This window comes from Methylocaldum sp. (assembly GCF_035627495.1).
Taxonomy (GTDB): domain Bacteria; phylum Pseudomonadota; class Gammaproteobacteria; order Methylococcales; family Methylococcaceae; genus Methylocaldum.
Genome location: NZ_DASPLO010000043.1, coordinates 1 through 57251, shown reverse-complemented (window position 1 = coordinate 57251; position 57251 = coordinate 1). Strand labels below are relative to the sequence as shown.

Sequence of the window (57251 nt, the reverse complement as noted above, 5' to 3'; positions counted from 1 at the left end):
CGGCCCCATGGTATGGGAGCTCGAAGGGCCGATACCCACTTTGATAATGTCGAACGCGCTGATGGAGTCCATGCGAGGATCGCTGTCGAAAGTCGGATGTTCCGAATAAAAAGCTCATTGTGCCGCAAATCGGCGGGGAAGATCACTCGGATGAATACGCGCAAGTCTCCAAACAGCGCGAACGAGTTGAATCCGACCTATAGCGCCCATGTTGCAGCCATGATTCGCGTTTGCAATGAGGGCGCCCTCAGCTGTCCGCAATATCCTGTGGCCGGCTCGTTGTGGCCGCTAACCGACTATATGGCCAAGGGGTGGCAAGTGCGTAAAGCCGAATGCCTAAATCCTCGCCATCATTAGCATTGTCAAACAACAAAAGCCTGACACCTTCTGTGAGGGCGGTACACAAGGGCCCAATCCGTAGTTTTCATTACGGGAATGGTTAAACGCTTTACGGTCAGGTTTGGTCGAAGAAAGTGATCTTGAGGCAAACCCACGGAGCGGCCTATGAATGAGGCGAAGCGTGATCCCGAACGCGAGGAGCGGATTATTATGGAAATCATCGTCGACTGCTACGATGAAGCCGAGCGTGCGATGGGCTGGTATTACTACCTTCAGGATAAGCTCCGGTTTCCGTTCACGGCCCACTGTGTCGCCCGGCGGACCATTTCTCCACTGCACATCAACGAGGCGGTGGAAGTGATCGAGATGGCTCCGGAAGAGGAATGTGAGCATGAGATGTTTGTCCTGATCCGCCGGGAAAAAGAAGAGTTGGCCGTGCCCCTCGCTCAGTTGATGCCGATGGCCGCCGACGAGGAAACGGCTCAAGCAATCGAAGACTGGCACTATTGGGTTCGGCAGGGGTATCAATTCTGAGCCGAAGTCGTTCGCTTAACCCGGCGCTACGGTAAGTCTTTCTTGACCGTGACACTCGGCACCGTATGGGTCTAACTCATCATTGTTTTCACATGACTGTGCCACAATAACTCCTGAAGGGTGCGGATAGTTCGCCGGCCATAGCTCGCTAGCGAAACGGTGGCGGAACGTCTGTGCCGACGCTCGTTCTGGAAGCGGGCTCCTCTGCGCCGGTTACGACAAGGTCTGGCGCACGCTGCTGAAAGCATCGCGCCCAGTGGATAGCCAAAGGATGCGTAGGTTATATCTCGCTTAACATGGAGGATAGGACATGACTGTCAACGGCCAAAGGAACATCGCATTCGCTCTAGGCGGGATAGGCGGCTCAAACGCCCATGGGGTCGGCTTCCTGCACGCCTCCGGAAAGGAAGGGAAAACACCGACCCATCTCTCCTGCACGTCCGGAATGATTTACTGGACCTGGAGGTGGCTGGAAGGGCACGACATCGAGCAGGAATTCAAGAGATCGGCCGATGACACCCGCTCTGCGATCTGGCGCCAGCTGCCGCCATCAATGCTCCGATCGTGGTTGGCCTATCTGTACGGCGGCGAGGGCGTGTTCCGGCCGGCGATTCCGGAGTATTTCACCCGTCTCGTCTCCCGATGGTATCGGACACCCCCCGAGCAGTGGTGGGATCTCTGGTTTCCAGCCCAACTCCTCGTGCCCACACGGTCGGAAGAGATTTATCACCAGATCGCAGAGGCGTTCAATGCGAGTGATATCGCCATCTTCTTCAATAGCTTCAGCCCGCGTTTAGGGACCGAGCACCTCCACATGAATACCGCCGCATGGGAGGCGTACCGAGTGGTCCAGCAGGAGCGCCGGGAACGGCGTCCAGACGATGCGCACGCGCAGGCGATGCGGAAGAGCGGTGATTTGCCGTCGGTCAAGGCGGAGAAAATCACGGCGGAGGCGGTTCGGGATGCATTGTGGCTAAGCCTTTACGGATTCGAGCGCGATGGCAAACCTCAAGAGCGCATCGACGGCGCCTATGCGCGCCAGTTCATTCTCTCGGAACTGAGCGCCGCCCATGTGATCTATATCCCGCGGCCACAGCGGTACCAGTGGGTGGGCGAGTTGCCGGAAAGCTTTATCGAGGTTCAGGACCTGGAGACGGAACTCTGGTTCAACGGCGCCTATGCTCAGCAACTCGCCCGAATCGAGTTGGTCAACCGCCTGCTGCGTAACCCACGGCTGAAAGGGTCTCTGGAGGAGCAAGGATTCCACGAAATCGAGCTGGTCCCTATAGAGATTCCGGTGCAGCGAGGCTTCTTCAACTACTTTATCGAGGACACGGGTGTCTTCTACCATGCCGTCGAGCAATCGACCATGGCTTTGCGAGATTGATCTGCCGGCGAGCGTTCAGGTTGGTGCTGTCGCATGAATATCTCACTCTATCGCCCCGCATCGGGCAGCAGGAAAATAACCGTCCCTCGATACGCCGGATGCTTCCGGACCGCCGCCAAGGCGTTCCGGTCGTACTCTCCGTGCTCGACGAGGCCGAGTTTGAAGCACTGTAGGGCGGGTTAGCGTACTCGCGTAACCCGCCGCACACCGCGAAAAGGCGGGTTACGCGAGTACGCTAACCCGCCCTACAGCCCTTGTTCACCCGCCTGGAAACCCTGGAGACGGAGATGCTGTTCACTCCGGCAGAGCTTGTTACGTACGTACAATCGGCGCACAATAAGCGGCAATCAGATTTTCGGAGTTAGTTATGAACACCGCAACGACTAAGGACAGCCGCCTCAACATTCGCTGCGACCTTCGCACCCGACAGGTGCTCGATAAGGCCGCCGCCTATACGCATGTCAGCGTGTCCGAATTCGTGCTCTCGCACGCTCTGGCTTCGGCCGAGCAAGTCGTGCAGGCCCATGAGTCCATCACCTTGATGCCGGAAGACTTTCAAGCCTTTCTCGCCGCCCTTGATTCGCCCGTCGAACCCAATGCGGCGCTCAACCGCGCTTTCGATCGTCACGCGAAGCGGGTCCGCCGGTGACGGATTATTGTATCGGGCCGCTCGATGTAGCGGTGGATACGACCGGGTTTTGCTGTGGGACGGGCGCTCTCGATGAGTATATCCGGCGCTATGCGTCCCAGGATGTTCGACGTGATGTGGCGCGCGTCTTTGTTGCCACTCCGGAGGATTCCCAATGCGTGGCAGGTTTCTTTACTCTGAGTGCCGGCAGCGTGAATTGCTTGGACTTGCCGATAGCGTTGGCGCGCAAGCTGCCCCGCTATCCGGTGCCAGTGGCTTTGCTCGGCCGCTTGGCGGTTGATCAGAACTTCCAGGGCCAGGGACTAGGTTCGATCCTGTTGGCCGACGCTTGCCAAAAAGTGGTGCAGGCGAGCGCGGTACTCGCTGTAGCTGGAATCGTCGTAGATGCCAAGGATGAACAGTCGGCGTCTTTTTACAGCCACTTCGGCTTCACGCCTTTGCCGGGACGCCCCGAGCGCTTGTTCCTGCCCGCCATGGCGTTCCGCCGCTTATGAGACACCACTTTCCATGCCGGTACTTGCGTGGAAGCCCTTCGACCAACATTTAGCACGGTGGGGCGGGTTAGGCAGTACTCCAATCGCAAACGGTCGCTTTAACCGCGACCCTTCCAATCGCAAACGGTTGCTTGAGTCGTAACCCTTCCAATCGCAAACGGCGTCTCTGGGAGCACCAGAGCCCCCCTTCCACCGTAACCCGCCGCACACCGCGGAAAGGCGGGTTACGCGAGGGAGCCAGTCCTGAGCCTAGCCGAAGGGCTAACCCGCCCTTACGGTCTTAAGCTTTTTTTGCCGTTCCGTCCTCGGTACGGCTGGTGCATTCTCAGGTCCGATCCAGCCAAAGATGCGCGAAGTCGAAGGACAGTTGCTTGTGGTGGCGAATGGATAGCAGGTAAACCACCTCATTGATGATCACGTAGAGGAGCAAGTAGTCGTCCATCACATACTCGCGGATATCGCCGCTGTCTCCAAAGCGGGCCAGTTGCGCTCGCAACTTCTCTTGTTTTGACACGGCCTCAACCGATTCCGGCTGGCGCGCCATAAACGGTTATCCCATCATCGGCAACCGCTCCAGATTGGGAATGACCGTATCGCCGAGTTCGTCGAGGAGGCGGCCATAGCCTTGGGGGAAATCGCTCTCGGACCAGAAGGCCTCGATGGCTTCGAGATTGACCTCGAAGTTCTCGGTGACTTTATCGTCATGCCCCGGTGCTCATCACCGGTCGCGCCTTCAGACTTTGGCGGCGCGGCGTTTCTTCAGTGCGTCTTAATTAATGGCTACCCTTGTTTACCCGTCCGAAAGCGGTGGAGACCGTGCTGGATTCCCGGCGCTATCAGTAGCGGCGGCCATGGCAGCTGGCCTTAGAGCGTGTGCGAGAAGCTACTGCGTGGCCCGATGGCGGCGTCGCGCGGTGCTCGAAATTCTCATGTAGCACTTGTACACTCCGGTTTCTGCGCGCCGGGCTCCCCTTCGACTAAGCTCAGGACAGGCTTGCCTTCGGGCCGCTCGTGACGCTTCCCACACACCCTCTTAGGCTTTGATGGCGCGAAACTCGGAGTCGTCGCCCCGATGAAAGAAGATGCGACCGATCAGTTCGCCATGCTCGATACGTGCGCAGCCGCGACCCGAGGCCTCGTCCATTTCGTCATTGCCGATCCACGAAAATTCGACACGGCTGCCATCGACTCGGTAGTCCATGTCACCCTGTACCAGGCCAAACTGAAAATTGCCCTGGCCATCCTTTTCGAAAGTGAAGTGGCCTGGCACTTCCATATCGATGAAATCCTGGTCCCACATCTCCATCCAAACAATGCGCCACCGACCTAAAAAGGGATTCGCTTTCCGTTTAGTCATTCGTTCAACCCCGCGTCTTGCCGTCGCCCGTAGAAATCATCGCCGATACCCCGCCGTGGGTTCGTCCGGTTGCTCGGGCTGTTTGCTTCCATAATCGCGCACTTGATTTTATCAATGGGCACTTTAAATAAAACAATCCGAATCCCTCCAGCGGGGAACGCGAACGGTCTTTCCAAGCAACGATCCAAACCAGCATGAGCGAATATCAATACTACGAATTCGTTACCATCGACAGGCCGCTGACTCCGGCACAAATGGCCGAACTGCGTACCCGTTCGTCGCGGGCGTCGATCACGCCGGCCTCCTTCGTCAACGAATACCACTGGGGCGACCTCAAGGGCGATCCGACCGACTGGATGCGGCGTTACTTCGATGCCTTCGTCTACGTCGCCAATTGGTGCAGTTGCCGCTTTGCCCTCCGGGTGCCGCACTCCGTGTTCACCGCGGGCGAACTGGCCGGCTTTGAAACGGAGAGCACCCTGACAATCGACGAATCGTTCGATCACTGGATCATCGAGTGGGCGCTGCACGAAAGTGAGAACTACGACCGCTTCGGCAGCGAAAACGGAAGCGGCTGGATGGGGCGCCTGGTGCCGTTGCGCGACGAGTTGCTCCGGGGCGATGGCCGAGCGTTGTACCTCGGTTGGCTTGCCGGAGTCACCGCGGGCGAGGTTGACGAGGCGAGTCTCGAACCGGAACCGCCGCCGGGTTTATCAAGCTTGACCGGTGCCCAGCAGGCCCTTGTCGAGTTCCTCGAGATCGATCCCGATTTGCTGGCAGCCGCGGCGTCGACGGACTCGGAGGCGACCGATGCGGCCGTCGATTCCGACCGCGAGATGGACGCATGGCTGGCCGGGGTGCCCGTCAAGGAGGCTCGTTTAAGCTTGAAACAGCTGCTGCAAGGACACTCGCAACAGGCCGAACGGCAACTCAAGGCGCGCTTTCTGGCTTGGCAGCGGGAGCGGGCGCCGCGCTCGGCGGCATTCAGGGAACGTCGCTCCGTGGCCGAATTATGGAAACTGGCGGAAGGAGCGAAGGAAATACGCCTGCAACGGGTGGCGGAAGAACTCGCCCAACTGAAAGCCGAGCAGCGCCGGCGGCGGGAAGCCTACCTGGCCACCCTCGCGGCCGACTTCGACCGCTGCTGGTGTGGCATCGATCAGAAGGCGGAACGTGGCATCGCTTCGTCTTATGAGGAGGCGACCCGCGCCTTAGTCGATCTGGCAGAAGCCTATACGATCCATGCAAGCCGGGGCGAATTCGACGCGCGTCTACACGGCTTCATGGAGCGGCACGGGAAGCGCGGGGCACTGGTGCGCCGGCTGAAAGAAGCCGAGTTATGGCGGTGAAGAACACTTTAATATTAACTGGTGGCAGTCGGGAGATAATTTTTGCCGGTTGGCTGGTTCCCAAGCGGCAGTTCAGGAACCAGCAGAAAATCTACCCGGAACTTACGCCTCCGCCCGAATCGCCTCCAACGACCTCGCCCCCACCCCGAGGTCTCGCCACTTCGCCGGATGGCAGGTAAACAGCAGGATCTGATGCCGGGTCGCCGCATCGAACAACACCCGCTTCATCTGCGCCAGCCGCTCCTCATCGCTGTGGACGAGTGCATCGTCGAGAATGATCAGCGTGGGCCGCCCGGCCTCCCGCAGCAGCCCCGCATAGGCGAGCCGGCTGATAATGCCCATCTGCTCGCGCGCGCCGAAACTTAAACTTTCGAATTCGCCCAATTCCGTTCCGTTTGATCCGGTGCGCGTCAGCGGGCCGGGGGTGAGGTTCTCGTCGATGTCCAGGCGGGCCTCCGGAAACAGCAGCTGGAGATAGCGGTTCAGGTGTTTTTGCAGCGGGGCTTGGAGTCTCCGGGTCAGTGCGCGGCGCTTGTCCCGCAACAGGTTCAACAGGTGGTCCAGGGCATGGGCGCGCCGCCGCAGTTCCTCGACCCGGCGCTGGGCTTGAGCCAGGTCGCGCGCCAGCTCCGAACGGCGCTCTTCCAACCCCTGAGTGCCCGCCGCCTGGAGTTCGACTTCCAATCGCAGCAGCGTGTCGCGGCGCTCGTTGAAGCGCTTCTCGTGTTGCTCGGCGCTCTTGCGGAAGCGTTCGACGTCCTGCTGCAGGATCTCGGGGCGCGCTTCGGCCAATTGCCGGGCCAGTGCTTCGATACGGGCGGCCAAGGTGGACTGCTCGGCCCGCGCGTCAATCAAGTCCCGGTTTGCCGTCGCCACGCGTTCGTCCCGGTCCGGTGCGGCTAGCAGTGCCCGCGCGGTCGAGAGTTCCCGCGTCGCGGTTTCGAACGCGGTCTGCTCTTTACCGGCGGCGAGTTGCGCTTCGTGCAGGCTGTCGTTGATCCGCGCGAGCGATTGTCGGGCGGTTTCCTCGGTGGCTTCCGCCTCGGCGACGGTGGGGAGCGCCGCCGCGCGCTCGGCTCTGCACGGCAATTGCCGCAAGGCTTGTTCGATTTCTTCGGCGCGGACCTGCTGGGTGGCCAGTTCGGTACGCAGCGGCTCGATCCCTTGCGGCGCGAGTGCTTGCAGCGTTGCCTCGGCCGTTTTGATGTCGGCGAGCCTTTGTGTGTGAGTCTGATGACGGGTTTCGGCGGCCTCCAGCGACGAAAGACCCAGTCGCTGCAGCAGGGCCTCATGCCTATCGGCGAGTTCCTTCTCGTGGCGGCGGAGCTGGGAAAGATCCGCGCCGCCCGGCGCGATCTCGAGTTGGCCGAGCCCCGGCAGCGTGAGAGTGGTCGCCTCGAGCAACAGCCGCTCGCCCGTGCCGGCAACAGACTCGGCACCGACCTGGATACTGCGGTCCTCCTCCAGCGTGAAATGCAGTCGGGTCGCGGCTGCGGCGAGCTGGATTTGTGTTTCGCGAATTTGCCGGTGTTGCTCGCGCAGCAGTTCAAGGTCTTGAAGCTTGATCTCGGAGGCGACTGCTTGCCTTTGCAATTCGAGCAAGGCAGTCTGTTCAGTCTCGGCCTTTTCGAGCGCGGTGGCGGTGTTTTCCGCCTTGAGCCGCATCGCCTCGAATTCGCGCGTCAGGCTGCGGCGCGTCTCTTCCTGACGCGCAAGGCGCAACGCCTCGCGCGCGGCTTCATGGCGCTGTTCCGCTTCCGCGCGCTTCGACTGCCATTCCTCGGCGAGCACCGTGGCCGCCGCCTGCCTTTGACGGACGGATTCCAGTTCCACGCGGCGTGTTTCAACTTCTTTCTCCTGGCTGCCGAAGGTCTCTAGTTGATCGTGCAGCAGCTTGATCCGGTCTTCGATCTGGGTTGCGCGCAGTTTCTCGGCCGCGAGGGCTTCTTCGATGCGCCGGATGGCTTCCAGCTTGTCCGCCGCGGCCTGCTCTTGTTCGCGAAAGCTCACCCACGGTTTCTCGGTCTCGTCGGCGGCATGTTCGCGGCGCAGGGATGCCAGGGTATCGACCTTCTGGCGGTAAGTGGCGATCTCCGCATCGAGTTGCCGGACGGCGTCCGCGAGCGCAGCCTCCTTTTCCATCACTTCGGCATACGGTCCCCGCGGCTTGCCGGTTGCCGCAGTCAGCAACTCGTTTCGCGCGGCTTCGATCGTCGCCAGCACCGCGTCGCCGCAGCTGCTGGCGATCTCGCCCAGCGACTCGTTCAGCGCGGTATGCAGGTGGTCCGTGGCATGCGTCACCGATTCCCGAATGTCTTGCACGGCACCCTGCTGGCTCCACAAGAGGCCCGGGATGCCCCAGTGCTCGGCGGCGCTGGCACCGCGGCCGGCGTAGCGAAAGCCCAACAGCTCCGCGAGATGGTCCTCGGCTTCGGCACTATCCAGCCGCTGTGCGCCGATTTGCAGTTCGCAGCGCTTCTTCCCCAGAAAACTCTTGGTGAGCCTGTAGTGTTTATCGCCGACCGCGAACTCCAGTTCGACGGCGGGCGAGGCCGACGAATCGCCCCAGGGGCGCAGGTCATCGACGCTGCCGGAGCGATGCCGCTCAAAGAACGCGGCGCGAATGGCCGTGACGATGGTGCTCTTGCCGGCTTCGTTCGGGCCGGTAAAAAGGTTGATGCCCGGTTCGAGGTCCTTGATCTCGATCGGCTGCCGGAACTGTTTGAGCTGTTCGATACGGATCCGAAAGAGCTTCACGGCGAACCTCCCACGCCGGCATTCGCGCGTTGCGCATCGAGGATGCCCGCAAGCAGAGTAAGAGCGTCCCGGGCGACTTCCGCGTCGGCCCCGTCCTGGCCCGCGCGAAGTTCGGCGATGACTTCGCCCAGGTAACCGTCGGCTTTCAGCGCGTCGATGTCCTCCACCGTGGGTTCGAGCCGCAACGCGGACAGGTCGGCCAAGAGGCTCCGGGCTTTGCCGCGAGCTTGCTCGATGGAATCGAGAAGACGCCGGTGTCCGCCGAGATCGGTTCGCCCGGACAATCCGAGTTGCACGACATCCGCTGGCCCGAAGGCCGAAATCCGCTGTAATGCCTGATCGACATCGCTGGGCACCTGAAGTAAGAGCGCTTCCGAATGCCAGCGGTATTGACCCGTCGCGACCGGCATTACCGTTGGCAGGGCGCCCGGCTCCGACAGCTCGACAAGAAGCGCCTGCCCGGAGTCGTTCGCCCTGAAACGATCGGTTTCCGGCGTGCCGCTGTACCAGGTGCGCGCATCCACCTGTTTCATGCCATGCCAGTCGCCGAGCGCGAGGTAATCGAGGCCCGCTTGCTCCGCGCGCCCGGCGGCTATTGGGTTGGCCGAATCGATGCCTTCCGCGAGGATGCCTTGGACGCTGCCGTGCGCCAGCCCGATCCGCGGCATTCCGGCGGGTGTCTCGGCCGCGGCGAACCATTCGGTCAGGTCGGTATGGGTATTGCGCTGCGTCAGCGGCGCGGGCAGCACAGCGACGTTGATCGAATCGAGCAGCAAGGGCTCCGGCCGCAAACAGACGGTCACGTTGCCGGGAATGGCTTTGAGACGCGCCGCGCGCGTCCAGACGGATTCGGCGAGCGCGGCATCATGGTTCCCCGGGAGCAAGATCCATGGGCCTTCGAAACCCGCCATGGCATTGAAGAGGCGGTGGATGGTCTTGTCGGCCACGCCCTGCGCATCGAAAACATCCCCTGCGACCAGCACGAGGTCGACTCGGTTTTCGGTTGCAACGCTCGCGAGCCGCTCGACGGCTTTGAATCGTGCTTCAGCAAGGAGAGCGGCCTCGTCGGGCTCGAACTGGCCGAATAGCTTGCCGATTTGCCAGTCAGCGGTGTGCAGTAGCTTGATCAAAAGGTGCCCCCGGTCGTAAAGGATTCGTGTCGGTGGAGAAATAGACTCCAACGATCGATATATATTTTACATATGAGAACCTGTTTAAAACCGGTGGCGCCGAAGGCGATGCGACGCGAGTGGGTGTCTCTGCGAGTTTATTTCAGCCGGCGGATAGATGAGAGCCCACCAAGGAGAAAAGGCTTACCGAAATGAAGGCTTTCTTCGCCGCAGCCGTGCGGGACGGCTTAAGGGACATTCGGCGAATCTGAGTCCGTCATCAAGGCGCCTCGGGCTTTCGGGTTCTATTTCTCGGAGCCGCGGTTTTTCCGCTGCCGGATTGGCGTCGTCGAGCACTCGGGCTGGCTGGGGCTGCGTTGTCGTTGTGCGCGGTTACTGTAGCGGGTTCGGGGATGATCTCTTCGGGCAGGGCGGTAATGGCGGGGGATTTCGGAAGGCGCGCTCCAAAGAACATCGTTAGATAGACCAGCAATACGAGCAGCGATACCGAAATCAAGAGCGGTGCGTGTACCAACGTCAGAAAGGCAAAGGATATGACGAAAAGACTTGCGTGGACCGGGTGATCCAAAAATGCGGAACCCGCTGTGCTTAAGACATCCGGGGCAAACGAACCGCTCCGATCCCGCTGCCATATCAATGGCAGAACGCCGGTTTGGGAAGCGCCATTTCTCGATCGGTTCGCAAAACGCCGGCCAAAATCCCATGCGATCAGCGATAGCACCACGAAGCCGAGAAAGTTGTCCTGGTTGGAGTGGCTTTCCTGCGATTTCGAAAACCGAGTCGTCGTCTCACCGGCATCATGGCTTGCTTCAGAAGGGCGAAAAACGCCAGTCCCTTTCGAATCCGAATCGTCGGGATTGTTGTCCGGGATTGCTTTAGCGCCTGATTTGGGGGGCGAGGAAAGGTCTGGGTTCTGAGACAGTACCGAGGATTCGAAATCATACGCCGGATGCTGCGCATCGTCCGTCGCTTGGATTACAGGACTACCCGCCAATAGGACCACAGAAAACAGACTGGCGGGAATCAGTTTGAACGCCGTCATATCCACTTCAACCCCTTCAAATTTTGATGGAAAGCATAATGATAGTCGCTAGCGCATTTTCAAATCTGATGTATGGCGATTCGGTATAGTCCCGTTATGGCGCGCCCGAGCATCGCCCCCGGCTCCAGGCGGTGACGCACAGGATCAGCGCGCCATCCGGGCGGCCTTTGGTTTCTTTCTTTTGGGCAAGCAAAAGACCAATTCGCCGGGAGCGAATTGGGACAGCGGAACGCTGGCCCGAAGGGCGAACTCCACGGACGGAGTTCGCAGCGAAACTCGCCCGCGGGGCGAGACCCGCTCCAAACTAAGTTGCCGCCAATGGCGGCTTCCTTCTTAGACCGTACATCAGAACTGAAAACGCTATAAAAAGCCTGATCAGTAGGCTTTTATGAGTTCCTTGTCCTGATAAATGACCTTCGGTTCGAAGTAAACGGCGGGATATTCAGGGTCAGCCTTGGTTGTGGCGGCGTTGTTAGTCTGCGTGATTTGGGCATCTTGATAGACCACAACCGGCTCGAAATGATAGCCGGGATGCTTTTGATCATCGTCAGCCCAGGTTACCGACGCCGATCCCAGCCAAAAACCGATGCTTCCCAAGATCAGAATCGCGGATTTCTTCATGCTTAGTCTCTCCTAAGATTTCGTTTTTGTTCTTGCAAGGCGCAGATACAAGCCTGCTTACGGTAATGATATCTGACCGCATTACGGCTCGAAAACACCCAAGCCGTATCCCGGAAAACTATGTTTCCCGTGTAATCCGTTCGGACAAAACTTGACCGAAAGAGGTCGCGATGGTTTGCTTTCCGGCACGTTTACCTATGCCTGCGGTTCGTGCCACTCCGGTTAACGAATCGCCGAACGATTAAGGACCCTCATGAAGAAATTCATCAATACTGTTGACAGCCTACTGGAGGAAAGCGAGCGGGGCTTTGCGCTGGCACACGCCGACATCGTCCGCTTCAATTCCGAACCCCGCTATATGGCCCGTACCGCTCCTCGTGTACCGGGCAAGGTGGCGCTGATTTCCGGCGGCGGCTCAGGGCACGAGCCCTTGCACACCGGTTTCGTCGGCCTCGGAATGCTGGACGCCGCTTGTCCGGGACAGGTGTTCACTTCGCCCACGCCGGACCAGATGCTCGCCGCCGCCCAGGCCACGGAAAACGGCGGCGGCGTGTTGTTCATCGTCAAGAATTACGCCGGCGATGTGATGAATTTCGAGATCGCCGGCGAGATGCTCGACTGCCCCCACGAGACGGTGCTGGTGCATGACGATGTGTCCATCCCCGAACACCAGGGTATGGGGCGACGTGGGGTGGCGGGCACGATCATCGTCGAAAAGATCGTCGGCGCGGCGGCCGAAGCGGGCATGGACCTGGCCGGTTGCAAGGCTCTAGGCGAACGGGTCGTGCGGGCGACTGCCTCCATGGGCGTGGCGCTGACCAGTTGTACCGTCCCGGCTTTGGGCAAACCTACCTTCGATATCGGCGAAGGCGAAATGGAAATGGGTGTGGGCATCCACGGGGAGAAGGGGCGGGAGCGCATGGCTTTGGCCAGCGCTTCGGAAATCGTCGAGCACCTAGCCCAAGCCATCGACGGCGAGCTGAAACTCGGTAAAGGCCAACCGGTATTGCTGCATGTCAACGGTTTCGGCGCGACGCCCCTGATGGAGCTTTATCTTGTCTATGACTTGGCCCGCCAATTCTGGGATAAGCGCGGAGTGACCGTTGCTCGTTCGCTGGTCGGAAATTTCACCACGTCGCTGGACATGGCGGGCTGCTCCGTCACTCTGACGCTGCTGGACGACGAGATGATCAGGCTGTGGGACGCGCCGGTGCATACGGCGGCGTTGCGGTGGGGGTGTTGAGAACGTTTTATTCCAAATCGCTTTCAATAAGGAATTAATTTTTGTAGGGTGGGTTAGGCCGTGAGGCCGTAACCCACCGAGCGACCTCGAATCGGTGGGTTACGCTTCGCTAACCCACCCTACAATTAATGTTCACTCGAATGCCGAATGGAATTAGGTCCTAATTGTGAAAAACGGCATCAAAATTACTGTATTGAGTTGGGATGCAAACCGATCATGGACGGATTGGGATGGTAAAGCACGCTGCCAATTGGTGCCCCGGCTTGTGGAGTTTGGGCAGCAACCACGACTTGAAGCGAAGTGTCTGGCTCGCCGCATAATGGCCAGAGAGCTTGTATCTTTAACTCTTCCTTCTGACAAGGGCGTTGAGGGAATCCGGCACGTGCTCGAATCCCTGGGGGCAGAGGTAGAAATCAAGTGGCTATAAGCTATAAGAAGGTTCCCGGCATACCTAACAAGCCGCGGAGGGGGCTACTGTAAGCTCTTCGCCACCACGTCTCCGATTGCCCCAATCATCAACTGACTGGTCCTAGCCCCCGCATCGATATGGCCGCGGGCGCGCTCGCCCAGAAAGGACGCCCGTCCCTTGGTGGCGATCAGGTCGCGGGTGGACTCGCAGCCGGCCTCGGCCACACGGTTGATGTTCTCCAATGCTTGCGGCAATGCCCAAGATTCTTGCGCCGCCTGTTGCAAGGCGTTTGCCACCGGGATCAAGACATCGAGCATGGTTTTTTCGCCTAAATCGGCCTTGCCCCGCTGTTTCATCGCTTCGACGCCTTGGCTGAAGGCTTCGGCCAAATTCGGCAAATTCATTTCCTTGTTGCGTATAGCCTTGCTCATGGCTAGGAAAAACGTGCCGTAGAGCGAGCCGGAAGCCCCGCCCACGCTGCTCATGAGGCTCATGCCGATTTTCTGGAAGGCGGCGGGCCAGTCCATTTGCCCAAGCTCTTCCGCCAAGGAGTCCAAGGCGGCGAGGCCCCGCTGCAGATTGGCGACATGATCGCCGTCGCCAATGGCCTGGTCGAGCGCGGCGACTTCCTCGGCGTGTTCACGGATGACGATCGCGGCGGCCTGGATGTATGCCTTGATTTCGGAGGTGCTTGCTGGCATGGAAATACTCTTTAGGGTTGGTTGCGGTTTCGGAAAAGCGGCCAAGTATCGACGAGCCGGCGATCAAAGGGTAATTTAGGCGCGCTTCGATCGGCAATCTATTAATCCTAGAAACGGCAGTTGACCGCTTAGATGGACTCGAAAAGCCCTATGAATCCTGACTGTCCTAGCTTTTATCCACTTCACCGTTTGGATGAAGCCGCTACGCACCCGAGTGTGCTGCTGGCAGGCCGCCTGGCGGCGTTGCTCCTCCAATCGCAAACGGTCGTCCTGGGAGCGCCAGGACGACTCTTCCTTGCGGGAGGCTACCCCGCCGCGTCGTCGCGCCTGGCCATCCGGCCTGCCAGCAGCACACTCGGACGCGTCCAACTGCCGTTTCTAGGATAATCGACCTCATGACACTCAACGATATTCGCGCCTTAATTATCGATATGGATGGCGTGCTCTGGGAGGGCGAACGCCCAATGCCCGGGTTGGTGGAATTCTTCGAGACCCTGCGCGCCCGACAGATCCGCTTTGTGCTGGCGACCAACAACGCCAGCAATACGCCGGAGCAGTACGTCGCCAAGCTCGCCCGCATGGGGGTGAACGCCGACCGCGATCAGGTGATCGGTTCGGGGCTCGCCGCCGCGCTCTATCTCAAGCAACACGCCCAGGCCGGGGCCAAGGTGTTCCCCATCGGCGAGGACGGCGTGTGCCAGGCTCTGCTCGAAAACGGCTTTCGCCTGGCGGAACTCTACGAAAAAGACGCCGATTATGTGGTCTGCGGCCTGGACCGTACCCTTTCTTGGGACAAGCTCGCCACGGCCACCCTCAACCTCCGCGCCGGAGCGAAATTTATCGGTACCAATCCCGACACCTCGCTTCCGACCGAGCATGGCCTCACGCACGGCAACGGCGCTGTTTTAGCCGCTTTGCAAGCTGCCACCGGCATCGTGCCCACCATCATCGGCAAGCCCGAGCCCATCATGTATCAACTGGCGATGGAGCGTTTGCAAGTGCCGTCCGAAGAAACCATCGTCCTGGGCGATCGCCTGGACACGGATATCCTTGGGGCCGTTCGCGCCGGAATCCGAAGCATTTTGGTGCTTTCGGGCATCTCCACCCGGGCACACCTCGCCGATCTCGATTATGCGCCCACCTGGGTGATGGAAGACATTCGCGAAGTGATCGAGGCGATCCAATAATGCGTGAAAAGAGCCGAACCGGCTAAGACCGATAGATTCAACCTTCACGGAGAACACGATGTCCCTGTTTTTAGATTCAGCCTTGGCCGCCGATGCACGGCAGGCGATGACGCTCGGCTTTGTCGCCGGCATCACCACGAATCCGACCTTGATGGCGAAAGCCGACCGCAAGCCCGAGGATGTGATCGCCGAATTGGCCGACATTTGTCCCGGCCCGGTTTTTTATCAATTGACCGCGCCGACCGTGGCCGAACGGGAAGTGGAAGCACGGCGCTTTCTGGCCCTGCGACCCAATATCGCGCTGAAAATCGCGATGACTACGGAAAATTTGGTATTGGCTGCGAAGTTCGCCAAAGAGGGCATCAACGTCGGCATGACCGCCAGCTACAGCGCGGCGCAAACGTATCTCACCTGCGAGGCGGGCGTGACGTACTCGATCGCCTATGTAAATCGCAGCACTCGGCTGCAAGGCGATGGCGTGGGACTGGTTTCGGAGATGCGCGCGGTCGTCGATGCCTGCGACACGCCGACCACGATCCTCGTCGCGAGCCTGAAATCCGCGAGTGAAGTGGTGCAGGCCGTGATCGCGGGCGCTCATCACGTCACCATTCCTCTGCCTTTGCTACTTGAGATGGGCGATCATCCCTTGTCCGATCAGGCCATCGAGGAATTCGGACGCGCGGTCCGCAACGGCTGATTCACCAGCCTTCCCGACGAAAAAAAGCCCTACGCGAAAGCATAGGGCTTTTTTTGTTGCCGGATGACCGCTCGTCCTGAGCAAACGGCATTATTCAGGCGTTTTTGCTTCGAAGCATCGCTTCAGGTAGAAAAACCTCAGTTACTCGGCTTGTGGTTTTTGCCTTTCACAGGGCCGGCCAGTGATCTCTCCAGCCGCTTGCACGCCTTTATCGCAACCTGACGCAGGGCGTAGGTCTTGGCGTAAATAACCTGGTGGTCCGAGACCGTACCACGACGCGGTATCCATCCAGGGTGTAATAGAATTCGATCGAGACGCCCGACTTAACCATCGAAAGCAGCACTCAATGCGCCGAGAGGGAAGATACAGCGCATAAAGAAATGCCAGTGTTACCCGTCATTCCGGCATGAATTGCCGGAATCCAGAGGCCAAGGATGGCGAGGCGTCTACGTCCTTGTAAACTGGACCCCGGCATCCAATCGCAAACGGTTGCTTTAGCCGCAGCCCTTCCTTGCCGGGGTGACGATGTAATTTTACTTTCGTTACGAACAGTAATGCCGGCAAGGATGATTTGGATCGAATAATCCGAAGCGCGTTTTTTCGCATTCGTGCGGCTTTTAAAAGTACGCCTAGGCTCCCGAAAACACTTCCGCCTGAATCCGCCGAATTTCGTCGCGCAGCCGCGCCGCTTCCTCGAATTCGAGTTCGCGGGCGTGGACGTACATTTTTTCTTCGAGCTGCTTGATCAGCTTGGTGGCTTCCGCCGGTTTCACCGTGCGGTAATCGGCGCCCTTTTCGGCCACTTTGGCCAGCTTCTTTTTCCCGGCACCCGGTTGCAAGGCCCCCGGTATCGGGACTTCCAATATATCCGTCACGCGCTTGGATATGCCCGTCGGCGTAAGCCCGGTTCTCGTGTTGTGCTCGATTTGCTTGGCGCGGCGGCGATCGGTCTCTTCGATCGCCCGCTGGATGGAGCCGGTAACGGTGTCCGCATAGAGGATCGCCTTGCCGCGGAGGTTACGGGCAGCGCGACCGATGGTTTGGATAAGCGAAACGGTCGACCGCAGAAAGCCTTCCTTGTCGGCATCAAGGATCGCGACCAGAGAAACTTCGGGAATGTCCAAACCTTCGCGCAGCAGGTTGATGCCCACCAGCACGTCGAACTTGCCGAGCCGAAGGTCGCGGATGATCTCGACGCGCTCCACGGTCTCGACGTCGGAATGGAGATAGCGCACGGCGATATCGTGGTCGAACAGGTACTCGGTCAGGTCTTCCGCCATGCGCTTGGTCAGCGTCGTCACCAGCACGCGTTCCTTGCGGGCGATACGCTCGCGAATCTCCGAAAGCAGGTCTTCCACCTGGCTCAGGGCCGGGCGTATTTCGACGTCCGGGTCGACCAGGCCGGTCGGTCGCACCACCTGTTCGATGACGGCCCCGGAATGCTTGAGCTCGTACGGCCCCGGCGTCGCCGAGATGTAGATGCGCTGCGGCGAGCGAGCCTCGAATTCCTCGAACTTGAGCGGCCGGTTGTCCAGCGCGGACGGCAGGCGGAAACCATATTCCACCAGTGTTTCCTTGCGCGAGCGGTCGCCCCGGTACATGGCGCCGAGCTGCGGAATGGTGACGTGGCTTTCATCGACCACCAATAGCGCGTCGTCCGGCAGATAATCGAACAGGGTCGGCGGGGCTTCGCCGGGCGCGCGGCCCGAGAGATAGCGGGAGTAATTCTCGATGCCCGAGCAATAGCCCACTTCCAGCATGATCTCCAGATCGAACAGCGTGCGCTGCTCCAGGCGCTGGGCCTCGACCAACTTGTTGAGGGAGCGGAGTTCCTCCAGCCGCACCTTGAGATCGGCCTTGATCTGGTCCACCGCTTCCATGATTTTCTCCCGCGGCGTGACGTAATGGGTCTTGGGATAAACGGTATACCGGGCGGTGCGGGAAATGATTTCCCCGGTCAGGGGATCGAACAGCGACAGCCGCTCGATCTCGTCGTCGAACAGCTCGATGCGCAGCGCCTCTTTCTCCGATTCCGCCGGGAACACGTCGATCACATCGCCCCGCACCCGGTAGGTGGCGCGGCGCAGCTCGGTTTCATTCCGGGTGTACTGAAGCTCGGCCAGCCGGCGCAGGATCGTCCGTTGGCTGATGATGTCCCCGCGCACCAGATGCAGCACCATGCTGAAATAGGATGCCGGTTCGCCCAAGCCGTAGATGGAGGACACGGTCGCCACGATGACCGTGTCGCGCCGCTCGATCAGCGCCTTGGTGGCCGACAGGCGCATCTGCTCGATGTGCTCGTTGAGCGAGGCATCCTTCTGGATATAGGTGTCGGAAGCCGGAACATAGGCTTCAGGCTGATAATAGTCGTAATAGGAAACGAAATATTCCACCGAGTTCTCGGGGAAGAACTCCTTCATCTCTCCGTAAAGCTGGGCGGCCAGCGTCTTGTTCGGCGCCAGGATCAGCGTCGGGCGCTGCAGGGTCTGGATGACATTCGCGACGGTGAAGGTTTTTCCGGAACCTGTGACGCCCAACAGGGTCTGGTGTAACAAGCCGTCACCAAGACCCTCGATCAGTTGCCGGATCGCCTCCGGCTGATCGCCCGACGGCTTGAATTGACTATGGAGATTGAAACTTTTTCCCTTGGTGGGATTCAGGGGCAAGGTTTCATCGAGTATCATTTTTTGCGGCATTGAGCCTGACCTATTTGATCAATCTTTAACTCGACACAATGAACATCAAACTTTCCGACCGCGTACAGTCGATCAAACCATCTCCTACCTTGGCCGTGACCGCGAGAGCGGCTGCCATGCGCGCCGCCGGCAAAGACATCGTGGGCCTCGGAGCCGGCGAGCCGGATTTCGATACCCCGGAGCATATCAAACAGGCCGCCATCAAGGCCATTCAGGACGGTTTCACCAAATACACGGCGGTCGACGGCACGCCTAGCCTCAAAAAGGCGGTGGTCGCAAAGTTCAAGCGGGAAAACGGCTTCGACTACGACGTTAAGCAAGTATTGGTATCTTGCGGCGGCAAGCAGAGCTTTTACAACCTGGCGCAAGCGCTTCTGAATCCGGGCGATGAAGTCATCATTCCGGCGCCGTACTGGGTTTCCTACCCGGATATGGTGCTCCTGGCGGGCGCCGTCCCCGTCATTATCGACGCCCCGCAGTCGCAGAAGTTCAAAATCACGCCCGCCCAACTCAAAGCGGCGCTGACGCCGAAAACCCGGTTGTTCGTCATCAACAGCCCGTCCAACCCGACCGGCATGGCGTACGATGAGGCGGAACTCAAAGCCCTGGGCGAGGTGTTGAAAGACCATCCCGATGTGATTGTCGCCACCGACGACATGTACGAACACATCGTCTGGAAAGCCGGCAGCTTCCGCAATATCCTCAACGTATGCCCGGAACTGTACGACCGCACCATGGTTTTGAACGGCGTATCCAAAGCCTATTCGATGACCGGTTGGCGTATCGGCTATGCGGCGGGACCGGCTAAGCTGATCGAGGCGATGACCAACATCCAGTCGCAAAGCACCTCCAATCCGACGTCCATTTCTCAGGTCGCGGCCGAAGTCGCCTTGAACAGCGACCAGTCCTTCATCGGCGAGATGGTCAAGGCTTTCAAGGAACGGCACGATTATGTGCTAAATGAGCTGAACGGCATTCCCGGCGTATCTTGCCTCGAAACCGACGGGACGTTCTATGTGCTGCCTAATGTGCAGGGCGTGATTGATCGCATGCCCGGGATTTCCGATGATTTGGGCCTTTCGGAACACCTCATCGAGCATGGCGGCGTTGCCGTGGTCCCGGGTTCCGCGTTCGGCGCTCCGGGCCATGTGCGCCTCTCCATCGCCACCAGCATGGCCAATCTTCAGAAAGCCATGGAGCGGCTGAAGATGGGCTTGGCTTAATCCGTCGATTTCGCGCGGTGGAAGCGGCGTCCTCGCCGCTTCCACCGCGCCAAGCTATTTTCCTGAGCTCAGCCCGATAGACCATTACGGGCTAGCCATTTATCAGTTTCACCGGCTGAACCATGTTAACATCGGGCCGGTGATGCGGAGTGCCCAGGACGGCTGCTGCCATTCAGTCCATAGCAGTCCGCTCATCAGAACCCCGCGGTGTTGATGAACAGGACTCCGTCATGTTTCACCCGAGACTTTCTTCCGTATCGGCCTATGCCCTCACGCTCGGCGCGGTTATTGCCGTAACGCTTGTCGTATCGCTTTTGCGGGAATCGTACGAAGGCGCTTCCATAATATTGACGCCTTTTCTTCTTCCCGTGCTGTTAGGCGCCGTCTACGGCGGGTTCGGCCCGGGGCTGCTCGCAACGCTTTTCGGCGCGGTGCTGGGCATTTATCTCACCATACCTTCACTTGACTCCTTATGGATCGGGGCCACGGCAGAATGGATCCGGTTGTCCGCTTTTTTTGTTGTGGGCATTTCCATAGCCCTGCTGGCCCATGCGTGGCGAACCGTGCTCGCGGCGCGGGAGGCGCTGGAAGACGAGATTTTCAGACGAAAACGGGCGGAAGAACAACTACGCGCCGAGCGCGACCGTTTCTTCGTAACCTTGACCAGCATCGGCGATGCGGCAGTCGTCATCGATCCCGAAGGCCGTGTCGAGCTGCTCAATCCTGTGGCGCAATCGCTGACCGGATGGACGCAGGACGAAGCGCGAGGTCAGCCGCTCGGAAAAGTATTTAGCATCGTTAACGAGCAAATGCTCAAACCGATCGAAAACCCCGTCGAGAAAGTCTTGAGAACCGGAGCCATCGTCGGCCTTGCGAATCATATGGTGCTGATTGCCAAAGACGCGCGCGAGATTCCGATCGACGACAGCGCGGCACCGATTCGCAACGAGGACGGCCGGCTATTGGGTGTGGTCCTGATCTTTCGGGATGTTACGGAAAATCGCCGCGCGGAGGCCGCTCTTGCCGAATCCGAGGCGCTTTATCGCGCCATCGGCGAGTCGATTCCTTTCGGAGCATGGGTTTGCGAAGCGAACGGGAATATCCGCTACTTGAGTGATTCGTTTTTGCAAATGACCGGAATGACCCTGGAAGAGAGTAGGCAATCCGGCTGGACGTCCCGTCTGCATCCGGAGGACTTGCAGCCCATCCTGGACCATTGGAGGCACTGCGTCAAAACCGGCAGTTTCTGGGATCACGAGTACCGCATCCGAGGCGCGGACGGCTCTTACCGCTGCATTCTCAGCCGCGGCGTCCCGATCCGCAACGCCGAGGACAAGGTGACAGTGTGGGCGGGGATCAACCTCGACATCACGGAGCTGAAACGGCTTCAGGACGCCCTAATTCGCAAAACCCAGGAATTGACCGCCGCCGATCGGCAAAAGGACGAATTTTTGGCCACGCTGGCGCATGAGCTGCGCAACCCGCTGGCGCCGATTATGAGCGCCGTGCAGGTATTGCATCGGACTGGCGGCGCCGAACCGCAGCTCTCTTGGGCTCAGGGTGTCATCGAACGGCAGACGCGGCACATTATCCGTCTGGTCGACGATCTTCTGGACGTATCCCGCATCAGTCGCGGGAAGATCACCTTGAACAAGCAACCGCTCGAACTGGCCACCATCGTTAATCACGCCATGGAAACCAGCCGCCCGCTGATCCAGTCCCACGGCCACAGGATCAGTCTAGCCCTGCCTTCCGAACCGGTTTGGGTCGAAGGCGATCTGATCCGGATTGCGCAAGTCGTGTCGAATTTGCTTAACAACGCCGCCAAATATTCCGAGCCGAACAGAGAGATTTGGCTAACGGCAACCGAAGAGAATGGGCAGGCCGTCATCCGAGTGCGGGATGCAGGTCTGGGTATCAGTCCCGAGGTGTTGCCCCGCATTTTCGACCTTTTCGCTCAAGCCGACCGCTCCCTCGATCGCTCGAAAGGCGGGCTGGGCATCGGCCTTAGCCTCGTTAAACAGTTGGTCGATCTGCACGGTGGCAGCGTCGAGGCGAAGAGCGAAGGCATCGGCAAGGGCTCCGAGTTTATCGTCCGGCTGCCACTGCTATCCGGCATTCCCGAGGAGCATTCAGTGGTCGACCAATCGGCCGCGGCCGACATCTAAAGACGGACCGTGCCGCGTGTGCCGGTGGTTGGCGATGCTGCTCGAATTGAAGGGGGGCGAGGTCGAGCGGCCGCTAGCCCGATCGCAGGGCGATATCCCTCACGGCAGGTATTTGATCAACCGGGCGCGGATTCGAGTCATGGGAACGGTGCTGATCGGCCCCGCCAAGTGGCCTCCGATATTGCCGCCGGCAAACAATATGGCGACGTCGCCGTAATGGTAGGGCGGCCCGAAGAGGACGGCATCGGCGCCGGACTCTTTGGCCCTGTCCACGATTGCGGCGACGCCGTCCCGGTCGGCGCGGGCCGTGATCTCCGCTATCTCGACGAATGCCTTGTCCTCGGGCCGGGAATCAAGGATGTCGACGTGGGTAGTGGGCGGGTAGACCTGCCAGGTATAGGGCACCTCCCGCAACGTCGGGGCGCAACCGGCCAACAAGACCATCCAGGTCATGAGCAGATACTTCATGGCAGAACCTCGCGTCCTTGCGAAGCTTGGGCTTCGTATCGGCAAAACATGAATTTGAAACAAAAAAACCGGACCCGCTCTATCGTTTTTCTCGAAACGATGAACACGTTCCGGTCGTAGATATAGACGCGGCGGCGAGGCTTGGGTTCCTGCGCCGGCTGAAGCGCCGGACGTGTCAGCTACGTTGAAAGCCCGCGAAAGCTGCAAGCCCGTAAAGCGACAAAGCGGCGACCAATAACCAGAACTGGCCGACATGAATGGCCAATACGGTGGCCAGAATGGCGGCGATAACCGACGCGCAACCATTGATTCCGAAAGCCCAGGGAATCAGATGCTCCGCCTCGGCCGCCAGCCGCGAAAGTCCTAGCGGAAACGGCATGCCCATGAAAAACGCCAGCGGCGCGATCAAAGCGAGAACCACCGTAACTTTAACGGGGGAGGGAAGCGCGATGGATGCGTCGAACAGCGATGGAAGAAGCACGAGGTAAACCGCCGAGACCGCGATAATCGCCTTGGCGGCCCAAGCGATCTGCCGTCCGGTCTGGCGTGGGCTGGCCGCCGCATACCGGCTTCCCATCCCGGCAAAGACCAGAAACCCCGCGAGAACCACCGCCACGGCATAGAGCGGATGGCCGAGGTAAAGAATGAACTTCTGGATGTAAACGATTTCCGTGAACATGAATGCCAGGCCGATCGCGAAGAAATAGCTGAAGATGCCAAGCCTTCGCCCGTAACGCATACTGCTTTCGCTGGCCGATCTTAAGAACCGGAGCGGCGCGAGGATCAACAAGGCGCCGATGACCGCCGATTGAAGCAGCGTTGAAAGCAGGATCGGATAGCCCATGTCCAGCAGCGAAAGACCTCCCGACCCTTTTAGCTTGAAGGCCTCCGACAGGAGCGGCCATTTGAAGAAGTGAAAGAAATAAGGCCGATCGTCGGTGGCGGGGCGGACATCGAACTTGTAGCGCTGTATGAACGACTCCCGTTCGGGGCCCAGCAAAGCTGTCGCCGCCTCGAAAAAATAAGGCTCTTTCAGCAAGTTGTAGACATTGGTTTGCTGCGCTTGAATTCCGGGGTGATAGACAGGATCGAAGGAACGGTCGTCACAGAACTGCCGCAGAGCGGTAATCTCGGGATTCGTAATGTCGCCGTTCTTGATCAAAAGGGTGCTGGTCTGCCAGCCGCGGATCCACATCAAGCGCCGTCCGGGTTCGGCAACGCCGGAGCGCGCCAGCGCATCGGTTGCGGTGGCAAACAGCTTGATCTCGTCTCGGGGCGGCAAGCGTACCCAGCGGGTGATAGCCAGAAAACCGTCGGGTCTCAGGTGCGCCACATAAGCCTGCAGAGCCTCCACCGTATAGAGATAACTTTCATTCAGCGCATACGAACCCGCCGACGAGGTGTTGAAGGCATCCAGCAGCGCGATTTGGATCAAATCGTAATGCTCCGCCGAAGCGGCGACGAAACTCCGTGCCTCGGCCGCATGCATGCTAACCGAGGGGTGATCGTAAACATGTCCGGCGAAAGCGGCATAATCGCGGGACACTAGATCGAGCATTTGCGGATTGAGTTCCACGGCGTCGATGCGTTCCGCGTCGTGGTAAATCGCCTGAAGCACCTCGCTGCCCCCGCCCGCGCCTAAAACGAGGATCTTTGGCTTCCGAGGCAGCATGTGATACGGCAGGGCGGACGGGACGTAATCGAGAAAACCGAGGCTACCCTGGCTCCCATCCCAGCGATTGATGGCGCTCATGCCTTCGCCGTCGGTAAAGACCGCCAGTTGTTCCGGCACCGGAGCCGGGCTGTTCAGGCTAAGGCCTGGCGCATGGCGGAACGGCACCTCGGGGCTGCGCACCACGCTGAGCAGCCCGAGTGGGCTGGACCGCTCCTCGATTCGAGCCGCCCCGGCGACGCGCAAAGCCTGGGAGAGGCTCTTGTATTCCACCGGCCGCAACTCCACGTCGCTCCAATGAACCAGAAGCCACAGTGAGGGGATGGCGGCGATTAACGCCATGGCAAGTCCGCTGGGCCGCATGGCCAGTGCGATCCAAGCCAAGGCCGCGGCCGCGAATGCCAAGCCGCTCGCGACGACCAATGCATTCAACGGAAACACCAAGAACAACAGCAAGACCACCGCTAATGCCCCGATTCCCGCTCCCGAGAGATCGGCCGCATAGATGCGACCGATGATTTCTTTGTAGCGCTGGAAGGTCAGGCCGATGCAATTGGCGGCGAAAAAGAAAGGCGGCGTCAGGATCAGATAAATCAGGACGAGATGTCTCCATTCCCGTGGGCTCCAAAGCACTTCCAGCGCATTGAAGGGCACCTCCTGTGCGGCCAGAAAGCACAGCGCCGCACTCAAACCGAACAAGGCCGCATTGAGAACGAATGCAGCGCCGAAACGGGGCAATAGAAATCTTTGCGTTAGGGCCAGGAATGTCCCGCTCGCGCCATAGCCGAGCAGCGCCAGGCTGATCATCATATAGGCGAAGTGATGCCATTGGATGATGGAGAAGAGCCGCATCAGGAGGATTTCGTAGCCGAGCGCGGCGGCCGAAATCAGGGAGACGGACAGCAAAAGCAGCCGGGATGGAGCGGCATGAAGAACGCGTTCATCGTCACCGCCGGGCGGTTTGATCGCGGAATGGCTCATGCCTAATGAGCGCCTGTCAAAGGCACGAACTGCACCGGCACGATCTGCCGAGTCGAGACCTTGCCGTGCTCGCTTTTCTCCACGAGCACTAGGTACTGGGGAAGAAATTGCCCACCGACCGGTATGATCATGCGTCCCCCCGGCTTGAGTTGTTGCACCAGCGGCGGCGGAATCTGCGTGGGTGCGGCGGTGACGATGATGGCGTCGAAGGGCGCGTGTTCCGGCCAGCCGTAGTAGCCGTCTCCGGTCTTGGTTTCGACATTGGCGTAGCCCAGCCGTTTCAGGCGCTCCGCCGACGTTTGAGTCAGTTCCGGCACGATTTCGATGGAGTAAACCCGATTGGCCAATTCCGCCAAGACAGCCGCCTGATAACCCGAACCGGTGCCGATCTCGAGCACCGTATCATCCGGCTCGACCCGCAGCAGATCGGTCATCAGCGCCACGATAAAGGGTTGGGAGATGGTTTGCCCGTAACCGATCGGTAGCGGCCGATTCGCATAAGCGATGCTGCGCAGATCTTCGCTCACGAACTCGTGCCGAGGAACCTTCTCCATGGCGTTCAGAACCCGGCTATCCAGCGCGGATTTGCCGATTTCGCTGCTGACCCAGCGGGTTTCCCGGCGGATTTCGTCGATCAGCGCCTGGCGTTTGGCGGCATATTCGTCGGCGCGAGCCACCGCGCTAAAGAGGCCGATGCACAGCAGCGCGATCGAGAATCGTAGACGGCGAATGAAAGGCATCGCGGAATCTCCTCCTGATCGATCGCCCAATCATACCGTTAGAGGGGGCTCCTGAGCCTTGGTATCCGTGAAAGCGGGAATAAAGTCGAGTCTACGACTCGGGGTGGGAGGTGAAGCGGTGTCGTCGAAACGAAAACGACGCCCGCTCGAGCGGCATAGTGCCGATCGAGCGGGCGGATAGATCCTAAGCTTGGAAAAAGAGGGACCGTGTCCGGATCAGTGCTTGGCCTCCGATTGCACCAATTTCCCGGATAGTTCTGTCCCTCGCTGGGCCGTCGTCAAAGCCCCTAGCCAACCTTCGACTTCGGCGCTGAGCTTGCCGGAACCGGACAGTTTGGCGGTTTGCTCGATCCAGCCGTGATCGGCGACCGGCAGCGGCAGGACGCCTTGGCCGCCCATGCCGTTGTTGGCGACGATATCGGCATCCTTAGCGTCGGCGAGCATTACGCGGCCGGCGATTTCGAGCTTATCCATATCGACCACGATGAGATCGTTGGCGAACTTGCTCGCGACGTAGGCGTAATAGCCTCCGCCTTTTTTCATGCCGAAGTTGGCGCCATGGCAGCCCGGCTCGCAGGGCAGGCTCTTGACCACCTTATGCGTCGCCGTATCGACGATGGTGATGGTCGCGCTCAGGGTGTTGGCCGTGACCACGTATTTGCCGTCCGGGCTGACCGGGGTCTGGATCGGCAGCAAACCGTAAGCCTCGCCTTTCGTCTTGCCGCTGATCGGATCGTAATCCGCGGCCAGATCGATGTCCTTGACCTTCTGCTTGGTCTTGATGTCGATCACGCTCAGCGTGCTGAGCAGCGGCGGCGTGCCGAGCAGGTTGGCGACATAGGCCTGGTCCTTCATGTCGCCCCAGATGGCGATGGGAATCACGCCGACGTTTGGCACCTGGGTGGCTTGGCCGCTGTCCAAATCGATGATGGAGACAGCTCCCGCCAGGGCGTTCGGCGTCAGCACGTACTTGCCGTCATGGGTGACGTGGTGGCCGTGGGGCCCCGAGTTCGGGCCGGTGTGGATGCTGCCCTGAGCCGTCGGGTGTTCGCCGCCGGTGAGCTTCAGCACACGGTCTTCACCGTTGATCGCCACGTACAGGCTATCGTCCGAAGGCCGCGACATGGCATGGGAGGGCGATTGTCCGACCGTCAGCGTGCCGTAAACCTTGCCGGTCTCGCGGTCGAAGGTAACGAGGCGCTTGTCGAACCATTCGGTTTGATAGATGTATTTGTACGATCTGTCCGTCCACATGTTGTGGGGATTGTTCAGATTGATGTCGGTTCCCTTGACCTTTTTCTTGATGGTCCATTGTCCGGCGTCGACCTGGGTGGCTGAGCCCCACTTGGTCTTGCCTTTGACGGTTTCGAACTGGGTGTTGACCCAAACCTCGCCGACGCCGGGCGTGGCCGGATTGGACAACTGGTTCGGCACGGACACGTTGAGCGCGTCGAGACTGATGACCGTACCGCCGAGATTGAGGGGAATCGCCGGCAGCTTCACGTCCCAGGTCGGCTTGGCGTAATCCCGCCACAGCGAAGGCGTGGTGGCGACGAAGTAGGTCCGCAGCAGCTTCTTGGCGATATCGCTGGTGGTGGGCACCTTCGCGCCGGTGACGAGCTGAATTTCGCTGCCCAGATCCAGGCCTTCCGTCTTGGGATCGTCCACGATGACGGCGCCGAACATGTACGGGTGGACCTTGCAGGTGAACACGTACAAGCCGGGTTTGTCGAAGCCCTGGGTGACGCTGGCGCTCGACGGTTTGTCCTGATCCACCGGGAACTTGGCGGCGCCCGGTTGCCAGAGCAGGCTGGTGATGGTGTGTTCGCTGTTGGTATCGGTCATCTTGATCAAGACCGCGTCGCCGGGCTTGACCACGACCAGGCTGTCGCCGTCCGTAGGGTCCTTGAACCACTTGCCGGGTTCGTCGGTCATTTCCAGCGCGGCGACCGGCATGACGCCCGGAACGCTGAGAATGACGTCCTCGGAAGATGCGGTTTCGGCGCTCACGGCGGAAACGAGGGTCATCGTTCCGAGACTCAGGGCGACGGCGGCGGTCAATTTGCGAAACTTATTCATGTTCATAACCTCTTGTTTTAGCGTGGTTTTGATAGAACTTATTTGACGACTTTGAAGTCGCCCATCATGCCGGCCTGCATGTGCTGAATGACGTGGCAGTGGAAGTGCCAGTCGCCGGTGCCGACGCCCTCGCCGGCCTGGACGACGAACACGTCACGACTGATCGGTCCGATGTTGACCGTGTCGACGACATGAGTGGTGCCGGGCTGGAGCCAGCGGTGCCCGTGCAAATGGAAGGTATGAAAGGCCGTTCCCAGTCCGATAACATGGAAGCGGACTTTCTCGCCGAAACGGGCGCCTACCGTGGGATTGGTCCACAGCGGAACCTGCTTGCCCTTCAGGATGTTATTGACCTCCATGCCCCAGAAGGTCGTCTCGTGCATCCACAGGATGAACTCGCGTTTGATATCGCCGACGTTCACTTCCTCGATTTTGCCGTTGATGAGTGCCGGCACCTTTCCGCTTCGGGGATTGACGATCAGAGTGCCGAATAGCCCTTTGTCCTCGGCTCCCAGCATGGGGTTGCCGAAGGTGTGGTCGTGGTAAGCCCAGGTGCCCGCGGTGCCCGGCGCCGCGGTCCACTTGTAGGTATAGGGCTTGCCCGGGAAGGCGGCCTCGTCGGCAACGCCGTTGAGCATTTTCATCGTGCCGTCGCTGCGGATATCGAAATGCACTCCGTGCACGTGTAGGCTAACCGGCTGATCGGTGTTGGGAATGCCTTGCTCCAGGGTCACTTCCGCGACATCGCCCTCGGTCATGACGATGGCGGGTCCCGGAATGGTCGGCTTGTCGCTGTAGCGGGCGGTGACATCCTCGGTTTGGCCGCCGGCGGCCCGAATCTTATGGCTCACCATCTGATAGCCCAGTTGCCCGGAAGGCAAGGCCGCCGCGCGCAACGTAATGTGATGGGTATTGCCCGCCACCGGCCCCGCGCCCGCATCGGCCTTGGCGGACACGTACTCCGCCCGTGCGATCGGGATGAAAAAGGCGGCCAACAGTAAAGGCGATAAAAGAAACAACGACATTCGTCGGAGAAAACACGAGAGACTCATGGTCACACTCCTAAAGAAGGGTTTCAGTCCGCCTCAAGGACTGAATGCCGGTTGAAAAATAGATGTTTCTTCGATGACATCTTCTATAACATGCATAAGAGATGCATGATTACGGTTCTAGTGTATCTCATATGCATGTTTATATTTCAAGGCGGCATGACTAAAAAAGTCAATAAAATTTTGAGTCGATACTTTGTTGCTGTATTTGCCTCAAAGCCGATTGATGTCGTAAAACTGCCCTAACCGTCCATTCGAGGTGCTAAATGCAGCTGACCCGTTACACCGATTACGCTTTAAGAGTGCTGATGTATGTCGGCATACACACCGACCGCATGGTGACCATCGCCGAGGTCGCCGCCGTGTTCGATATGTCTCACAACCATTTGATGAAGGTCGTGCAGGAGCTTTCCGCAAAGGGCTATGTCAGGAGCACGCGTGGAAAGCATGGAGGAATAGAACTCGGACGTCCTCCCGAGGAGGTCAATATCGGCGAAGTCGTACGCCTCATGGAGAGCAACTTCCACATTGTGGAGTGCTTCGACCCCGGACACAGTGCGTGCCGAATCATTCCGGGATGCACCCTGAAAAAGGTACTCCAGGAAGCGGCCTTGGCATTTCAAGAAGTTCTAAATCGCTATACGTTGGCGGATCTTCTTAAAAATCGCACCGTGTTGAACCGATTGCTGACCGAGCGACGAGCGATCGGTGCTTGAGATGGCGCGCTTTCAGCGCACCTTACAGGGGCTGGAGACCTGGCTTTTTCAGGAAGTACCGGCGTAAGAGATCGAGGCTGAGAGCCGCGGCGGTGGATTGTTTGCGCTCGATATCGCCACCGATAAGTCGGGTTTGCTGCCAAATGCCGTCCGGTGCTGCAAGGACGAAACGGACTTCGACCGTTCCGGCTTCGTCGAGGAGCATATCCCGATCGCAACGGGCGACTTGGACCAGCACATAATCCGCGCATTCCTCCTCCCGTAGCCGCGGGACAATCTCGATTGCACCCTGAGCAAAATCGTCGGACGGCTGTATGCCGAAATATCGGCAGAAGCCCGCCGAGTCCGGGATGACGGCCGCGCCGAGAAACCACGGCTCGCCGGCGCAGCGGTTCGCCAGTTTGCCTCCGCTCAGGGTTTCGACGGCATAGAGCGTCGACCGGCGCGCGGCGAGTTCGCGACCCACCACCGAAGCCAGGTCGCTTGCCGGTTTGTCGGAGCTCCCGATCGAAAATACCGCATCGCCGATCGTGTCGGCGGCGTGTTTGACGACTTCGTGGAGTTCAGCCTCCGGGAAATTCGCCGGAGAGAGCAGCTTGACCCGGTTTTCCGGCCCTTCGGCTCGAAAGCCGAGCTTCACCTCGAGCGGCAAAACGACGCGATCGAGCCGCTCCTGTAGGGCCGATTCACCCATACCCACGGTATTCAGTATCACCAACCGAGCCGGAAACAATCGGAAACGCCGGCGCAAATCCGGTTTAACCCAGCGCAAGAACATCGCCTTCATCTCGCCGGGCACGCCGGGCATGAAGACAAAGCGGCAGCGACCGGCCTGCAAGGCAAAGCCGGGAGCGGTGCCCCACAGATTGTCGAGCCGTTCCGATCCGCCGGGGAGGAGGGCCTGCTTCTTGTTGACCTCAGGCATAGCGCGTCCGAGCCGCGTGAAATAAGCTTCGACCTGAGCCAGCGCGTTTTCGTCCAGTTCGAGCGGCAGACCGAAAGCCCGGCCCACCGCTTCGGCGGTGAGATCGTCGCAAGTCGGTCCCAATCCGCCGGTGCAGAGGCATAGATCGGCACGCCCGGCAACCTCCCGGAACGCGGCAACCAGCGCCTCCAAACAATCGCCCACGGTAGTGTGCCGCGCTACATCGAAGCCCAGGTCTGTTAATTCTCGTCCCAGCCAGGCCGCATTGGTATCGGCAATTTCGCCGGTAACGACTTCATCACCTTGCGAGAAGATTTCTGCGACAGGTCTTTGCATGCTCAATGTCCGGAATGGATCGCTGCCAACCGATGATGCCAGAACGGCAGGGAGAACATGGCGAAAAGCGTTGTCAGCGAGACTGCCAAGGCGTAAAACGAGGTATCGAGCCGGTAGCGGTCGCAGTAAACGACGCCAAGCAGCATGCTCGGCATGGCAGCCTCCAGTACCAGTGCGGTCAAGGTATCGCCTTTAAATCCCAAAGCGAGTCCCAAGCCCAGGCCGAACAAAGGCATCGCAGCCATTTTGAACGCCACGACGACCAATGCGAGCGGCAGATTACGACTGTGCCAGGAATTCCAGCGCAAGCCGAGTCCGAGGGAAATCAGCATGAGCGGCACAACGGCCGCGGATAGACCCGTCAGAAATCGTTCCATCCAGGCGGGTTGCGCCACTCCGGCGAAATTCAGGCTTAGCGCAGCCGTCGCAGCCCAGAGCGGCGGATTGAGCAGCAGCGATCGGAGCATCGAATCGCTTTCCGAATTCGCTGTGCCGTAATGCCGGGCGATCAGGATACCGAGGGTGAAAACCAGCGGCATGGATGCGAACAAATCGATTTGAACGACAATGGTACGCGCCCAAGGGCCGAAGGTTTGCTCCAGCACGGGAAGTCCCATATAGGTCACGTTCGAGAAGGCTATGCCCAGCATCGCTGCGCCCAAGCGTTCCGGAGTTAGCTTGACGAGACGGGCGGCCAGCCAGGTAATGGCGGCGCCGAACAGAATGATCCCTCCGCCGAACAGCGAAATCTTCAAGGTCTCGATACCCAAATCTGCCGTCCACAGCACGGAAAGCACCAGTGCCGGCAGCAGAAGATGGAACACCACCGTGGTCAGCACCAAGCGAGTTTGATCGGCATCCAGCCCGCCAGGCCGTATAATGCGCCACATTGCGCCGCACAAGATCAACACGGCCATCTGCATCAGCACGGAAACCATTCACGACTCCTTGATTTGCGGAGGCGTTATTCTAACAACCGCAGTGCCGACACCGAGATTACAACGGTCGAACGACCGGAAAATAGAGGAATAGCCATGACCGATACTCTTTCAAAGAAACCCATACCTTCCCAAGACCGCCTCATTATGGCTCTGGACCTGCCGAGCGTGTCCGAAGCCAAGAGCCTGGTCGAACGCTTGGGCGACTCGGTGAGTTTCTACAAAATCGGTCTGGAGCTGTTCATGGCCGGCGATTACTTCGAAATGATCGAATGGCTGCAAAAGCGGGGTAAAAAGATCTTTGCCGACCTCAAGTTTTTCGACGTGCCGGAAACGGTTGCGCGGGCGGTACGAGCCCTGAGCAGCCACGGCGTGGAGTTCGCCACCGTGCACGGCAACGACGCGATCATGGAGGCCGCCGCGAAAGCCAAGGGCAATCTCAAGATCTTGGCGGTCACGGTGTTGACCAGCCTCGATCAAGGCGACCTCAACGATCTCGGCTTCGAATGCAACGTGCAGCGTTTGGTACTCTCCCGTGCCAGGCGTGCCTTGGCTCTGGGTTGCGATGGCGTGATTTCGTCGGGCCTCGAAGTCCCTTTACTGCGGCAGGAAGTCGACAATAAGCTGCTGGTGATTTCGCCCGGCATTCGTCCGGTCGAAAACCGTCCGACGGACGACCAGAAGCGGGTCGTGACGGTCGAGCAAGCCTTTTTGAATGGCGCCGATTACATCGTCGTGGGCCGGCCCATCCGGGATGCGGAAAACCCTCGCGCGGCGGCGGAACGGGCGCAGGCGCAGATTGAAGCTGTTTTTAAGGCCGCTGCTAACGCTTGATGATCTGGGGGACCACGATTGGAGGCCGATGATAAATGAAATGTCGTGCGGTTTCGGCCTCCCGGCGCTCCCGCTCCAGCTCGCTTCGCTGATCGTGGATCGTCTCGTCCTTTGATTCTACGGTTTTCTGCAAACGGGCCTTCTCCTGCTGGTATTTTTCCTTCAACCGCTCCATTTCCTGTCCGCTCGGAGATCGGAATTCGGACGCCTTCCTGCCGCTCAGCAAGGCCGCTCGATGGGCGAGCAGATCTAGAATCAACTCTTGCTTGGCGGCAGGCGTGAACTCGTATTCCGGTCCCAAACCGGCCGGTATCGACTTTATCCGTGCCATTTCCCGATCAATCCGGCCTAGGTGTTCCTTGGCTAGAGTGCGGCAGACTGCATCGATCGGACCTTTATAAAGATCTTGCTGCACGTCCTCGGCCGGTGCCGCATTCATGCCTGCGGGCGGGTGATTGCCGTAGCGGACGGTGCCCGAGTTATCTGTCCAGCGATAAAGGGTCGTCGCCCCTGCAGATTCCAGGCTCGCGAAAAGAATACAAAGAGCAGCAAAAAGCAATTTCACGGAATTTCTCCAGCAATAACGGTTCTTAGTCTGACCGGCAAAACTGCCGATTCGCTCCCTCCGGTTAGGCTGAGCATCGCTCGAACCAAGGTCGTCCGGGATGTGCCGCCGAGTCCTTAGTCGGGGTCAGCTTATCGTCTAAACCTAATCTGTCGTATCCGCAAGCTTTTATGCTATCGTTCGCCCCCTTATGCATCATCTCGATACTGCGTTCAGCACATCCTATTTCGTTGCTCTGCTGATGGGGCTTTTCAGCGCCCTGCATTGCCTGGGCATGTGCGGCTCCATCATCGGTTCGCTGACCCTGAGTCTAAGGCGAGAAATTCGGGAGCAAAAGGCCCTGCTCGTGCCCTTCGTCTTCAGCTATAACTTGGGGCGCATAGCCAGCTATTCGCTGGGCGGGCTGCTTGCCGGCGTAGCCCATCATGTCCTTAGTATGCCGCTCGGAGAAGGGCATGGGCATCGTATCCTCCAGATCGTGTCGGCATTGATCATGGCCGGGGCGGGTCTGCACATCGCCGGCTGGTTTCCGCGGTTCGCCTACATCGAGAAGGCCGGGGGGCTCATTTGGAAGAGGATCGAGCCTTACGGCCGGCGCCTGATTCCGGTGGAGACGTTGCCCAAGGCTTTCGTCTTCGGCATGATTTGGGGCTGGCTGCCGTGCGGGCTGGTCTATACGGCATTGGCGCTCGCCGCGACGACCGGTGACGTCGTGCGCAGCACCTTCACCATGTTGGCGTTCGGTGTGGGAACTTTGCCCGCTGTCATGGGCGTCGGTATAATGACCTCTTGGATGGTGCGGTTATCCAATATGAAGAAATTTCGCCAGGCGGCAGGGATCACCCTGATCGCTTTGGCCCTATTGGCGGCGTTCCCTTGGCTCAACCCGATGGTTCGGCATACGATAGGTTCCTAAAAACGAGGAGGGTGAGATTATGTTTAATAAGCTGATCGGCCAATCGCCAAATTTCGAGGCGTTGTTGCGCAGCGCCAGAATGATTGCCGCGACCGACGTGACCGTTTTGGTGGTCGGAGAGACCGGCACCGGCAAGGAGGTGTTGGCGCATGCTTTGAGAGAACATAGTCCGCGTGCGAATAAGCCTTTTATCACGCTGAATTGCGCCGCACTCCCCGAGGCACTGGCCGAATCGGAATTGTTCGGCCATCGCAAAGGCGCATTCACCGGCGCAGTGAGCGGTCAGATTGGCCGTCTTCAAGCCGCCGACGGCGGCACCGTATTCCTGGACGAAGTGGATTCGCTGCCGATAGCCCTCCAGGCTAAACTCCTGCGCTTCCTCGAAACCGGCGAGATTCAGCCGGTCGGCGAAACCCACACGTTAAACGTGAACGTCCGCATCATCGCCGCAACCAACGCCAACCTTCAGGAAAAGATTTCGAGGGGAGAGTTTCGCAAGGATCTCTATTACCGTCTCAATGTCGTTCCGGTGGAGCTCCCGCCGCTGCGCGAGCGTATGGGCGATATCCAGTTGTTGCTGCAGCACTTCATGAAGCGATTCGCCGAAGGGCACAAGCTTCCGGAAGCTTCGTTCAGCAAGGCGGCGCTAGGCCGGCTTACCGGTTATGCCTGGCCCGGCAACGTCAGAGAGCTTCGCAACGTGTGTGAAAGGCTATCCATCCTGCTCGCAGGCCGCACCATCGACGAAAGCAATTTGCCGCCGGAGATCGTCAATCGGGCGCCGTCGCAAAAACCGCTGTTCGACTTGCCGGAATTGGGTATCGAGCTGGAAAAGGTCGAGATGGACCTGATCCGTCAGGCCTTGTCGCGGACCAACGGCAACCGCAGCCGTTCGGCTCGGCTTTTGGGAATTTCCCGGGATACCTTGCTTTATCGTATGCAAAAGTACGGGATCAGCTAAAAAGAATGGCTTGACGGGTGGCTTCGGTCTCCCGCCTCCCGCTTGAAAAACATGAAAGCCCGCGGCAAACCACCGCGGGCTTTTTTGCGTCAAACGAACTTCAAGCCTTTCTTTGCAGCAATTCGCATGCGCAAGGCGTTGAGCTTGATGAATCCTTCCGCATCCTTTTGATTGTACGCGCCGCGATCGTCCTCGAAGGTGGCGATGCTCATGTCGAACAGGCTGTTGGTGTCGGACTTGCGGCCGACCATCGTCACGTTGCCTTTGTAAAGCTTCACCCTGACCTGGCCGTTCACCGCCGTCTGCGAGGCATCGATCAGCTGTTGCAGCATTAGACGCTCCGGACTCCACCAGTAGCCGTTATAAATCAGGCTGGCGTAGCGGGGCATCAGTTCGTCTTTTAGATGCGCCACTTCGCGATCCAAGGTGAGGGATTCGATGGCGCGGTGGGCTCTGAGCATGATGGTGCCGCCCGGCGTTTCGTAGCAGCCCCGGGATTTCATGCCGACATAACGGTTTTCCACGATATCCAAACGGCCGACGCCGTTCGCGCCGCCCAATTGATTGAGCTTCGCCAGGACTTGAGCGGGTGTTACCCGTTCGCCGTCGATGGCCACGATGTCGCCGCGCGCGTAGGTCAGTTCGATATAGGTCGGTTTGTCCGCTGCTTTTTCCGGCGAAACGGTCCAACGCCACATGTCTTCCTCGGGCTCGGCCCACGGATCTTCGAGAATGCCGCCTTCGTAGGAGATGTGCAGCAAATTGGCGTCCATGGAATAGGGCGATGCCTTGCCACGCTTCATTTCGATCGGAATGCCGTGTTGTTCCGCATAGGCCAGGAGCTTCTCGCGCGAATTCAGATCCCATTCCCGCCAGGGCGCGATGATCTTGATGTCGGGGCGCAGCGCGTAAGCGCCCAATTCGAATCGAACCTGATCGTTGCCCTTGCCGGTGGCGCCGTGGGCGATGGCGTCGGCCCCGGTCTCGTTGGTGATTTCGATAAGACGCTTGGCGATCAATGGGCGGGCTATGGACGTGCCCAGCAGGTACTCGCCTTCATAAATCGCGTTGGCGCGGAACATCGGGAACACGAAATCCCGGGCGAACTCCTCCTTGAGGTCGTCGATATAGATTTCCTTGATGCCGAGGGCCTGTGCCTTGGCGCGCGCCGGTTCCAATTCCTCGCCCTGGCCGATGTCGGCGGTGAAAGTGACGACTTCACAGCCGTAGGTCTCCTGCAGCCATTTAAGGATGACGGAGGTGTCGAGCCCGCCGGAGTAGGCGAGAGCGACCTTTTTTACACTCTGGTTGGACATGATGTTCCTGTTGAATAACGAAAAAACTAGCGAATTATAACTGTGCGGTCGGGCCGGCGCAGCCCAATCCGGCCAAACAAGAGGTTTGTCGGTGGGGGCTTGGTCGATGACCCGTCCAATTCGAAATTAGGCCGAATTAGAGCGGCGCATGGCCGGTGTCCTTCACAGCCCGTACTTCTTCCGCTTCCGCCAAAAGGTCGCCCGACTCATTCCGAGCATTTGCGCGGCACGGTCGATAGCTCCTTGAGCAGCCGTTAGAGCTTGGCTGATGCGCTCGGCCTCATTCTCTCCTGCGGATGAGGCCGCGGCGGTCGGCGATGCGGGTTCCTCCCGAAATTCCGGCGGCAAATCGTCCAACTGCAGCACTTCGCCCCGTCCCACGGCAAAGGCGTATTCCACAACGTTCTGCAGTTCGCGCACGTTGCCCGGCCAGCGATGGTCCAGCAGCATCCGCATGGCATCGGGTTCGATGCGCTGGATGCGGCGTGGGCCGTGGATGTTGTGCTGGTCGATGAAATGCTGCAAAAGCAGACCGATATCCTGCCGTCGTTCCCGCAGGGGCGGCAGGAAGATCGGCACAACGCGCAAGCGGTACATCAAATCCTCGCGGAAATGTCCGGCCTTTACTTCTTCCCGCAACGATCGGTGGGTAGCCGCGACGATGCGCACGTCCACGGTAATCGGATGATCGCCGCCCACCGGAATAAAGGTTTTTTCCTGCAGTACGCGCAGCAGCTTGGCTTGCAGCTCCAGCGGGAGCTCCGCGACCTCGTCGAGGAAGAGGGTGCCGCCCTCGGCGCGCTTGAATAGCCCCATATGATCCTTGACCGCACCGGTGAATGCGCCGCGTACGTGTCCGAAGAGCTCGCTCTCCAACAGATTGGTGCTGAGAGTGGCGCAGTTAATGGCCAAAAAGGGATGGCCGCGCCGGTGGCTTTCCTCGTGCAAGGCTTGGGCAACCAATTCCTTACCCGTACCCGATTCGCCCCGGATCAACACCGTTGCGTCCGTCTCGGCCACGTTACGGATGACTTGAAACGCTTGCTTGAGGGCGGAATCGCGGGTGATGAGGCCATGAAAAACCTCGGCTTCGTTCACCGCCTGTATCCCGATGCCCTTGCTTCGGGGTTCCGCCTCCGGCCAAAGCACTTCGATAGCGCCCGCAAAACGGCCTTGGGCATCGAAGAAAGCCCGAGCGGATCGTCTGACGCGGACAGTCCCGCCCTTGGCGTGATTGAACTCAGTCGAAACGCCGTCAATCCTGCCTTCCTGGGCGACGCTATCCCGGACATCGCTTTCGCGGCAGCGGATGACGGAGCCACAAGGCTGCCCCAGCGCTTGGTCGCCGGAGAAACCGAGCAGGCGCTCGGCGCCGCGGCTCCAAAGCAGAATTTCGCCTTCGGCGTTGACCGCGAAGACTACGCCCCCCATCAATTCGGCCAATGTGGACAATGCCCTATCGGGTCCGACGGTACTCAACCAGCGATTCAGAAAAGGAGAGAACTGACTCATAAGGGGACAAAGGGTTTCAGTGCGTTTCAGAATAATGGGTCTTGTTGCAGTTAATGTATCACGCGAAACGCTTCGTGAAACATTGAGACAGGCAGCGGGACCGATTGGAGCTTTGAAATTCGGCGAGAATCCAGGCGCAGCGCGGGCATGAGCGGGCAGCTCGGCTTAGGCACGGTCTTTGTAATTAATCAGTCAAACAGTCTTGATGGGTCGCTAATCCAGAGGAGAGACGCGATGATCTTTAAACAGCTTTTCGAACCCGATACCTTTACCTACACCTATCTGCTCGGCTGCGAACGCACCCGTCGTGCGGTGCTGATTGATCCGGTCGCCACGGAGGTTGAGCATTACATCAGTTTGCTGAAAGAGCTGAATCTTAAGTTGCTCTACACGATGGAAACGCATGTCCATGCCGACCACATCACGGGCTCCGGGCTTTTGCGGGAGTGGCTGGGCAGTAAAGGCGTGGTGCACCGCGACGCGGGCGCCATGTGCGCCGATCTTTTGGTTACCGACGGCATTCTGCTTCAGGTGGGCGACATCGAAATCGAGGTGCGGCACACGCCCGGTCATACCAACGGTTGTTTGAGCTATCTCGTCGGCGACCGGGTCTTTACCGGTGATGCTTTATTCATCGGCGGTTGCGGCCGTACTGATTTTCAGCAGGGCGACGCGGGGCGGTTGTACGACAGTATCACCAACAAGCTGTTCACCCTGCCGCCCGATACCTTGGTCTATCCGGGCCACGACTATAACGGCAATACGGTATCGAGCATCAAGCAGGAGATAGCTAAAAATCCGCGTTTGGGTGGCGGCAAGAGTCGGGAGGAGTTCATCGCCATCATGAATGAACTCAATCTGCCCTATCCGAAGTACATCGACCGAGCGCTGCCGGCGAACCAAGCCTGCGGCCGAGAGCCCGCCGTACGCCACGGCTGACGGTTGCCTCGCCGGCGGAATATTGCCGGGACTCCGGTTGTTCTGCGTTTGGCGCAGAGACCGGGGCTCGCTGCAAGGCATATGACGGAGCTAAACCCATGACCTTGGTTGTCGCTTTATCGCTCTTGATCGGCTTGCTGCTGGGGTTGCTCGGCGGTGGCGGATCGATACTCACGGTTCCGGTGTTGGTCTATTTGCTCCGTGTCGAGCCCAAAACAGCCATTGCCACATCGCTGGTCGTCGTGGGGGTTGCCAGTCTTGCCGCCACGCTCAATCATGCCCGCAACGGGCGGGTCTGCTGGCGCACGGGCCTGATCTTCGGCGCTGCAGGCATGTTGGGAGCATACGGCGGCGGGCGGCTCGCGGCTTATGTGCCGGGCGGTGTGTTGCTGTTGCTGTTCGCTGTCATCATGTTCGCTACGGCCTTGGCGATGCTGCGCGGGCAGCGCCAAAGAGGCGCGGAAACCGGCGCCTCTAAGCCTATCTGCCCGGCCAATCTTCCCTTGTTGGCCATCATGTTCGACGGTCTTATGGTCGGCGTCGTTACCGGATTGGTCGGCGCCGGTGGCGGTTTCCTGGTAGTGCCGGCCCTGAATCTGCTCGGCGGGCTGCCGATGCACGCCGCGATCGGAACTTCGCTGTTAGTCATCGCTACGAAATCGTTCGCGGGCCTCGCAGGCTATATCAGTCACGTCAGCATCGACCTTGAACTGGTTTCCATCGTCACCGGCGTCGCCATCGTCGGAAGCCTGATCGGCGGACTGCTCTCCCGTCATGTCAGCGGACAAGCATTGCGGCGGATCTTCGGGGGATTCGTCATCGCGATTGCCTGTTACCTCCTGTATAAAGAACTGACGCCCGAATTGATCGCCGAGACCAGGGAATTGCTCTTACAGCATCCCGACTTCCTTTGGGGTATGGCCACCATGCTGGGGATTGTGGCGGTCTGTCGGGTTTGGGGGTGGATTCATACCCAAGGCTTGCATCGAAAAAACTCGTTTACGTTGAATCCTACTAACGGTGCAAAGCGTTAGGGGTGTCGGTTTTGCCTGCGATTTCGGTATCATCGGCATTAGGTGGTCGGAGTTCCGGCCTGATTCAAAGCCGATCCGTCAGAACATGCACAACATCCGCTTGCCGTTTCCCCGTTCGGGGCTGTACGCCATCACCCGAGAAGCTTACCCGAATGAACAGACATTAGCCGAGGCCGTGGCAGGAGCCGTTCGGGGAGGTGCGGCTGTGGTTCAGTACCGCGCCAAAGCCGCTCGCGATCCTCTGGGTGAGGCAGCCAGGCTTTTGGCTATCTGTCACGAGGGTAGGGTGCCGCTGATTGTCAATGACGACGTGGAACTCGCCCGCCGCATCGGTGCCGACGGCGTGCATCTCGGCAAGGAGGATCTGTCGTTGACGGAAGCCCGGCAAATTTTGGGGCACGACGCCATTATCGGCGTATCCTGCTACGATTCGGTCGAGCTCGCCGTTCAGGCCGAAGCGCGTGGTGCAGACTATGTCGCTTTCGGTCGGTTCTTTCCTTCCAAGACCAAACCCAACGCGCCTTGCGCTCGATTTGAAACGCTTTTGGAGGCCAAACGGCATCTGCACATTCCTATCGTCGCTATAGGCGGCGTGACGCCGGAAAATGGCGAATTATTGCTGCAGGCCGGCGCGGACGTTTTGGCCGTGATCGAGGCACTATTCGGAGTACCGGATCCCGAGCTTGCGGCGGCGGAGTTCCTGCCGTTGTTTAGCCGGAACAAAAAAGCGCTTTAGATCGAATGTTCATATTGGAGACGCTGTAAAAGAAAATTTACAGGTTTGGGACGAAAGATGAGGGAGATTGGATTTCAACGTTCGGCCAAAAAAATGCCCGAGGAATCGCTCGGGCAGTTTGAAAAGACGGCACGCCGATGGTGATTCCTGTGTTCAGGATCAATTCACGGCGAGCGTCCGATGCGCCATAACTCGGATGTGCGTATCGGGCTGCCGAGTCTTCGGCTCAGCTATTATTCTGTACTTGTCGCCGGTTCCATTGTATGAGGGACAGCCCCAACCCCAGCAAGAGCAGACTGGCAGGTTCCGGCACGCTCTCTCCCGCTGAAGGCGGCGGCTCCGGTTGATCCCATTTCCCGGTTAACTGCGCAATCTTCACGTAGTCTTTAGTAGTGTTGCCGAGCGACGTCCCCCCCACAAGCGTCGTATACGCAGCGACAAGCCAGTATTGGGATTTAATGGCGGTAGAGGCAACGTTCAGTACGGTGTCGGTGCCAGAACCCGTGCTGGTATTCGGATAAGTAGAATCAGGTCCATCGATGTGGCCGATGAGCGCCCAATTGTTGCTCGTCAAACTGCCGTAGGTCATGCCCGTAAGTGTCGGAGTGCCCGCACCCGTATAGGCCAATACGGTGATATCCGCATCGTAAGCCGCCCAACCGATCGTGACTTGCGACAAGGTTATGGCCTCACTCCACGAGAACAATATGGAGTCGGTTGTACCATAATTATCCATCGCATGGTTGGGAGAAGAAGTTCCCTCGGTGATGTTCCTGACCCCCATTCCGCCCGAGTAGTCTATCGATGTCGCTGATTGCAATTTGCCGCCGGTGCCCGTATTTGACCAGCCGGATACGCCCGCGATTTGCGGACCACTGCCGCTCATCGGATCGATAGGGATACTCACCGGTGAGGTCGTGTCCCAACTGGAGGTAACTACGCCCGCCAAGGTAGGACCTGCGAAAAGCGCCGCACACGCGGCCAATGTCGCTAGGGCAGGTTGATATAACTTCTTTCTCATGATGGATGCCTCGTCAGGATTGTACATCCCGGAAACGGAAAGACCGGGCCGGTTATGCAATACCTTGAGCAATTCTCGGACCAAACATTGGAATATGCTTATACTCATAGGCTTAGCTAATATGCCGCTGTCGGAACTGCTCGAACGATCGAGCGTCTGTAAAGAATTCTGACACCGGATCGCTTGTTCAAGTCGACGAATAGCAGACGTACCGGATTGAAGCCGGCGCCATCTTGAATTGAATCAGTATTGGGCGACTGAGATGCTCCGGCACCTCGACGATCGTCGGTCGCTTCAAGCGAATGATGCCGACGTTTAACGCGATAGCCGTTTACGCAGCGCCTGCGCCTCTTCTAGACCGTCGAAACTTTGGCCGGTCTGAAGGGCAATGTCGAGTTCCTTCAAAGCTTCGCTGCTTCGCCCGAGGGCATCCAGCGCAACGGCGATGTGATAACTAATCTGCGGATCTCCCGCCAAGCGTGATTGGGCATTTCGGAGATATGCCAGGCCCTCGGCGGGCTCGCCTTTGTTCACGAGAACCCATCCGAGCGTATCGTTGAATTGCGGATGCTCCGGGGCGGCTTTGTGCGCTCGCCGGGCAAAGTCCAGCGCCGCTGGCTCGTCGAGTTGCCAATAAAGAAAAGCCAGATTGTTCAAAAGCACAGGGTCTTCAGTCCGATGGCTCAGGATGAGTTCGTACTGTTTTCTGGCTTCCGGCAATTTTCCGAGTTTATGGAGGCTCTCGGCCAAAGCCTGCCGAACGAGCGTGTCATCGGGATGAGCGGATATCCAGTCCTGCAAAATCTTCATGGTCCCCTGACTCTCACCGCCAGCCGCAGCGCTTTCGTACAGTCGAATCGCGACTGGTCCCGATGGCTCTTTGTCGAGCGCCGCCCGATAGGACGCTGCAGCCTCTCCGAATCGTCCCTGGCGCATGCGAATGTCCCCCAGCAGAATATCGCCCACGGCGTGCTTGGCCAGGGTCTTGCGGAGCGCTTCGGCCCCGTCTTCCGCCTGTTCGAGTTCGCCTCGCAGCAAGCGGATCTGCGCCAGGCGGATTTGAGCCGGCAGAAATTCGGGATTCCGCTTGAGCGCGCTCACTAGAGACCATGCGGCGCCACCGCTGTCCTCGGCGGCCAGTTGGAGTTCTGCGATATCGAGGACCCGCGAGGGATCGGAACCGGCGATGCGTGACAGCTTGTCCAGAACGATACGGGCGGCGTTTTTATCCCCATTTGCTAGGTTCGCGCGAGCGGAGGTCAGGAGAGCCTCGTGACTGTCCGGATTGGCCGACGCGGTTTCTTCCGCCACCTCCAGGGCTTTTGCGGTGTTCTTGTTACGCAAGTACAGATTGGTCAGGTAGATGCGCGCGGGGATGTGCTTCTTGCTCGTCGCCCGGGCTTTTTCCAGCCAGAGTATGGCTTGATCGATCTCTCCCTTCGTTTCTTCCAGCCGGGCCAACTCGATCATCGTTTGTATATCCGCCGGGCGCTCGCGCAGGATAGCTTGAAAACGTTCTTCCGCTTTGGCGACATTCCCCCCCAGCAAATCCAATTTACCCAGATTTAGTCGAGGCGCCAAAAACTTGCCGTCAATAGCCGAGGCCTGCTCGAAATGCCGCCGGGCCGATGAATAATCCCTCGCCGCCATTTCGGCGGAACCCAGGATGTTCAGCAAGGTTGGATTGTTCGGCTGCTGAGCGCTGAGTTTTTGGGCGGCTTCGATTGCCTGGGCGTACTCGCCGCGTTTGAGATGCAGCAGAACGAGGGCAAGTCCGGCGGGTTCCATATCCGGTACAGCCGTGGTTACGGATTGCAGTTCCCGGATCGCCGCGGCCTGATCGCCCGTGCCCAAGTGGGTCAACGCAAGTTCCGTACGGATTTCGGGGTTGCCGCCGCTGATGCTTGCCGCTTTTGTGAGGAGATCGGTCGCCTCTTGGTGCCATCCTTTCCGCATGTACGCGGAGCCGAGAAGAGCCAACAAACGGGGGTTATCCGGTTCATGCTTCAGAAACGGCGACAACAGGTTGACGACGCCGTTGTAATCCTTCTGCTCCAGGAGAACGGAGCCGAGAATGAGGCTGACCGGAAAATTGCCGGGGTTCAGCGCGATGTATCGGGTGAGATATTCGCGGGCCTTCTCCGGCTGATGCAGGCCCGCATGGGCCATGCCGCCCACCAGCAAAAATTGACCGTCGGTCGTGGTAAGCTCGGATTTTAACCCGTCGACGACGGCGGCGGCACGTTCCAGGTCTTCCCTGGCGGCTTCAGGCGCGCCTTTGCGCGCGAGCCAGATCGACGACAGATAGGTGCTGCGCGGCTCCGCCGGGAAGTGCTGTTTGAAATAGTCGAAATCCGCCTGCGCTTCGTCGATGCGATTCAGATCCAGCAAGAGCCCGGCATGGGCGAGCCGCCCTTCGAGGTGATTGGGCTGCAATGATATGAGTTGAGCATATTCGCCGACGGCTTGATCCGTTGCCCCTTTGGCATGGCTGACGGAGGCCTTTGCATTCCAGGCTTCGGGGTCGTTCGGCGCCAGTCTGATCGCCTCGGTCGCGAATTCTTCCGCGCGGTCCAGGGAACCGTTGCGTAGATTGAGAGTGGCCAGGCCGGTCTTTGGCGCAGCGCTGGACGGATTGAGCGCATCGGCTTCGGTGAAGGCTTGTTCAGCCTTCTCTTTATCGCGAAGCTCCAAATGGGCGTATCCGCGCCGCGCCAGCACTTCTGCCTGCGCATGGCGCGGTAATCCTTTCGGGTCTATTTCCGAAAGCACCTCGACGTACTTGCCTTGCAGCAGATAGGCTTTGGCTAAGCCCACGATCGTGACGGACCGGTCTGCTCCCAGTCGATCGGCCTTTTTAAATTCCTCGGCGGCGGCGGGTGCGTTTCCCTCTTTTATATAGACTTCGCCCAGTAGAACGTGAGCCGGCAGGAAATCGCGGTCGAGCTGGAGGGCGTTCTTGAGTTGGATGATGGCGGCTTTGTGATCTGCCTTTTGGTAGTGAAGAAGCGCGTCCTCGTAGTAGCCCGCCGCCGTATCGGGCGGCGCCGACTCAACAGGAACAATCCAAAGCGCGATGAGTGAAAATAAAGCAGACCTAAAAAATGGACGAAATGCTTTCATGAAGATTTATCCGTGGTAGTGCCCCTGATCTTAAGAGTAGGCCAGGGCGCGGCCCTGTGCTCGAACATCCGGCCCGGTGCGCCCGTGACGGCGGGCGGTTCAACGATCGCGCGATGTCCGTAGCCCGGCAGAAGACGGATGGCGAGGTCGGTTTGTGGATAGGGAATGTGCTTTGAGAAAAATGTGGATGTTGATGGTCATTGATTTGCCACGTCGCCAATTCCTCCATTGTCTCTGATGCAACCGCACCATGAACTGGAACTGGTTTATCACCAATCTTATCGTCGCATTCCTGCTGCCCCCGCTCAATATGCTCGTTATCGGGGCAATCGGTTTTCGGCAGCTCGACAAGCGGCCTCGTCTGGGCCGCAGTCTGATCGCCGCCAGCCTTCTCGGGCTGGGGCTGTTGTCGACGCCCTACGTATCGAATCGCCTCTTGGCTGCGCTCCAGGTCCCGCCTTTGCCTGTCTCCGGACACGACGCGGAGGCTATCGTCATTCTCGGCGGCGGCATTCAATCGAGCGCGCCGGAATATGGCGACGGCGCGACCCTCAATGCACGTACCCTGGAAAGGGTCCGATACGGAGCATCCTTGTACCGCAAGACCGGAAAGCCGATTTTGGTCACCGGCGGCGCGCCCGAAGGCTACCCGGCCGAGGGTCCGATCATGCACTCGATTTTAGAGAAAGAGTTCGGCGTCCCCGTCAATTGGGTCGAAAGCGAATCTATCAATACCAGGGAGAATGCCCGCTTCTCCGCCCGGATTCTCAAGCAAGCGGGCATTCGTCGGATTTATCTGGTCAGCCATTCCTGGCACTTGCCTCGGGCGATTCCGGAGTTCGCGCGGGAAGGGGTTGAAGTGGTGCCCGCCGGAACAGGATATGTGTCTACGGATAGCGTTAGGCCAATCGATCTTGTGCCCGGTTATCGAGCCGTGGCAAACAGCGCCTTGGCGCTGCACGAGTGGATCGGTCTGGTCTGGTATCGGCTCCGTGGCTGACGACAGCCCGAAATGATCTTTGGGCGCTTTATGAATCGGCGCTCGCCGGCGCTACCGTCAGTTCGGCCGGCTTCCATGGTCCATGCGCCAGCCGACCAGTTGGGTGATTTCCGAAGGCGGCAGCGGGCGGCTGAACAAATAACCCTGACCGAGATGACAGTGGTGGCCGAGGAGAAATTCGAGTTGCTCGTGCGACTCCACACCCTCGGCGACGACATGGAGATTGAGATTGTGCGCCAAGCCGATAATCGCACGGACGATTTCCCCGTTGCCGGTCTCCAAACAAGGGCCGGCGATAAAGGATTTATCGATCTTCAGGGCGGAAATCTTGAATTGTCTAAGGTAGCTCAGAGAGGAATAACCGGTGCCGAAGTCGTCGATCAGTACGTCGATTCCCATGTCGGCCAGTTGATCCAATACGGCAATCGTCTCTTGGACTTGGTGCATGGCTAGGCTTTCGGTCAGCTCCAGCTTGAGTTGCGATGGCGGGAGACCGACATGCGCCAGAATGCGCCCGATTTCTTTGGTGAGGTTGTTCCGGAATTGATGACCGGACAGATTCACCGAGACGCTAAGATCGGTCCCCAGCGTTTTCCGGAAGTGCAGGCAATCCCGACAGGCCTGCTCCAGCACCCATTCTCCGACCGGATTGATCAACCCGGTGTCTTCCAGTAACGGAACGAACTGGTCCGGAGAAATCATGCCGCGGTCCGGGTGATGCCAGCGGATCAGCGCCTCCGTACTGACGATGCGGCCATTCCGAAGATCCACCTGGGGTTGGTGATAAAGCGAGAATTCCCGGCGTTCCAGTGCGCCGTACAGATCGTTCTCCAAATCCAGCCGCGTGCTGTTTTTCTTGTGGATTTTTCCGGAATAAAACTGGTAGGTATTCCGGCCCTGGTGCTTGGCGTCGTACATCGCCAGATCCGCGTGGCGGATCAGATCATCGATGTTTTCCGCGTCGCGAGGGCCCAGGGCGATGCCGATGGTCGCGGTGATGCGGCGCGTACGGTCGCCGAGCAAAAAGGGATCCGTGAATGTTTCCAATACTCGCAGGGCGATTTTCTTCACGTCCTCCAGCTGGCTCAAGCCGTTGACGATCATCGCGAATTCATCGCCGCTCAGCCGGGCGATGATGTCGCCCCGACGGATGCGGTCATTCTCGCGCAGACATTTTGTCAGCCGTTCGGCAACCTGTTGCAGCAGCCGGTCGCCGATCTGGTGACCGAAAGTGTCGTTGATCGTTTTGAAGCGGTCGACGTCGAGATACAGCAATGCCGCCTGTTTGCCATGGCTATGCGCCCGGAGGATGGCTCTCTTCAGGTGCTCGCGAAACATCAAGCGATTCGGAAGCTCGGTCAAATGGTCGTAACTGACGAGCTGATTGATGAGGGAATCGGTAAATTTACGGGAGGTTAGATCGGCAAACACCCCGATGTAGCGGGTAACGTCCTGTCTATCATCCTTCAACGCGGTGATGCTTAGCCATTCCGGATAGATCTCTCCGCTCTTGCGCTTATTCCAGATCTCTCCCTGCCACTGGCCGGTTTCATCCAGGCTGCGCCACATTTCGCGATAGAAGTCCTGGTCGTGCCGTCCGGAGCTGAACATCGAGGGCTTGCGTCCTATGACCTCGTCCTCCGAGTAGCCGGTGATGGTGGTCAGCGCACGATTCACCATCACAATATTGGCTTTGGCGTCGGTGATGATGACGCCCTCCGAACTGGTTTCGAACACGCTGGCTGCAATCCGGAGCTGTTCTTCGGCGCGTCGCCGCCCCTCCTGGTTCCAGACGTTTCGAATCGCCAGCGCCAGCGTATCGGCAAAGGTGGCGACGAGAAGTTCGTCGTCACCGTCGAAAAATCTGCCGTCCGTTTTATCGCAGAGATAGAGGCGCCCGTATATCTGTCCGGCGTGGGAGATCGATACGGCGAGCAGGTTGCGCATGGGCGGGTGGCCCGGCGGGAAACCCGCCGCGTGCGGGCTCTCGTTCAAATTCTCCAGCCGCAGGATTTGATTCTGGACCAGTGGCACGCCCAGCAGTCCTTTTCCTTCCGGCCACTTCCCGATGTGCTGCGCCTGTTCTTCGCTCAGGCCGGTGTGGATAAATTCGGTGAGCTGTCCGTGCTCGTCCAAAATGCCGATTGCACCGTAGCGCGCCGACAGCAGACGGGTCAAATATTCGAGAGAGCTCTCCAGCAGATGCCGTTCCAGCGTTATCGTATTCATGATCCGCAGCAAGGAACGAGTCGCCAGGCTGAGCGATTTCAATTGTTCGGGCCAGGATGCCGACTGACGGCGATTCGTCGGCAGATCGGCATACGAACGCCGCGCTTCCGCCAAAAGCTCCTGTTCGCGGTTCAGGAGTGCGTTAAGCAGGCTGGTCTGGGTGACGGCCCCGATAAAATCGGCATGGTCGTTGACGACCGCTAATGCGGCCAGGTGCTCGCTTTCCAGTCGGCCTTTCACGACTTCGAGAGGCGTGTTTTCGTGAACAGGGGCCGGAATCGGAACGGGCACCAGATCTGCCAGAATCCGCTCCGGATTCATGGCGATCTGCTCGCTCGATACGAGCCCCAGAAAGAGGCTTATACCGGCGGGAAGGAAATCGAAAACCCCATAGACCCCGCCCGGCAGAAGCTCCTGGAGAGACGGTCGGCTGTCGGCGCCGGCTCTTATCAGTTGATCGGTTAACGCCTCCCGTGCGCAAAGTTTTGAGAGTTCAACCGGATGCTTGGTCTGGTCGCTCATTCTTCGGCACGGGCGAAGCGGTTCATGAGGTTTTCGAGATCGACGGCCAACTCCAACGCCTGTTCGCTGGCTTCGGATGTCCGGCCGGCCTCTGTCGCGATAGCCCCGGTTTTTTGATTGATATTTTCGATGTTACGCATGATCTCTTGGGTGACGCAGGACTGCTCCTCCACGGCGCTGGCCACCTGGACGTTCATGTCTTTGATCGCTTCGATCGCCTGCGTTACCTCGGAAAGAGTATCGTTGCAGATTTCCGCCTGCTGCACGCTCACTTGGGCCTGTTGGCGGCCTTTCTCCATCACGGCGGTGGCTTCCCCCGCTCCTTTCTGCAGCCGCTCCACGATTTGCTGGATTTCCCGGGTAGAACTCTGGGTGGTGGATGCCAGCTTGCGGACTTCTTCGGCAACCACCGCGAACCCGCGTCCCCGATCGCCCGCGCGCGCGGCCTCGATGGCGGCGTTCAGTGCCAACAAATTGGTCTGGTCGGCGATGTCGCGGATGACTCTCACCACGACGTCGATGCCTTTGCTTTCCAGTTCCAGTTGCCCGATGACCCGCGCGGCATTCTCGACCTCGTGGGCCAGGTCGTCGATCGCAACACTGGTCTGACCGACGGCATGCTTTCCCTTACCGGCGGCCTGGGTGGCATGGTCCGCGGCGGAGGCGGCTTCCGCGGCGTTGCGGGCGATATTCTGAACGGTCGCGGTCATTTCATCGACGGCGGTCGCCACCATGGCGATTTCCGACTGCTGATGGGCGATATCGCTGCTGGTCTGGACCGCGGCGGTCCGGGTTTGAGTTGCCATGCGCTGTAGCCGGACGGCGGCATCGTCGAAACGTCCGATCACGGTGCGCAGCCGAGCTTGCAAGGAAATAATGGCGGTTTGCATCTGGCCCACTTCGTCGTCCCGGCCGGCGTAGACCTGTCTGGCGATGCCGTTGTCGATAAACTGCCTGGAAAAGTCCGCGGCCCGGGTGAGCGGAAGTGCGAGACGCCACGCCATGAAGGCCGCGAGCGCCACACTGAGGGCGGTTGCCGCGTAGAACGTCGGGTTCAAGCCGACACTGGCGAAATGGAGCGCCAGAAGAGGCGCCATGACAATGACGAATCCGATGAACACCCGTGTCGCGAAGCTCAAACCGAAGAGCGGAGACAGCTTGACCTTTTTGTCGCGGATCACCCGGTAAAGCTTTTCAGCCCTTGCCACGCATTCCCGCGACGGTTTCACCCTTACCGATTCGTAGCCGACTACGCTGTCGCCCTGCAGCATCGGCATGACGAAAGCGTCGACCCAGTAATGATCGCCGTTTTTGCAACGATTCTTGACGATGCCCATCCATGGGTCCTGCTTTTTCAGGGTGGCCCAGAGGTCGGCGAATGCTTCCGGCGGCATATCCGGATGTCGAACGATGTTGTGATTTTTCTTCAGAAGCTCCTGTTCGCTGAAGCCGGCGACTGTCTGAAAGTCCTTGTTCGCGTAGGTGATGATGCCCTTCAAATCGGTAGTCGAGATCAGCTGTGTGTCGGCTGGATATGTCGATTCGTTCTCGGTGACGGGCAGATTGATTTTCATGAAGAAACCTTGGTTAAGTCCGCTCGGATGGAAAATCGAAGGCTCGCATTCCATTTCCATCATCGAGACGGGGGTCGTTTGCGCTGAGAAAATGCTGACCGCGCAAAGGCTAAGAGAAGCGCCTGAGACCGTGCTGGGTGGCGATCTAGATTATAGGTGGGGGGAGTGTAAGGAAATTTCTTATTTTTGACGGGAGACTGAACGCTCGGCCCTGGAGCGTTTTTCATCCGGGCCGCACCCTACCGCGATCCGGAAACCAACCGCCAAACAATTCCGGGTGGAGGATCTCCGCCAGAATTTCCAGGCTGTCGACGATTCGAGGACCCGGACGGTTGAAATACGCGCGGCCATCGACGAGATAAACGCGGCTCTCCTGGACGGCTGGAATCGACTCAACCTCGGGCTGCTGTTTCAACCGCGCCCAGTCTCTGAGCGCCCGCGCTGCACTCTGTCCGCAGCAGGCGATGATCAAAAGATCGGGGGCAGCCGCCCTGACGTCTTGCCAGGTTTTCTGGACGGAAGGGCGGCCTTTCTGTCCCAGTACCTCCACTCCACCCGCGATATCCACCAACTCGGGTGTCCAATGCCCGCTGCAGAATACGGGGTTCAGCCACTCGAGAACCGCAACCCGCGGCCTATGGGCAGACTGTTCGGCCGTGCGTCGGACCCGGGCGATCCGCTCCCGTAGAATCTGCACCAACTGTACACCCCTCTCCGGAACACTGAGGGCGTCGGCCACCTGCCGGATCGTCTCGAGAATCTGCTCAAGCGTGCTGGCTTCCAGATTCAGGACCTTGGGTCGACCGGGAAGTTTGACCGCCAGCGTGGCTACCCGGTCGTAAGGCGGGGCGCACACGGCACACAGGCTCTGAGTCAGAATCAGGTCCGGTTGCAAGGCCGCCAGTTGTTTTTCCTCGAGCGTAAACAGCGGCTCCTGGCGCGACAGTCGGTCGCTCACCCAATCATGGACCCGGTCGCTCGGGACTTCAGCGCCGGCGATTTCGCAGGCCGTCACACGGGGTTTCTCACCAACGGAAGGCGGAAAATCGCAATCATGAGAAACGCCCACCAACTCGTCCGTCAGGCCAAGGGCGGCGACGATCTCGGTGGCGGCGGGAAGGAGCGAGACGACACGCATGCGACCGTGCCCTCCATCACCAGGGAATTTCGGTGCCGTTGTACCGGAAGAAACGAGCGGTGTTCGAAATCGTAAACTCATCGATGAGTTTGCGCATGCCGCGGACGCTCTCTTCCGGCAACAAAGGCGCGTCCGGTCCGCCCATCCGCGTCCGTACCCAGCCGGGATGTAACAGAAGCACTCCGATGTTCAGCGGTTTAAGCTCCAGCGAGAGTCCCTTCATCACCGCGTTCAGCGCCGCCTTGCTGGATCGGTAAAAATAACTTCCCGGATGGTCGATTTCTGCGATGGAGCCCATATGGCTGCTGATCGCAACGACCAGGCGTTTCTCGCTGAGAGCCAGATTGCCTATGAAAGTCTTGGCCATCCGGAGCGCCGCCATGGTATTGACCTGAAACGTGTGGGTCCAGGCCTGGTAATCGAGCGGTGCTTCCAGGGGCGCATATTTTTCGTAATAAACCCCGGCATTGTTGAGCAGGACATCGATAGGCTCATGTTCTAACTCGTTCGCCAACGCGCTGATCTGATCGGCATCCGTCACATCCAGCCGATGAAGGCTTACGGTGCGGCAGGTTTCCGCTAGCTGCCTCAATTCGTCAGCCTCTTCGGGGTGGCGGCACGTCGCAAAGACCCGCCAGCTTGCCTTTGCATATTGACGGGACCACTCCAGTCCCAAACCTCGATTGCTACCCGTGATGAGAACGCTAGGCATGGCATTTCAAATCCCCGTCTTTTCAACGGAGAGTTTGCGCAGTAGGGATTTCTCATCGTTACGATATCCGGGCTGAGTTAAAGTTCCGCTGTCCGAGAACCTCGCTCCGCTTGGTTACGGTGGATGCACGGTCTGCCGGCGGGGGACAGGCTCACGACTGGGTGAGCGACAGTGTGCGAAGGCAGCGGGCACAGAAGTCGGCGCCCTTCTGGTCCGTGTCTCGCAGCGAGTTGCTGAAATGCATCACGCAGTTAGGATCGGCACAGTGAGCCAGTCCCAAGGTATGGCCGAGTTCATGCACGGCCTCTTTGAGGATCCGCTCCCGATAGGTTTTCGCATCCGTACCGGCATGAAGGCGACTTGAGGCGATGACCGCCGCCCGGCCGGGCTTCTCCGCCAGACCGAACACGAAATTCAAGGGTTCCACGTATAGATCGACGTCGGTGATACCCAGCGCCCGCACGCCTGAGGATTCACGTACCGCGGCCAGAAAGGCTTCAGCCCGGTACTGCCGGCGGCTCGGATTGAAAGAGCCGGCTGGAATTTCGACAGGCGTCGATACCGTTGCGGCGAAGTCGAGATCGCTTAGGTCCTGGGCTAACTGAACGACGAGATCCAGGTCAACGCTTTCGAAGGGCACCAAAGAAACCGGCCACATTTTTATCGAGCCACTCGGCCGCCTTTTCCTTTAACCACAGGATTCAGCGCTTCAACCGCCCGCGGATCGCCGTAAATGATGAGACTGTTGGTCGGATAATAGGGGACAATCCGCACCCCGTCGGGCGCGATGTGAGCCAAGGTCCAGGCCAGTTCCCCGGCGTCGGCATAGTCCAGGGGTACCACCTCGATCGAACCGGCCGGTTCGGCGGGCACGATCGAGACCACTTCATCCTGACGAAGCAGGCTATAGCCGTGCAGCGCCAAGGCCGATTGAAGAAGTTGGAGTGCTTTTCCTTCGGAAACCTTTCCCGGCGATACCAGGGTAATCTTTCCTTTAATACGTTCGGGATCGTAGATGAAGCTCAGGCGGATCAGTTCGCTGGCTTTCTGGATGACCGTCCGGAGCTCCGCATTTTCAAAGTCAAAAGCCGCTTCTCTTGACCATGCTTTGTCTAAAGGCCAGGACAGAACCAGAACAAAGAGCAAGAGATTTAAAAGATGCATAGCCGTATCGACCAACCGCAACTCGGCATACGAGCCGCTCTACATGCGGCTAAGACTCCCCAAAATGCTATGAAGTTGCACAACGACAGGCTCGGATCTTGGGCGATGTATCGGCTTCTATAACTTCGCCCGTACCACGGCCATACCGATCACAGGGATGCGCAAGGGTCTTGTGGCACGGGGTAAGGCAACGCTGAACTTCGTGGCTCGTCATGCGAGAAGTCTGTTTAGCCTTTCCCGCATCCGCTCGACGTGGCTTCCCGGCCAGTAAATCTTGCCGCATCCCGTGCACAGAAAGAATTCGTCATAGTAGCGGCGGGTCTCAGGTTCCAAGCGGTCCAGCACGGTTTCCTTGGGCACGGGTTGAACCTTCCCGTTGCACAGCGAGCAGCGAGTGAACGGTGCGAGCTGACCAGAAAGATCGAAGCGTCTGATCACCTCGGCGAACTGCTCCCCAGGCGCGGCGGATCGGACGAAATACCCGCGGGTGATGAGCTTGTTACAGAGCAGCCCCCGGTCCCGGGTCAGGACCGTCCGATGGTCCTTGGCGGCGATGCGGCAAATGGCCCGATCGGTGAAATCGTTCCGGTAAAGTGCGTCGAATCCCGCAAGGCGCAGGAGCCGCGCCAGTTTGCCGAGATTCACGTCGATCACGAAGCGCACTTCCCGTAGCGGCTTTTCTCGCAGTCGGACCAGCGGGGAGATGTCGAAGCTCTCGAATAGGGGATACACCGCCACCCGGTCGCCGGGTTTGAGGCGATAATCGAACCCCACGGAGTCGCCGTTGACCAGAATCAGCTCGACTTCGGTATGGGGCACGCCGAGCGCCTCGATCGCGTCTTTGACCGATGGCGTGCCCTGAAAAGGATAGGGGAACGTCTGCTTGCGCCGTCCAGGCGGCAGAAAATCGTTCAATTCCTCGTAGAAGCGGAATTCGGCCTGATGCGCCATAGAAGCTCACGTATGGATGCGCTGTCGGAAAAGAAAACGGCCTCTGTAGTTTCTTGCGCGTTGTTCCGATTCTACCCGTTTAATGCAAAGAGCCTTAAACGGACGTAGCGACCGCACCCGGAAGCCAGGCAAGGAACCGCATCGTCAGTTCAGGGGTCTTCATTAAGAATCCGTCGCCTCATGAGCATACCGGTTAAGGAGTTTGTCGATGAGATACCTCAATCTGTTAGCCCTGATATCGTTATTCTGGTCGCTTCAGGCCGCCGTGGCGGAGCTCGCGCCTGTCCTTATAACGGAATGGTATGTGCCTTGGGACAATACCCGCCCGCGGGATCCCTATGTGGAGAATGAACACCACGTTTGGTTCGTGGGACAGGGCGGGGATTATGTGGCGGTGCTCGATCCAGCCAGCGGAACGTTTCGGCGCTACGGGCTGGAACCGGGGACCGGGCCGCACAACCTGATCGTGGATCGAGCCGGGCAGGTGTGGTTTGCCGGAAATCGCAAGGGATACATCGGTCGGCTCGCTCCGGGAACCGGGCAGATCGTGAAATACCCCATGCCCGATCCGGCTGCGGCCGATCCGCACACGCTCGCCTTCGATAGCCGCGGCGATATCTGGTTTACCGTCCAGGGCGGCAACTTTGTGGGCAAACTGACCGCAGGGACCGGACAGATCAGACTGATCCGCGTGCCGACGTCTGACGCACTGCCATACGGCATCGTCGTCAGCGCCGACGACCGACCCTGGTTTACCGAATTCGGGTCCAATAAGCTCGGCACGGTCGACCCCGCGACAGGACAGGTGCACGAGTATGATCTGCCGCGCCGGGACGCGCGGCCGCGGCGGCTGGCAATCACCTCGGACGGGACGGTATGGTACGTGGATTATGCCGGGGGCTATCTTGGACGTCTGGACCCTGTCAACGGCAAAATCACCGAATGGCGGGCGCCGGATGGAGCCAAGGCCCGTCCTTACGGAATGGCGGCCGATCATCGCGACCGTCTTTGGTTTGTCGAGACAGGACCGCGACCCAACCGGCTGGTGGGCTTCGATTCGACCCGGCGGGAGTTTTTCAGCGTTACGGAGATCAAGAGCGGCGGGGGGAGCGTACGCCATATGGTTTTCCATCCGCCGACTCATACCCTCTGGTTCGGCACGGACAGCAACACGATCGCCCGGGTAGCGACGACTGAGGTCCAGTCGGCTCCGAATCACCCTGGCGAGCGCTAAATTCCGATGGTCCGGTCTTCGGCCGGAGTGGGTTCGAAGTCGGCTTCTAAGAGTTCCCTGCATCGGGCGGAATACCCTTCGTGCGTGCCAACCCGCCAATCCCTCTCGACTTCAACGTTGACAAGCACTTGGGCCCGTCGCATCGTTCGATCTGGAACGGCTTGAAACTGAACTCGATGATTGGGGAAATCCATGTCTCTTCAGGCGCTTATGCGTACCAAGTCCATCGAGCAACTCCAGTCGGAGACCGTGCAGCGGGGTCAGTTCCGCCGTGTGCTCGGCCTGTGGCAGCTCACCAGTATCGGCCTCGGCGGACTCATCGGTGTAGGCATCTTCGTGCTCACGGGCGTCGTCGCCGCGACCCAAGCAGGGCCGGCCGTATCGCTGTCGTTCGTGATCGCCGGCATTGCCAGCGCAGCCGCCGCCCTCTGCTACGCCGAGTTTGCCGGGATGATCCCGGTCGCCGGCAGCGCGTATACCTATGGCTATGCCGTGCTTGGCGAACTCGTGGCATGGGTGATCGGCTGGGATTTGCTGCTCGAGTATGCGCTGGTGGTCGCCGTCGTCTCGATAGGCTGGTCGGGCTATGTGCAGGCGCTGGTTGGCCAGCTCGGCATGATGCTTCCGGCCTGGGCGATGGGCGCGCCGGGAACCGGCGTTGGCCACGTCGTAGACCTCGCGGCCATGCTGGGAAGTCTCGGGGTGGCGGGCCTTTTGATGCTGCGCATCGAGTGGGGTGCGCGCTTCAATACCGCCATGGTGGTCATCAAGATCGCGGCGGTCATCCTGGTGATCGTGGCCGGTCTCCCCCACGTCCACACCACCAACTGGCATCCCTTTATGCCCTACGGGTTCGGGGGCGTGGTCGAGGGGGCCGCCGTCGTCTTCTTTGCGGTCTTTGGCTACGATACCCTCACGACCGCCGCAGAGGAGGCTCGCGACCCGCAGCGACAACTTCCCCGCGCCGTCCTGCTCTCGCTGGCTATCTCGCTCGTGCTCTATATCGCGATGTCCCTGGTGCTCACAGGTCTCGTGCGTTATGACACCCTCAATAATGCGGCGCCGGTGGCGACCGCGTTCACGGCAATCGGCCTGCCCTGGGTAACGCTGCTCGTGTCCGCGGCGGCGGTGGCGGGCATTGTCAGCGTGATGCTCGCCTTCATGCTGGCCTGCGCACGCATCGGGTTCGCTATGAGCCGGGACGGGCTGCTTCCTGCATGGTTCGCGCAGGTGCACCCGCGGTTTCGCACGCCGCACCGCCCGACGCTCATTGCGGGCGTGCTCACGGCCCTGGTCGCGGGTTTCTTCCCGATCCGGGAGGTGGCGGAGTTGGTGAACATCGGAACGCTTTCGGCGTTCGTGATTATCTGCCTTGCGGTGATCGTGCTGCGGCGGACCCGGCCGGACGCTCCACGCACGTTCCGAATCCCCCTCGTGCCCTGGATACCCCTCGCTGGTGTCGGGTTTTCCCTGTGGCTGCTATCGAAGCTTCCCGCCGTTGCCTGGGAGCGGTTCGCCGTCTGGATGGCGTTGGGCCTTCTGCTATATTTCTCCTACGGTCGCCGGCACAGCGTTCTCGCAAGCGGGGGGAGCGTGCATGTCCAAGACAGTTCGGTCAGTGAATCCCTAAGCCGGCCGAGCCGGAACCGAACAAAGTATTCATCGTAGCGGATTGGATCAAAGCGTATGAAAAATACGTGGGACCGCTCTCCGGAGGAAATCCGGCAGCTACGAACTCCAATTGGGCGCCTCGAAAAACCTGTCTGCTGAGATAATGGCTATCTCTCAACCCATGCAAGAAGCCCCACCATGAAGATCAAAGAGAGCCTGTTTGCTGCTGAGGAACGAGAAGCCAAGCTCGACCGACTCGGAGATGTGTTGCA

49 protein-coding genes (1 of these 49 running past the window's edge) are annotated in these 57251 nt (G+C 59.2%); 21 read left to right on the top strand and 28 right to left on the bottom strand.

The features are described 5' to 3' along the window. Nucleotides 1–72 carry the 5' portion of an L-serine ammonia-lyase gene (locus tag VEB01_RS03590; protein ID WP_324872884.1) on the bottom strand. 1344 nt of this gene lie to the left of the window's left edge, so 72 of the gene's 1416 nt are visible here — the first part of the coding sequence; the start codon lies at nucleotides 70–72; its stop codon lies beyond the left edge, outside the window. Between the two features lie 432 nt (nucleotides 73–504). Between VEB01_RS03590 and VEB01_RS03585 the strand changes: the two genes are divergently transcribed. The 5 genes from VEB01_RS03585 (at nucleotide 505) to VEB01_RS03565 (ending at nucleotide 3403) form a co-directional block, all read left to right on the top strand. Then, nucleotides 505–873, top strand: a complete 369-nt coding sequence (locus tag VEB01_RS03585; protein WP_324872882.1) for a calcium-binding protein — start codon at nucleotides 505–507, stop codon at nucleotides 871–873. A 310-nt stretch (nucleotides 874–1183) separates the two neighbouring features. Further along, complete coding sequence (locus VEB01_RS03580; RefSeq protein ID WP_324872880.1) at nucleotides 1184–2260, top strand: hypothetical protein; 1077 nt, start codon at nucleotides 1184–1186, stop codon at nucleotides 2258–2260. Nucleotides 2261–2283: 23 nt separating this feature from the next. Further along, on the top strand, nucleotides 2284–2433 hold the full coding sequence (locus VEB01_RS03575; RefSeq protein WP_324872878.1) for a hypothetical protein: 150 nt from the start codon (nucleotides 2284–2286) through the stop codon (nucleotides 2431–2433). A 194-nt stretch (nucleotides 2434–2627) separates the two neighbouring features. Continuing rightward, nucleotides 2628–2909: a type II toxin-antitoxin system TacA family antitoxin gene (locus tag VEB01_RS03570; protein WP_324872876.1), complete on the top strand. Its 282-nt coding sequence runs from the start codon at nucleotides 2628–2630 to the stop codon at nucleotides 2907–2909. Further along, nucleotides 2906–3403, top strand: a complete 498-nt coding sequence (locus VEB01_RS03565; protein WP_324872875.1) for a GNAT family N-acetyltransferase — start codon at nucleotides 2906–2908, stop codon at nucleotides 3401–3403. Before VEB01_RS03570 ends, VEB01_RS03565 begins: the two co-directional genes overlap by 4 nt. Before the next feature lie 325 nt (nucleotides 3404–3728). Here VEB01_RS03565 and VEB01_RS03560 read toward each other — a convergent pair whose 3' ends face one another. Further along, nucleotides 3729–3947: a hypothetical protein gene (locus VEB01_RS03560; protein WP_324872873.1), complete on the bottom strand. Its 219-nt coding sequence runs from the start codon at nucleotides 3945–3947 to the stop codon at nucleotides 3729–3731. A gap of 489 nt (nucleotides 3948–4436) precedes the next feature. Continuing rightward, nucleotides 4437–4760, bottom strand: coding sequence for a hypothetical protein (locus tag VEB01_RS03555; RefSeq protein ID WP_324872870.1), 324 nt, complete (start codon nucleotides 4758–4760; stop codon nucleotides 4437–4439). 194 nt (nucleotides 4761–4954) lie between these two features. On the opposite strand from VEB01_RS03555, the gene VEB01_RS03550 reads away from it, so the two are divergent. After that, on the top strand, nucleotides 4955–6109 hold the full coding sequence (locus VEB01_RS03550) for a hypothetical protein (RefSeq protein WP_324872868.1): 1155 nt from the start codon (nucleotides 4955–4957) through the stop codon (nucleotides 6107–6109). Between the two features lie 102 nt (nucleotides 6110–6211). Here VEB01_RS03550 and VEB01_RS03545 read toward each other — a convergent pair whose 3' ends face one another. The 4 genes from VEB01_RS03545 to VEB01_RS03530 form a co-directional block, all read right to left on the bottom strand. After that, nucleotides 6212–8866 carry an AAA family ATPase gene (locus VEB01_RS03545; protein ID WP_324872866.1) on the bottom strand — a complete coding sequence of 885 codons (2655 nt, stop codon included), beginning with the start codon at nucleotides 8864–8866 and terminating at the stop codon, nucleotides 6212–6214. Continuing rightward, nucleotides 8863–9996, bottom strand: coding sequence for a metallophosphoesterase family protein (locus tag VEB01_RS03540; protein WP_324872864.1), 1134 nt, complete (start codon nucleotides 9994–9996; stop codon nucleotides 8863–8865). Before VEB01_RS03540 ends, VEB01_RS03545 begins: the two co-directional genes overlap by 4 nt. Nucleotides 9997–10255: 259 nt before the next feature. Beyond that, nucleotides 10256–11038: a hypothetical protein gene (locus VEB01_RS03535; protein ID WP_324872862.1), complete on the bottom strand. Its 783-nt coding sequence runs from the start codon at nucleotides 11036–11038 to the stop codon at nucleotides 10256–10258. 375 nt (nucleotides 11039–11413) lie between these two features. Further along, nucleotides 11414–11659 carry a hypothetical protein gene (locus tag VEB01_RS03530; RefSeq protein WP_324872860.1) on the bottom strand — a complete coding sequence of 82 codons (246 nt, stop codon included), beginning with the start codon at nucleotides 11657–11659 and terminating at the stop codon, nucleotides 11414–11416. Nucleotides 11660–11912: 253 nt separating this feature from the next. On the opposite strand from VEB01_RS03530, the gene dhaK reads away from it, so the two are divergent. Next, nucleotides 11913–12902, top strand: a complete 990-nt coding sequence (gene dhaK / locus VEB01_RS03525) for a dihydroxyacetone kinase subunit DhaK (protein ID WP_324872857.1) — start codon at nucleotides 11913–11915, stop codon at nucleotides 12900–12902. 471 nt (nucleotides 12903–13373) lie between these two features. Here the strand turns inward: dhaK and dhaL are convergent, their stop codons facing one another. Beyond that, nucleotides 13374–14012 (bottom strand): dihydroxyacetone kinase subunit DhaL, encoded by a 639-nt coding sequence (gene dhaL, locus VEB01_RS03520; protein ID WP_324872855.1) that lies wholly within the window; start codon nucleotides 14010–14012, stop codon nucleotides 13374–13376. Between the two features lie 395 nt (nucleotides 14013–14407). On the opposite strand from dhaL, the gene VEB01_RS03515 reads away from it, so the two are divergent. Together VEB01_RS03515 and VEB01_RS03510 are read left to right on the top strand one after the other, a co-directional pair. Beyond that, nucleotides 14408–15199, top strand: a complete 792-nt coding sequence (locus VEB01_RS03515) for an HAD-IIA family hydrolase (RefSeq protein ID WP_324872854.1) — start codon at nucleotides 14408–14410, stop codon at nucleotides 15197–15199. Nucleotides 15200–15257: 58 nt separating this feature from the next. Next, nucleotides 15258–15896 carry a transaldolase family protein gene (locus tag VEB01_RS03510; protein WP_324872852.1) on the top strand — a complete coding sequence of 213 codons (639 nt, stop codon included), beginning with the start codon at nucleotides 15258–15260 and terminating at the stop codon, nucleotides 15894–15896. A gap of 629 nt (nucleotides 15897–16525) precedes the next feature. On the opposite strand, the gene uvrB is transcribed toward VEB01_RS03510, so the two are convergent. Then, nucleotides 16526–18580 (bottom strand): excinuclease ABC subunit UvrB, encoded by a 2055-nt coding sequence (uvrB, locus tag VEB01_RS03505; protein ID WP_324872902.1) that lies wholly within the window; start codon nucleotides 18578–18580, stop codon nucleotides 16526–16528. 50 nt (nucleotides 18581–18630) lie between these two features. On the opposite strand from uvrB, the gene VEB01_RS03500 reads away from it, so the two are divergent. Both VEB01_RS03500 and VEB01_RS03495 read left to right on the top strand, forming a co-directional pair. Next, nucleotides 18631–19815: a pyridoxal phosphate-dependent aminotransferase gene (locus VEB01_RS03500; RefSeq protein ID WP_324872850.1), complete on the top strand. Its 1185-nt coding sequence runs from the start codon at nucleotides 18631–18633 to the stop codon at nucleotides 19813–19815. Between the two features lie 230 nt (nucleotides 19816–20045). Further along, nucleotides 20046–21983 (top strand): sensor histidine kinase, encoded by a 1938-nt coding sequence (locus VEB01_RS03495; RefSeq protein WP_324872848.1) that lies wholly within the window; start codon nucleotides 20046–20048, stop codon nucleotides 21981–21983. A gap of 99 nt (nucleotides 21984–22082) precedes the next feature. Here the strand turns inward: VEB01_RS03495 and VEB01_RS03490 are convergent, their stop codons facing one another. The 5 genes from VEB01_RS03490 to VEB01_RS03470 all read right to left on the bottom strand — a co-directional run bounded on the left by VEB01_RS03490 (nucleotide 22083) and on the right by VEB01_RS03470 (nucleotide 28975). Next, nucleotides 22083–22451, bottom strand: a complete 369-nt coding sequence (locus VEB01_RS03490; RefSeq protein ID WP_324872846.1) for a hypothetical protein — start codon at nucleotides 22449–22451, stop codon at nucleotides 22083–22085. 175 nt (nucleotides 22452–22626) lie between these two features. Continuing rightward, nucleotides 22627–25104, bottom strand: a complete 2478-nt coding sequence (locus VEB01_RS03485; protein ID WP_324872844.1) for a spermine/spermidine synthase domain-containing protein — start codon at nucleotides 25102–25104, stop codon at nucleotides 22627–22629. Between the two features lie 2 nt (nucleotides 25105–25106). Continuing rightward, nucleotides 25107–25844: a protein-L-isoaspartate(D-aspartate) O-methyltransferase gene (locus tag VEB01_RS03480; RefSeq protein ID WP_324872842.1), complete on the bottom strand. Its 738-nt coding sequence runs from the start codon at nucleotides 25842–25844 to the stop codon at nucleotides 25107–25109. Nucleotides 25845–26060: 216 nt separating this feature from the next. Next, a complete protein-coding gene (locus VEB01_RS03475) occupies nucleotides 26061–27923 on the bottom strand; it encodes a hypothetical protein (RefSeq protein WP_324872840.1) in 1863 nt (620 codons plus the stop codon). A gap of 38 nt (nucleotides 27924–27961) precedes the next feature. Then, nucleotides 27962–28975 carry a multicopper oxidase domain-containing protein gene (locus VEB01_RS03470; RefSeq protein WP_324872838.1) on the bottom strand — a complete coding sequence of 338 codons (1014 nt, stop codon included), beginning with the start codon at nucleotides 28973–28975 and terminating at the stop codon, nucleotides 27962–27964. Nucleotides 28976–29238: 263 nt separating this feature from the next. Between VEB01_RS03470 and VEB01_RS03465 the strand changes: the two genes are divergently transcribed. Next, nucleotides 29239–29688 carry an Rrf2 family transcriptional regulator gene (locus VEB01_RS03465; RefSeq protein ID WP_324872836.1) on the top strand — a complete coding sequence of 150 codons (450 nt, stop codon included), beginning with the start codon at nucleotides 29239–29241 and terminating at the stop codon, nucleotides 29686–29688. 22 nt (nucleotides 29689–29710) lie between these two features. Here the strand turns inward: VEB01_RS03465 and VEB01_RS03460 are convergent, their stop codons facing one another. Then, nucleotides 29711–30949, bottom strand: a complete 1239-nt coding sequence (locus VEB01_RS03460) for a competence/damage-inducible protein A (RefSeq protein WP_324872834.1) — start codon at nucleotides 30947–30949, stop codon at nucleotides 29711–29713. Nucleotides 30950–30951: 2 nt separating this feature from the next. Next, on the bottom strand, nucleotides 30952–31887 hold the full coding sequence (locus VEB01_RS03455) for an AEC family transporter (RefSeq protein ID WP_324872832.1): 936 nt from the start codon (nucleotides 31885–31887) through the stop codon (nucleotides 30952–30954). 96 nt (nucleotides 31888–31983) lie between these two features. On the opposite strand from VEB01_RS03455, the gene pyrF reads away from it, so the two are divergent. Then, nucleotides 31984–32721: an orotidine-5'-phosphate decarboxylase gene (pyrF, locus tag VEB01_RS03450; RefSeq protein WP_324872830.1), complete on the top strand. Its 738-nt coding sequence runs from the start codon at nucleotides 31984–31986 to the stop codon at nucleotides 32719–32721. On the opposite strand, the gene VEB01_RS03445 is transcribed toward pyrF, so the two are convergent. Beyond that, a complete protein-coding gene (locus VEB01_RS03445; protein ID WP_324872828.1) occupies nucleotides 32711–33286 on the bottom strand; it encodes a DUF4124 domain-containing protein in 576 nt (191 codons plus the stop codon). The genes pyrF and VEB01_RS03445 overlap by 11 nt on opposite strands. Nucleotides 33287–33476: 190 nt before the next feature. Here VEB01_RS03445 and VEB01_RS03440 point away from each other — a divergent pair, with 190 nt between their 5' ends. Continuing rightward, nucleotides 33477–34202, top strand: a complete 726-nt coding sequence (locus tag VEB01_RS03440) for a sulfite exporter TauE/SafE family protein (RefSeq protein ID WP_324872827.1) — start codon at nucleotides 33477–33479, stop codon at nucleotides 34200–34202. Between the two features lie 19 nt (nucleotides 34203–34221). Further along, nucleotides 34222–35163: a sigma-54 interaction domain-containing protein gene (locus tag VEB01_RS03435; protein ID WP_324872826.1), complete on the top strand. Its 942-nt coding sequence runs from the start codon at nucleotides 34222–34224 to the stop codon at nucleotides 35161–35163. Between the two features lie 89 nt (nucleotides 35164–35252). Here VEB01_RS03435 and VEB01_RS03430 read toward each other — a convergent pair whose 3' ends face one another. Further along, nucleotides 35253–36479 carry an argininosuccinate synthase gene (locus tag VEB01_RS03430; protein ID WP_324872825.1) on the bottom strand — a complete coding sequence of 409 codons (1227 nt, stop codon included), beginning with the start codon at nucleotides 36477–36479 and terminating at the stop codon, nucleotides 35253–35255. A 162-nt stretch (nucleotides 36480–36641) separates the two neighbouring features. Further along, nucleotides 36642–37991: a sigma-54 interaction domain-containing protein gene (locus VEB01_RS03425; protein ID WP_324872823.1), complete on the bottom strand. Its 1350-nt coding sequence runs from the start codon at nucleotides 37989–37991 to the stop codon at nucleotides 36642–36644. A gap of 234 nt (nucleotides 37992–38225) precedes the next feature. Here VEB01_RS03425 and VEB01_RS03420 point away from each other — a divergent pair, with 234 nt between their 5' ends. The 3 genes from VEB01_RS03420 (at nucleotide 38226) to thiE (ending at nucleotide 40700) form a co-directional block, all read left to right on the top strand. After that, on the top strand, nucleotides 38226–38930 hold the full coding sequence (locus VEB01_RS03420) for an MBL fold metallo-hydrolase (protein WP_324872821.1): 705 nt from the start codon (nucleotides 38226–38228) through the stop codon (nucleotides 38928–38930). A gap of 98 nt (nucleotides 38931–39028) precedes the next feature. Beyond that, the gene (locus VEB01_RS03415) at nucleotides 39029–39964 is read left to right on the top strand and encodes a sulfite exporter TauE/SafE family protein (RefSeq protein WP_324872819.1); all 936 of its coding nucleotides are present in this window, start codon (nucleotides 39029–39031) and stop codon (nucleotides 39962–39964) included. An 85-nt stretch (nucleotides 39965–40049) separates the two neighbouring features. After that, nucleotides 40050–40700: a thiamine phosphate synthase gene (thiE, locus tag VEB01_RS03410; protein ID WP_324872818.1), complete on the top strand. Its 651-nt coding sequence runs from the start codon at nucleotides 40050–40052 to the stop codon at nucleotides 40698–40700. A 226-nt stretch (nucleotides 40701–40926) separates the two neighbouring features. On the opposite strand, the gene xdp1 is transcribed toward thiE, so the two are convergent. After that, complete coding sequence (gene xdp1, locus VEB01_RS03405) at nucleotides 40927–41721, bottom strand: exosortase-dependent surface protein XDP1 (RefSeq protein WP_324872817.1); 795 nt, start codon at nucleotides 41719–41721, stop codon at nucleotides 40927–40929. Between the two features lie 315 nt (nucleotides 41722–42036). Next, nucleotides 42037–44844 carry an XrtA/PEP-CTERM system TPR-repeat protein PrsT gene (gene prsT, locus VEB01_RS03400; protein WP_324872815.1) on the bottom strand — a complete coding sequence of 936 codons (2808 nt, stop codon included), beginning with the start codon at nucleotides 44842–44844 and terminating at the stop codon, nucleotides 42037–42039. A 250-nt stretch (nucleotides 44845–45094) separates the two neighbouring features. Here prsT and VEB01_RS03395 point away from each other — a divergent pair, with 250 nt between their 5' ends. Then, complete coding sequence (locus VEB01_RS03395; RefSeq protein WP_324872813.1) at nucleotides 45095–45844, top strand: YdcF family protein; 750 nt, start codon at nucleotides 45095–45097, stop codon at nucleotides 45842–45844. Between the two features lie 57 nt (nucleotides 45845–45901). On the opposite strand, the gene VEB01_RS03390 is transcribed toward VEB01_RS03395, so the two are convergent. The 7 genes from VEB01_RS03390 to VEB01_RS03360 all read right to left on the bottom strand — a co-directional run bounded on the left by VEB01_RS03390 (nucleotide 45902) and on the right by VEB01_RS03360 (nucleotide 54134). Then, complete coding sequence (locus VEB01_RS03390) at nucleotides 45902–48595, bottom strand: EAL domain-containing protein (RefSeq protein ID WP_324872811.1); 2694 nt, start codon at nucleotides 48593–48595, stop codon at nucleotides 45902–45904. Then, complete coding sequence (locus tag VEB01_RS03385) at nucleotides 48592–50169, bottom strand: methyl-accepting chemotaxis protein (protein ID WP_324872808.1); 1578 nt, start codon at nucleotides 50167–50169, stop codon at nucleotides 48592–48594. The genes VEB01_RS03390 and VEB01_RS03385 overlap by 4 nt, the downstream gene beginning before the upstream one ends. Nucleotides 50170–50392: 223 nt before the next feature. Continuing rightward, nucleotides 50393–51307, bottom strand: coding sequence for a cobalamin-binding protein (locus tag VEB01_RS03380; protein WP_324872806.1), 915 nt, complete (start codon nucleotides 51305–51307; stop codon nucleotides 50393–50395). Nucleotides 51308–51323: 16 nt separating this feature from the next. Then, on the bottom strand, nucleotides 51324–52019 hold the full coding sequence (locus VEB01_RS03375; protein WP_324872805.1) for an SDR family oxidoreductase: 696 nt from the start codon (nucleotides 52017–52019) through the stop codon (nucleotides 51324–51326). Between the two features lie 151 nt (nucleotides 52020–52170). After that, entirely contained in the window at nucleotides 52171–52677 is a 507-nt protein-coding gene (locus VEB01_RS03370; RefSeq protein WP_324872803.1) for an archaemetzincin family Zn-dependent metalloprotease, read from the bottom strand. Nucleotides 52678–52679: 2 nt separating this feature from the next. Further along, the gene (locus tag VEB01_RS03365) at nucleotides 52680–53183 is read right to left on the bottom strand and encodes a secretin N-terminal domain-containing protein (RefSeq protein ID WP_324872801.1); all 504 of its coding nucleotides are present in this window, start codon (nucleotides 53181–53183) and stop codon (nucleotides 52680–52682) included. Nucleotides 53184–53393: 210 nt separating this feature from the next. Next, nucleotides 53394–54134, bottom strand: coding sequence for a Mut7-C RNAse domain-containing protein (locus tag VEB01_RS03360; protein WP_324872800.1), 741 nt, complete (start codon nucleotides 54132–54134; stop codon nucleotides 53394–53396). A gap of 208 nt (nucleotides 54135–54342) precedes the next feature. Between VEB01_RS03360 and VEB01_RS03355 the strand changes: the two genes are divergently transcribed. After that, nucleotides 54343–55368 (top strand): Vgb family protein, encoded by a 1026-nt coding sequence (locus VEB01_RS03355; protein WP_324872798.1) that lies wholly within the window; start codon nucleotides 54343–54345, stop codon nucleotides 55366–55368. Between the two features lie 192 nt (nucleotides 55369–55560). Further along, complete coding sequence (locus VEB01_RS03350; protein WP_324872797.1) at nucleotides 55561–57036, top strand: amino acid permease; 1476 nt, start codon at nucleotides 55561–55563, stop codon at nucleotides 57034–57036. Nucleotides 57037–57251: the final 215 nt, after the last annotated feature.

What these genes read in the sequence shown, in the direction of transcription:
- VEB01_RS03475 (WP_324872840.1), bottom strand. Translation starts at nt 27,923, where the DNA reads ATGAATAAGTTTCGCAAATTGACCGCCGCCGTCGCCCTGAGTCTCGGA.
- VEB01_RS03560 (WP_324872873.1), bottom strand. Translation starts at nt 3,947, where the DNA reads ATGGCGCGCCAGCCGGAATCGGTTGAGGCCGTGTCAAAACAAGAGAAG.
- VEB01_RS03350 (WP_324872797.1), top strand. Translation starts at nt 55,561, where the DNA reads ATGTCTCTTCAGGCGCTTATGCGTACCAAGTCCATCGAGCAACTCCAG.
- VEB01_RS03440 (WP_324872827.1), top strand. Translation starts at nt 33,477, where the DNA reads ATGCATCATCTCGATACTGCGTTCAGCACATCCTATTTCGTTGCTCTG.
- VEB01_RS03585 (WP_324872882.1), top strand. Translation starts at nt 505, where the DNA reads ATGAATGAGGCGAAGCGTGATCCCGAACGCGAGGAGCGGATTATTATG.
- VEB01_RS03380 (WP_324872806.1), bottom strand. Translation starts at nt 51,307, where the DNA reads ATGCGTGTCGTCTCGCTCCTTCCCGCCGCCACCGAGATCGTCGCCGCC.
- prsT (WP_324872815.1), bottom strand. Translation starts at nt 44,844, where the DNA reads ATGAAAGCATTTCGTCCATTTTTTAGGTCTGCTTTATTTTCACTCATC.
- dhaK (WP_324872857.1), top strand. Translation starts at nt 11,913, where the DNA reads ATGAAGAAATTCATCAATACTGTTGACAGCCTACTGGAGGAAAGCGAG.
- VEB01_RS03480 (WP_324872842.1), bottom strand. Translation starts at nt 25,844, where the DNA reads ATGCCTTTCATTCGCCGTCTACGATTCTCGATCGCGCTGCTGTGCATC.
- VEB01_RS03425 (WP_324872823.1), bottom strand. Translation starts at nt 37,991, where the DNA reads ATGAGTCAGTTCTCTCCTTTTCTGAATCGCTGGTTGAGTACCGTCGGA.
- VEB01_RS03530 (WP_324872860.1), bottom strand. Translation starts at nt 11,659, where the DNA reads ATGAAGAAATCCGCGATTCTGATCTTGGGAAGCATCGGTTTTTGGCTG.
- VEB01_RS03555 (WP_324872870.1), bottom strand. Translation starts at nt 4,760, where the DNA reads ATGACTAAACGGAAAGCGAATCCCTTTTTAGGTCGGTGGCGCATTGTT.
- VEB01_RS03365 (WP_324872801.1), bottom strand. Translation starts at nt 53,183, where the DNA reads ATGCATCTTTTAAATCTCTTGCTCTTTGTTCTGGTTCTGTCCTGGCCT.
- VEB01_RS03580 (WP_324872880.1), top strand. Translation starts at nt 1,184, where the DNA reads ATGACTGTCAACGGCCAAAGGAACATCGCATTCGCTCTAGGCGGGATA.
- VEB01_RS03375 (WP_324872805.1), bottom strand. Translation starts at nt 52,019, where the DNA reads ATGCCTAGCGTTCTCATCACGGGTAGCAATCGAGGTTTGGGACTGGAG.
- VEB01_RS03550 (WP_324872868.1), top strand. Translation starts at nt 4,955, where the DNA reads ATGAGCGAATATCAATACTACGAATTCGTTACCATCGACAGGCCGCTG.
- VEB01_RS03500 (WP_324872850.1), top strand. Translation starts at nt 18,631, where the DNA reads ATGAACATCAAACTTTCCGACCGCGTACAGTCGATCAAACCATCTCCT.
- xdp1 (WP_324872817.1), bottom strand. Translation starts at nt 41,721, where the DNA reads ATGAGAAAGAAGTTATATCAACCTGCCCTAGCGACATTGGCCGCGTGT.
- VEB01_RS03465 (WP_324872836.1), top strand. Translation starts at nt 29,239, where the DNA reads ATGCAGCTGACCCGTTACACCGATTACGCTTTAAGAGTGCTGATGTAT.
- VEB01_RS03355 (WP_324872798.1), top strand. Translation starts at nt 54,343, where the DNA reads ATGAGATACCTCAATCTGTTAGCCCTGATATCGTTATTCTGGTCGCTT.
- VEB01_RS03490 (WP_324872846.1), bottom strand. Translation starts at nt 22,451, where the DNA reads ATGAAGTATCTGCTCATGACCTGGATGGTCTTGTTGGCCGGTTGCGCC.
- thiE (WP_324872818.1), top strand. Translation starts at nt 40,050, where the DNA reads ATGCACAACATCCGCTTGCCGTTTCCCCGTTCGGGGCTGTACGCCATC.
- VEB01_RS03570 (WP_324872876.1), top strand. Translation starts at nt 2,628, where the DNA reads ATGAACACCGCAACGACTAAGGACAGCCGCCTCAACATTCGCTGCGAC.
- VEB01_RS03435 (WP_324872826.1), top strand. Translation starts at nt 34,222, where the DNA reads ATGTTTAATAAGCTGATCGGCCAATCGCCAAATTTCGAGGCGTTGTTG.
- VEB01_RS03460 (WP_324872834.1), bottom strand. Translation starts at nt 30,949, where the DNA reads ATGCAAAGACCTGTCGCAGAAATCTTCTCGCAAGGTGATGAAGTCGTT.
- VEB01_RS03390 (WP_324872811.1), bottom strand. Translation starts at nt 48,595, where the DNA reads ATGAGCGACCAGACCAAGCATCCGGTTGAACTCTCAAAACTTTGCGCA.
- VEB01_RS03495 (WP_324872848.1), top strand. Translation starts at nt 20,046, where the DNA reads ATGTTTCACCCGAGACTTTCTTCCGTATCGGCCTATGCCCTCACGCTC.
- VEB01_RS03430 (WP_324872825.1), bottom strand. Translation starts at nt 36,479, where the DNA reads ATGTCCAACCAGAGTGTAAAAAAGGTCGCTCTCGCCTACTCCGGCGGG.
- VEB01_RS03395 (WP_324872813.1), top strand. Translation starts at nt 45,095, where the DNA reads ATGAACTGGAACTGGTTTATCACCAATCTTATCGTCGCATTCCTGCTG.
- VEB01_RS03485 (WP_324872844.1), bottom strand. Translation starts at nt 25,104, where the DNA reads ATGAGCCATTCCGCGATCAAACCGCCCGGCGGTGACGATGAACGCGTT.
- dhaL (WP_324872855.1), bottom strand. Translation starts at nt 14,012, where the DNA reads ATGCCAGCAAGCACCTCCGAAATCAAGGCATACATCCAGGCCGCCGCG.
- VEB01_RS03470 (WP_324872838.1), bottom strand. Translation starts at nt 28,975, where the DNA reads ATGAGTCTCTCGTGTTTTCTCCGACGAATGTCGTTGTTTCTTTTATCG.
- VEB01_RS03420 (WP_324872821.1), top strand. Translation starts at nt 38,226, where the DNA reads ATGATCTTTAAACAGCTTTTCGAACCCGATACCTTTACCTACACCTAT.
- pyrF (WP_324872830.1), top strand. Translation starts at nt 31,984, where the DNA reads ATGACCGATACTCTTTCAAAGAAACCCATACCTTCCCAAGACCGCCTC.
- VEB01_RS03455 (WP_324872832.1), bottom strand. Translation starts at nt 31,887, where the DNA reads ATGGTTTCCGTGCTGATGCAGATGGCCGTGTTGATCTTGTGCGGCGCA.
- uvrB (WP_324872902.1), bottom strand. Translation starts at nt 18,580, where the DNA reads ATGATACTCGATGAAACCTTGCCCCTGAATCCCACCAAGGGAAAAAGT.
- VEB01_RS03370 (WP_324872803.1), bottom strand. Translation starts at nt 52,677, where the DNA reads ATGTGGCCGGTTTCTTTGGTGCCCTTCGAAAGCGTTGACCTGGATCTC.
- VEB01_RS03510 (WP_324872852.1), top strand. Translation starts at nt 15,258, where the DNA reads ATGTCCCTGTTTTTAGATTCAGCCTTGGCCGCCGATGCACGGCAGGCG.
- VEB01_RS03360 (WP_324872800.1), bottom strand. Translation starts at nt 54,134, where the DNA reads ATGGCGCATCAGGCCGAATTCCGCTTCTACGAGGAATTGAACGATTTT.
- VEB01_RS03385 (WP_324872808.1), bottom strand. Translation starts at nt 50,169, where the DNA reads ATGAAAATCAATCTGCCCGTCACCGAGAACGAATCGACATATCCAGCC.
- VEB01_RS03535 (WP_324872862.1), bottom strand. Translation starts at nt 11,038, where the DNA reads ATGACGGCGTTCAAACTGATTCCCGCCAGTCTGTTTTCTGTGGTCCTA.
- VEB01_RS03515 (WP_324872854.1), top strand. Translation starts at nt 14,408, where the DNA reads ATGACACTCAACGATATTCGCGCCTTAATTATCGATATGGATGGCGTG.
- VEB01_RS03415 (WP_324872819.1), top strand. Translation starts at nt 39,029, where the DNA reads ATGACCTTGGTTGTCGCTTTATCGCTCTTGATCGGCTTGCTGCTGGGG.